This is a genomic window from Arthrobacter sp. 179, from assembly GCF_052379645.1.
Taxonomy (GTDB): Bacteria; Actinomycetota; Actinomycetes; order Actinomycetales; family Micrococcaceae; genus Arthrobacter_H.
This window is the reverse complement of record NZ_JBQSYU010000021.1, coordinates 1-56,150: the sequence shown is the minus strand read 5'-3', so window position 1 is coordinate 56,150 and position 56,150 is coordinate 1. Positions and strand designations below refer to the sequence as shown.

General features: G+C 68.2%; 52 protein-coding genes and 1 riboswitch. Of the genes, 18 read left to right on the top strand and 34 right to left on the bottom strand.

Annotated features, from left to right (window positions below; all coding sequences use genetic code 11):
- Positions 1-22: 22 nt before the first annotated feature.
- From ACT3UE_RS12480 to ACT3UE_RS12455, 6 genes are all read right to left on the bottom strand, one after another.
- Positions 23-1,711: an MDR family MFS transporter gene (locus ACT3UE_RS12480; RefSeq protein WP_444566825.1), complete on the bottom strand. Its 1,689-nt coding sequence runs from the start codon at positions 1,709-1,711 to the stop codon at positions 23-25.
- A 67-nt stretch (positions 1,712-1,778) separates the two neighbouring features.
- Positions 1,779-2,279 (bottom strand): MarR family winged helix-turn-helix transcriptional regulator, encoded by a 501-nt coding sequence (locus tag ACT3UE_RS12475; protein ID WP_444554851.1) that lies wholly within the window; start codon positions 2,277-2,279, stop codon positions 1,779-1,781.
- Between the two features lie 146 nt (positions 2,280-2,425).
- Positions 2,426-3,643, bottom strand: coding sequence for a cystathionine gamma-synthase (locus tag ACT3UE_RS12470; RefSeq protein ID WP_444566824.1), 1,218 nt, complete (start codon positions 3,641-3,643; stop codon positions 2,426-2,428).
- Position 3,644: 1 nt separating this feature from the next.
- Complete coding sequence (locus ACT3UE_RS12465) at positions 3,645-5,033, bottom strand: O-acetylhomoserine aminocarboxypropyltransferase/cysteine synthase family protein (protein ID WP_444554849.1); 1,389 nt, start codon at positions 5,031-5,033, stop codon at positions 3,645-3,647.
- An 86-nt stretch (positions 5,034-5,119) separates the two neighbouring features.
- Positions 5,120-7,510, bottom strand: coding sequence for a 5-methyltetrahydropteroyltriglutamate--homocysteine S-methyltransferase (gene metE / locus ACT3UE_RS12460; RefSeq protein ID WP_444566823.1), 2,391 nt, complete (start codon positions 7,508-7,510; stop codon positions 5,120-5,122).
- Positions 7,511-7,573: 63 nt separating this feature from the next.
- The gene (locus ACT3UE_RS12455; protein WP_444554847.1) at positions 7,574-8,509 is read right to left on the bottom strand and encodes a methylenetetrahydrofolate reductase; all 936 of its coding nucleotides are present in this window, start codon (positions 8,507-8,509) and stop codon (positions 7,574-7,576) included.
- Positions 8,510-9,000: 491 nt separating this feature from the next.
- Here ACT3UE_RS12455 and ACT3UE_RS12450 point away from each other — a divergent pair, with 491 nt between their 5' ends.
- Complete coding sequence (locus ACT3UE_RS12450; RefSeq protein ID WP_444554846.1) at positions 9,001-9,993, top strand: hypothetical protein; 993 nt, start codon at positions 9,001-9,003, stop codon at positions 9,991-9,993.
- Between the two features lie 6 nt (positions 9,994-9,999).
- Here ACT3UE_RS12450 and ACT3UE_RS12445 read toward each other — a convergent pair whose 3' ends face one another.
- From ACT3UE_RS12445 to ACT3UE_RS12400, 10 genes are all read right to left on the bottom strand, one after another.
- On the bottom strand, positions 10,000-11,286 hold the full coding sequence (locus ACT3UE_RS12445) for an MFS transporter (protein ID WP_444554894.1): 1,287 nt from the start codon (positions 11,284-11,286) through the stop codon (positions 10,000-10,002).
- A gap of 5 nt (positions 11,287-11,291) precedes the next feature.
- The gene (locus ACT3UE_RS12440) at positions 11,292-11,732 is read right to left on the bottom strand and encodes a MarR family winged helix-turn-helix transcriptional regulator (RefSeq protein WP_444554845.1); all 441 of its coding nucleotides are present in this window, start codon (positions 11,730-11,732) and stop codon (positions 11,292-11,294) included.
- Between the two features lie 155 nt (positions 11,733-11,887).
- Positions 11,888-13,837, bottom strand: a complete 1,950-nt coding sequence (locus ACT3UE_RS12435; RefSeq protein WP_444566822.1) for an NHL domain-containing thioredoxin family protein — start codon at positions 13,835-13,837, stop codon at positions 11,888-11,890.
- Positions 13,838-13,968: 131 nt separating this feature from the next.
- Positions 13,969-14,802, bottom strand: coding sequence for a hypothetical protein (locus tag ACT3UE_RS12430; protein ID WP_444554843.1), 834 nt, complete (start codon positions 14,800-14,802; stop codon positions 13,969-13,971).
- A complete protein-coding gene (locus ACT3UE_RS12425; protein WP_444554842.1) occupies positions 14,792-16,930 on the bottom strand; it encodes a cytochrome c oxidase assembly protein in 2,139 nt (712 codons plus the stop codon). Before ACT3UE_RS12425 ends, ACT3UE_RS12430 begins: the two co-directional genes overlap by 11 nt.
- A gap of 94 nt (positions 16,931-17,024) precedes the next feature.
- Positions 17,025-18,302, bottom strand: coding sequence for a Dyp-type peroxidase (locus ACT3UE_RS12420; RefSeq protein ID WP_444566821.1), 1,278 nt, complete (start codon positions 18,300-18,302; stop codon positions 17,025-17,027).
- On the bottom strand, positions 18,302-18,835 hold the full coding sequence (locus tag ACT3UE_RS12415; protein WP_444554840.1) for a copper chaperone PCu(A)C: 534 nt from the start codon (positions 18,833-18,835) through the stop codon (positions 18,302-18,304). The genes ACT3UE_RS12420 and ACT3UE_RS12415 overlap by 1 nt, the downstream gene beginning before the upstream one ends.
- 176 nt (positions 18,836-19,011) lie before the next feature.
- Positions 19,012-19,704, bottom strand: coding sequence for a copper resistance CopC family protein (locus tag ACT3UE_RS12410; RefSeq protein ID WP_444566820.1), 693 nt, complete (start codon positions 19,702-19,704; stop codon positions 19,012-19,014).
- Positions 19,705-19,751: 47 nt separating this feature from the next.
- Positions 19,752-20,390, bottom strand: a complete 639-nt coding sequence (locus ACT3UE_RS12405; protein ID WP_444554838.1) for a hypothetical protein — start codon at positions 20,388-20,390, stop codon at positions 19,752-19,754.
- A 155-nt stretch (positions 20,391-20,545) separates the two neighbouring features.
- Positions 20,546-20,830, bottom strand: coding sequence for an HU family DNA-binding protein (locus ACT3UE_RS12400; protein WP_087001218.1), 285 nt, complete (start codon positions 20,828-20,830; stop codon positions 20,546-20,548).
- A 306-nt stretch (positions 20,831-21,136) separates the two neighbouring features.
- Here ACT3UE_RS12400 and ACT3UE_RS12395 point away from each other — a divergent pair, with 306 nt between their 5' ends.
- Positions 21,137-21,811 (top strand): J-domain-containing protein, encoded by a 675-nt coding sequence (locus ACT3UE_RS12395; protein WP_444554837.1) that lies wholly within the window; start codon positions 21,137-21,139, stop codon positions 21,809-21,811.
- A gap of 102 nt (positions 21,812-21,913) precedes the next feature.
- Here the strand turns inward: ACT3UE_RS12395 and rpsN are convergent, their stop codons facing one another.
- The 4 genes from rpsN to ACT3UE_RS12375 form a co-directional block, all read right to left on the bottom strand.
- Positions 21,914-22,219 (bottom strand): 30S ribosomal protein S14, encoded by a 306-nt coding sequence (gene rpsN, locus ACT3UE_RS12390; RefSeq protein ID WP_087001213.1) that lies wholly within the window; start codon positions 22,217-22,219, stop codon positions 21,914-21,916.
- Between the two features lie 4 nt (positions 22,220-22,223).
- Entirely contained in the window at positions 22,224-22,391 is a 168-nt protein-coding gene (rpmG, locus tag ACT3UE_RS12385) for a 50S ribosomal protein L33 (protein WP_087001211.1), read from the bottom strand.
- Position 22,392: 1 nt separating this feature from the next.
- The gene (gene rpmB, locus ACT3UE_RS12380) at positions 22,393-22,629 is read right to left on the bottom strand and encodes a 50S ribosomal protein L28 (protein ID WP_087001209.1); all 237 of its coding nucleotides are present in this window, start codon (positions 22,627-22,629) and stop codon (positions 22,393-22,395) included.
- A gap of 435 nt (positions 22,630-23,064) precedes the next feature.
- Complete coding sequence (locus ACT3UE_RS12375; protein WP_444554893.1) at positions 23,065-23,538, bottom strand: MarR family winged helix-turn-helix transcriptional regulator; 474 nt, start codon at positions 23,536-23,538, stop codon at positions 23,065-23,067.
- Positions 23,539-23,715: 177 nt separating this feature from the next.
- On the opposite strand from ACT3UE_RS12375, the gene ACT3UE_RS12370 reads away from it, so the two are divergent.
- On the top strand, positions 23,716-25,668 hold the full coding sequence (locus ACT3UE_RS12370; RefSeq protein ID WP_444554836.1) for an acyl-CoA dehydrogenase family protein: 1,953 nt from the start codon (positions 23,716-23,718) through the stop codon (positions 25,666-25,668).
- A gap of 11 nt (positions 25,669-25,679) precedes the next feature.
- Here ACT3UE_RS12370 and ACT3UE_RS12365 read toward each other — a convergent pair whose 3' ends face one another.
- A complete protein-coding gene (locus ACT3UE_RS12365) occupies positions 25,680-26,414 on the bottom strand; it encodes a class I SAM-dependent methyltransferase (protein WP_444566819.1) in 735 nt (244 codons plus the stop codon).
- Positions 26,415-26,639: 225 nt separating this feature from the next.
- On the opposite strand from ACT3UE_RS12365, the gene ACT3UE_RS12360 reads away from it, so the two are divergent.
- From ACT3UE_RS12360 to ACT3UE_RS12350, 3 genes are all read left to right on the top strand, one after another.
- Positions 26,640-26,780 (top strand): hypothetical protein, encoded by a 141-nt coding sequence (locus ACT3UE_RS12360; RefSeq protein WP_444566818.1) that lies wholly within the window; start codon positions 26,640-26,642, stop codon positions 26,778-26,780.
- Between the two features lie 81 nt (positions 26,781-26,861).
- Positions 26,862-27,344 carry a hypothetical protein gene (locus ACT3UE_RS12355; RefSeq protein WP_444566817.1) on the top strand — a complete coding sequence of 161 codons (483 nt, stop codon included), beginning with the start codon at positions 26,862-26,864 and terminating at the stop codon, positions 27,342-27,344.
- A 133-nt stretch (positions 27,345-27,477) separates the two neighbouring features.
- On the top strand, positions 27,478-28,428 hold the full coding sequence (locus tag ACT3UE_RS12350) for a metal ABC transporter solute-binding protein, Zn/Mn family (protein WP_444566816.1): 951 nt from the start codon (positions 27,478-27,480) through the stop codon (positions 28,426-28,428).
- Between the two features lie 76 nt (positions 28,429-28,504).
- Here ACT3UE_RS12350 and ACT3UE_RS12345 read toward each other — a convergent pair whose 3' ends face one another.
- The 7 genes from ACT3UE_RS12345 to gcvP form a co-directional block, all read right to left on the bottom strand.
- Complete coding sequence (locus tag ACT3UE_RS12345; RefSeq protein ID WP_444566815.1) at positions 28,505-29,644, bottom strand: baeRF2 domain-containing protein; 1,140 nt, start codon at positions 29,642-29,644, stop codon at positions 28,505-28,507.
- A 124-nt stretch (positions 29,645-29,768) separates the two neighbouring features.
- Positions 29,769-31,127 carry a magnesium transporter gene (gene mgtE, locus ACT3UE_RS12340; RefSeq protein ID WP_444566814.1) on the bottom strand — a complete coding sequence of 453 codons (1,359 nt, stop codon included), beginning with the start codon at positions 31,125-31,127 and terminating at the stop codon, positions 29,769-29,771.
- Between the two features lie 324 nt (positions 31,128-31,451).
- Positions 31,452-32,861 (bottom strand): L-serine ammonia-lyase, encoded by a 1,410-nt coding sequence (locus ACT3UE_RS12335; protein ID WP_444566813.1) that lies wholly within the window; start codon positions 32,859-32,861, stop codon positions 31,452-31,454.
- A 96-nt stretch (positions 32,862-32,957) separates the two neighbouring features.
- On the bottom strand, positions 32,958-34,283 hold the full coding sequence (glyA, locus tag ACT3UE_RS12330; RefSeq protein ID WP_444566812.1) for a serine hydroxymethyltransferase: 1,326 nt from the start codon (positions 34,281-34,283) through the stop codon (positions 32,958-32,960).
- Positions 34,280-34,660: a glycine cleavage system protein GcvH gene (gcvH, locus tag ACT3UE_RS12325; RefSeq protein WP_444555572.1), complete on the bottom strand. Its 381-nt coding sequence runs from the start codon at positions 34,658-34,660 to the stop codon at positions 34,280-34,282. The genes glyA and gcvH overlap by 4 nt, the downstream gene beginning before the upstream one ends.
- A 39-nt stretch (positions 34,661-34,699) precedes the next feature.
- Positions 34,700-35,827: a glycine cleavage system aminomethyltransferase GcvT gene (gene gcvT, locus ACT3UE_RS12320; protein WP_444566811.1), complete on the bottom strand. Its 1,128-nt coding sequence runs from the start codon at positions 35,825-35,827 to the stop codon at positions 34,700-34,702.
- Between the two features lie 38 nt (positions 35,828-35,865).
- Entirely contained in the window at positions 35,866-38,751 is a 2,886-nt protein-coding gene (gene gcvP / locus ACT3UE_RS12315) for an aminomethyl-transferring glycine dehydrogenase (RefSeq protein ID WP_444566810.1), read from the bottom strand.
- A 190-nt stretch (positions 38,752-38,941) separates the two neighbouring features.
- Positions 38,942-39,040: riboswitch (glycine riboswitch) on the bottom strand.
- Positions 39,041-39,245: 205 nt separating this feature from the next.
- Here gcvP and ACT3UE_RS12310 point away from each other — a divergent pair.
- Both ACT3UE_RS12310 and ACT3UE_RS12305 read left to right on the top strand, forming a co-directional pair.
- The gene (locus ACT3UE_RS12310; RefSeq protein WP_444566827.1) at positions 39,246-40,742 is read left to right on the top strand and encodes an amino acid permease; all 1,497 of its coding nucleotides are present in this window, start codon (positions 39,246-39,248) and stop codon (positions 40,740-40,742) included.
- 117 nt (positions 40,743-40,859) lie between these two features.
- Positions 40,860-41,414 carry an RDD family protein gene (locus ACT3UE_RS12305; protein ID WP_444561803.1) on the top strand — a complete coding sequence of 185 codons (555 nt, stop codon included), beginning with the start codon at positions 40,860-40,862 and terminating at the stop codon, positions 41,412-41,414.
- Between the two features lie 33 nt (positions 41,415-41,447).
- On the opposite strand, the gene ACT3UE_RS12300 is transcribed toward ACT3UE_RS12305, so the two are convergent.
- Both ACT3UE_RS12300 and ACT3UE_RS12295 read right to left on the bottom strand, forming a co-directional pair.
- Positions 41,448-42,182, bottom strand: a complete 735-nt coding sequence (locus ACT3UE_RS12300; RefSeq protein WP_444566809.1) for a VIT1/CCC1 transporter family protein — start codon at positions 42,180-42,182, stop codon at positions 41,448-41,450.
- Between the two features lie 28 nt (positions 42,183-42,210).
- The gene (locus ACT3UE_RS12295) at positions 42,211-42,972 is read right to left on the bottom strand and encodes an SGNH/GDSL hydrolase family protein (protein ID WP_444555568.1); all 762 of its coding nucleotides are present in this window, start codon (positions 42,970-42,972) and stop codon (positions 42,211-42,213) included.
- A 180-nt stretch (positions 42,973-43,152) separates the two neighbouring features.
- Here ACT3UE_RS12295 and ACT3UE_RS12290 point away from each other — a divergent pair, with 180 nt between their 5' ends.
- Together ACT3UE_RS12290 and ACT3UE_RS12285 are read left to right on the top strand one after the other, a co-directional pair.
- Entirely contained in the window at positions 43,153-43,440 is a 288-nt protein-coding gene (locus tag ACT3UE_RS12290) for a hypothetical protein (RefSeq protein ID WP_443384133.1), read from the top strand.
- Positions 43,437-44,252, top strand: coding sequence for an FAD:protein FMN transferase (locus ACT3UE_RS12285; RefSeq protein ID WP_444566808.1), 816 nt, complete (start codon positions 43,437-43,439; stop codon positions 44,250-44,252). Before ACT3UE_RS12290 ends, ACT3UE_RS12285 begins: the two co-directional genes overlap by 4 nt.
- 16 nt (positions 44,253-44,268) lie before the next feature.
- Here ACT3UE_RS12285 and ACT3UE_RS12280 read toward each other — a convergent pair whose 3' ends face one another.
- Together ACT3UE_RS12280 and ACT3UE_RS12275 are read right to left on the bottom strand one after the other, a co-directional pair.
- The gene (locus ACT3UE_RS12280; protein WP_444555567.1) at positions 44,269-45,414 is read right to left on the bottom strand and encodes a serine hydrolase domain-containing protein; all 1,146 of its coding nucleotides are present in this window, start codon (positions 45,412-45,414) and stop codon (positions 44,269-44,271) included.
- A 55-nt stretch (positions 45,415-45,469) separates the two neighbouring features.
- Positions 45,470-46,498 (bottom strand): RNase H family protein, encoded by a 1,029-nt coding sequence (locus ACT3UE_RS12275; protein WP_444555566.1) that lies wholly within the window; start codon positions 46,496-46,498, stop codon positions 45,470-45,472.
- A gap of 85 nt (positions 46,499-46,583) precedes the next feature.
- Between ACT3UE_RS12275 and ACT3UE_RS12270 the strand changes: the two genes are divergently transcribed.
- Entirely contained in the window at positions 46,584-47,057 is a 474-nt protein-coding gene (locus tag ACT3UE_RS12270) for a hypothetical protein (RefSeq protein ID WP_444555565.1), read from the top strand.
- A gap of 32 nt (positions 47,058-47,089) precedes the next feature.
- Positions 47,090-47,539, top strand: a complete 450-nt coding sequence (locus tag ACT3UE_RS12265) for a hypothetical protein (RefSeq protein WP_444555564.1) — start codon at positions 47,090-47,092, stop codon at positions 47,537-47,539.
- Between the two features lie 7 nt (positions 47,540-47,546).
- Here the strand turns inward: ACT3UE_RS12265 and ACT3UE_RS12260 are convergent, their stop codons facing one another.
- Complete coding sequence (locus tag ACT3UE_RS12260) at positions 47,547-48,659, bottom strand: glutathione S-transferase family protein (protein WP_444555563.1); 1,113 nt, start codon at positions 48,657-48,659, stop codon at positions 47,547-47,549.
- Between the two features lie 92 nt (positions 48,660-48,751).
- Here ACT3UE_RS12260 and ACT3UE_RS12255 point away from each other — a divergent pair, with 92 nt between their 5' ends.
- From ACT3UE_RS12255 to ACT3UE_RS12235, 5 genes are all read left to right on the top strand, one after another.
- Positions 48,752-50,014, top strand: a complete 1,263-nt coding sequence (locus ACT3UE_RS12255) for an Nramp family divalent metal transporter (protein ID WP_444566807.1) — start codon at positions 48,752-48,754, stop codon at positions 50,012-50,014.
- Entirely contained in the window at positions 50,011-50,727 is a 717-nt protein-coding gene (locus ACT3UE_RS12250) for a metal-dependent transcriptional regulator (RefSeq protein WP_444555561.1), read from the top strand. The genes ACT3UE_RS12255 and ACT3UE_RS12250 overlap by 4 nt, the downstream gene beginning before the upstream one ends.
- 47 nt (positions 50,728-50,774) lie before the next feature.
- Positions 50,775-51,107, top strand: a complete 333-nt coding sequence (locus tag ACT3UE_RS12245) for an ArsR/SmtB family transcription factor (protein ID WP_444566806.1) — start codon at positions 50,775-50,777, stop codon at positions 51,105-51,107.
- Positions 51,095-51,778 carry a cation diffusion facilitator family transporter gene (locus ACT3UE_RS12240; protein ID WP_444555559.1) on the top strand — a complete coding sequence of 228 codons (684 nt, stop codon included), beginning with the start codon at positions 51,095-51,097 and terminating at the stop codon, positions 51,776-51,778. The genes ACT3UE_RS12245 and ACT3UE_RS12240 overlap by 13 nt, the downstream gene beginning before the upstream one ends.
- A gap of 181 nt (positions 51,779-51,959) precedes the next feature.
- On the top strand, positions 51,960-53,261 hold the full coding sequence (locus tag ACT3UE_RS12235) for an MFS transporter (protein WP_444566805.1): 1,302 nt from the start codon (positions 51,960-51,962) through the stop codon (positions 53,259-53,261).
- Positions 53,262-53,302: 41 nt separating this feature from the next.
- Here ACT3UE_RS12235 and ACT3UE_RS12230 read toward each other — a convergent pair whose 3' ends face one another.
- On the bottom strand, positions 53,303-54,688 hold the full coding sequence (locus ACT3UE_RS12230; RefSeq protein ID WP_444566804.1) for an MFS transporter: 1,386 nt from the start codon (positions 54,686-54,688) through the stop codon (positions 53,303-53,305).
- A gap of 215 nt (positions 54,689-54,903) precedes the next feature.
- Between ACT3UE_RS12230 and ACT3UE_RS12225 the strand changes: the two genes are divergently transcribed.
- Positions 54,904-56,150, top strand: a 1,247-nt coding sequence (locus ACT3UE_RS12225; protein ID WP_444566803.1) for a phospholipase D-like domain-containing protein, incomplete at its 3' end; no start/stop codon positions are given.

Sequence of the window (56,150 nt, the reverse complement as noted above, 5' to 3'; positions counted from 1 at the left end):
CACGGCGCCGCGAACCTGGCCCCTAGGGTGCCGGCGGCCGGTGCAGGTCCTGATCGTTAGCCCGGTGGCGCCCCTTGGCCGGTAGCTCGGCTGGGGCGGCAACGTCCTGCGCCTCGGACCGTCCGGGCTCCTCAACAGAGGGGGATTCCTGAGCCGGTTCCGCCCCTCCCACCTCGGTACGTAGTGCCTGTTTATGAATGAACACCACCAGGACAAGCCCGGCCAGCATGACCGGAACGCCGTAGAGGAACAGAGGCGGCAGTGCCTCGGCGAACCCCTGGGCGATGAGTTCCTGGACCGGGGCCGGGAGCTGGGCCAAGAGTTTCGGTGTTAGTGAGCTGACGGAGTCCGCGCTGAAGCCCCCCTTTCCGGCGCTTGCCGGAAGCGATGAGAAGGCATCGGTCAACCGGGAGACGAAGAGCGCCCCGAACACCGAGATGCCCAGCGAGGCCCCGATCTGACGGAAGTAGGACGCCGAACTGGTGGCTACTCCCACGATCCGGTGGGGGACGCTGTTCTGTACGACGACGACGAGGTTCTGCATCGAACACCCCACCCCGAGCCCGACGACGAACATGGCCAGGGCGGTGTACCAATACGGGACGCCCACCCCGATCTGCGCCAGCATGAACAACCCCGTGGCACCAATGGCGGGCCCGACCAGCAGCCACACCTTATAGCGCCCGGTGGAGGAGACCAGCCGCCCGGTGGTGATCGTGGCCAGGAGCATGCCGGTGGTCATCGGGATCAGCATGAGGCCGGATTCGGTGGCGTTGACCCCCTCGACCATCTGCAGGTAGGTCGGCAGATAGGCGATGGTGGCAAACATAGAGATGCCGATGGTCACCCCGGCCAGGGCCGGGAGGATGAAGTTGCGTTCGGTGAACAGGGTCAACGGGATGATCGGCTCGGCGGCCCGACGTTCGGCCAGCACGAACACCACCGCCGACACGACTGCCACGGCGCCCAGGACCAGCACCTGGACGCTGCCCCAGGCGTAGGTGGTTCCACCCCAGCTGGTGATGAAGACGGCCGCCGCGCTGAACACGGCCAGAGTCAGGGTGCCCAGGACGTCGATCCGTGGTGCTGCCCCGGAGGGCCGGGGCAGGTGCAGGGCGAAGATCACGGTCCCCAGCGCCGCCAGGCCCAGCGGGATGTTGATGTAGAAGATCCACCGCCAGCCCATGTTGTCGGTGAAGAAGCCGCCGATCAGCGGCCCCGCGACGGAGGCCAGACCGAATACGGCGCCCATGAAGCCCATGTATTTTCCGCGGTCACGGGGGGAGACGAGGTCGGCGATGATGGCCTGCGCTCCGATCATCAGGCCACCGCCGCCAATGCCTTGGATGGCGCGGAAGATGATCAGCTGGATCATGTTCGTCGCGGTCCCCGACAGGATCGAGCCGGCCAGGAAGACGACGATGGCGAACACGAAGACCGATTTGCGCCCGTAGAGGTCACCGGCTTTGCCGTAGATCGGTAGGCCTATTGTTGCCGCCAGCATGTAGGCGGTGATCACCCAGGAAATGTGCTCGAGCCCGTTGAGGTCGCCGACGATGCTGGGCAGGGCCGTCGCAACGATCGTCTGGTCCAGTGCTGCCAGGAGCATGGCCAGCAGCAAGCCGGTGAAGGCCCAGACGAACTCGCGTTTGGTGCGGACCGGTTGCCGGTCGTCACGAGCTGGGGATTCTTGTGCCGTGTCGTGTGCCATGTGGGTTCCTGCGGTTCTGGAGGGGAGGTACGGGTGGTGTTGCCGGCCTCCCGGACAGTGAAAGCGTCTAGCAGGAGGGAGACGGTGTCGAAGCAGCCGGGGCGCCCGGCCAGCCGTCGGCACTGAGCAGGACCTTGAGCAACAGTCGTCGAAGTTCGACGCGCTCGTCCTCGGCCAGTCCCGAGAGGAGGTTCAGCTCCGCCTCCGTGGAAGCCGCGGCAACGTCGCGAGCGATCTCAGTTCCGGCACTGGTAATGGCGACGATGATGCGTCGTCGATCCGTGGGGTCGGGGCGTCGTTCAATGAGACCGCTGCGTTGGAGGGATTCCACGTAGGTGCTCACATGAGATCGGTCGGTGTTCAGCCGGGTCGCCAACTCGTGGGGAGCCAACGGGCCGAGATCCACCAACGCCATCAATACCGCGTAGTGAGGGAAGCCCAAACCGCGGTCTTTGAGCGTGGCGACCATGCCTGCTTTACCCAGTCGGGCCAAGTTTCCGGCCAGATAGGTCGTCCGGGACATGAGCGATGGCGGTGGAAGACCGACCTGCTCTTCAACTTGAGGCATGGGACCATAATAGCGCGATGCCACTACCGACGAACAGGGTTCTGGACTGCTGGATTCAAGCCTCGCGGTTCGTCAGGCCCCGGGTCCCGACCTACCGGAACCAGCCGTGGCCGTCCCCGTTACCGAGCTCATCAGCCACGCCCGGGCTACCGGGCGCCCACCGGCACGCGTAACGAGGCGACGGTGGCCAGCGCCTGGTCCAGGTCCCCCCGCAGGTCACGAACGTCCTCCACCCCGACCGAGAGCCGCACCAGATCCGTGGGGGCGGCCAGCTCGGTGCCGCGCACCGAGGCGTGGGTCATTTCCGAGCTGTAGCAAACCAGGGATTCGACTCCGCCGAGGCTGACCGAGAGGCCGAAGAGACGCGTGGAAACGGCGAATTTCCGGGCGGCGGCCTCCCCTCCGGCCAATCGGATCGAGACGATGCCGCCGAAGCCGTCCATCTGCCGAGCGGCCAACTCGTGCCCGGGATCTTCGGGGAGTCCCGGATAGTGCACGGCGGCGATCTCCGGCTGAACCCGGAGCCATTCGGCGAGCGCGAGCGCATTGGCCCCGTGCCGGTCCATGCGCAATCCCAGGGTCTTCAGCCCGCGGGCGGCCAGATAGCAATCCTGCGGCCCGGCGACGGCCCCGGCGGCGAACTGCTGGAAGCCCACCAGTTCGGCCACCGGCTGCCCGCGGTGGAGGGCGTCGGAGACGACGACGGCTCCCCCGAGCACATCGGAGTGGCCGCCGATGTACTTCGTGGTCGAATGCACCACGACGTCGGCCCCCAGGTCCAGGGGGCGCTGCAAATAAGGCGAGGCAAAGGTGTTGTCCACGACCAGCAGCGCCCCGGCGTCGTGCGCTATCCGCGCCCATCCGGCGATATCGGCGACGGCCAGCAACGGGTTCGACGGCGTTTCCAGCCACAGCACCACGGTGCCGGAGGGGCGCACCGCTGCCCGGACCGCCGCCAGATCGGTGATGTCCACCGCGGTGTTCTCCACGCCCCAGCGGCCCAGGATCTGGGTGATGAGCCGGTGGGTTCCGCCGTACCCGTCGGCACCCAGGATCACGTGGTCTCCCGGGGACAGGACGGCACGCAGCAGGGCATCCTCGGCGGCGATGCCCGAGGCGAAGGCGTAGGCCGAGGCGCCGTGTTCCAGGGCGGCGAGCTGGGTTTCGAAGCCGTTGCGGGTGGGGTTGGAACCACGTGAATACTCGTGCCCCCCGCGCAGGACGTTGATGCCGTCCTGGATGAAGGTGCTGGTCTGGTAGATCGGTGGGATGACGGCCCCGGTCAGCGGGTCCGGTTCCTGCCCGGCATGGATGGCCGTGGTGTTGAAGCCCCGCGGCTGGTCGGTGGCACCATGGATGGTCATTTCAGGCCCTGCTTCCTGCGGTGGAGGGGGCGGAACGGCCCCGGTGGTCGGTGGGGACGGCTTCGCCGACGACGGCGTCCAGGCACCGACACAGATCGGCGATGAGGTCCTCGGGGTCCTCCAAACCAATGGACAGCCGGATGGTGGTCGCCCCGATGCCGGCCGCCGTGCGCTGGGCCGCACTGAGCCGGCAATGGGTCATGGCCGCCGGATGGGCCACCAACGACCGGGTGTCACCCAGGTTGGCGACCAGCTTGAACAGCGACAGGGCGTCGATGAAGGGCCCCACCGTCTCGGCGGTGGCCGCCAGGTCGAAGGAGAACACGGACACCTGCCGCCGCCGGTCGGGTCCCCCGGCGTCGTCCAGGCCGGGGTGGTGGACGCGGGCGACGGCGGGATGGGTGTCCAGGAACCGGGCCACCCGCAATGCGTTGGCCCCGTGCCGTTCCAGACGCAAGCCCAGGGTCTCCAGGCCGCGGCTGATCTCTGCGGCTGCCGGCGCGGACAGGCTGGGACCGAGGTCGTGCAGGTATTTGCTGCGGGCCAGGGCCAGATAGGCGGCCCGGCCGTGGCGTTCACTGAGAACCTGTCCCCCGTATCTGGCCTTCGGGGTGGCCAGTTGCGGCCATTTGCCCGGGTCGGCGGCGAAGTCAAAGCGTCCGGCCTCGACGATGACCCCGGCCAGCGCGGTGCCGTGGCCGCCCATGAACTTGGTGGCCGAATGCACCACGATGTCGGCCCCGTGGTCGATCGGCCGGTACAGGGCAGGGGTGGCCAGGGTGTTGTCCACGACCACCGGGACGCCTGCTGCGTGGGCGATCGTCGCGATCGTGGCGACGTCGGGCAGCGTGGACAACGGGTTGGTGATCGATTCGACCAGGACGGCCCGGGTGTCGGGCGTGATGGCCCGTTCCCAGGCGCCGGGATCGTCCTGGTCCACGAAGTCGACGCGGTAACCGAAGTCGGCGAAGGAGTCGGTCAGCAGGTCCACGGTTCCGCCGTAAAGCTGGGAGGAGGCCACGACATGGTGCCCTCCGGGCAGCCGGGCCCCGTCCTCATCGCGTCCCCCACCAAGCAGGGCGAGCAGAGCGATGGCGACCGCCGATTGTCCGGTGGCCGTCGCGATCGCCCCGATCCCGCCCTCCAGCGTGGCCACCCGTTCCTCGAAGTCGGCCACGGTGGGGTTTCCGGTCCGCGAGTAGGTGAAGCCGGGGGTCCGCAACGCGAACATCTCCACGGCGGTGGCATGGTCGGGGAATTCGAAGGCCGCCGAATGCACGATGGGTGGGGCCACGGCAAAGTGCGGGGCGGCGGGGGTGTAGCCGGAGTGGATGGCCGCGGTGGCCGGGCCGATGGGTGCTGCGGGACGTTCCGGGGTGCTGGTGCTCATGGCGGGGCTCCTGGTCCAGAGGCTGGGTGGTGGAAGGTGGTCTCCGGTGCCGTGCCGGCCGGAACCGGCACGGCACCGGAAGGGGATCAGGCTCCGGCGACGACGGCCGGTTCCCCGGCGGTGAGCCCGCTGCGGGCGGATCTCGCCGCGGCCACCAGATGGCGCAGCGACTCCTCGGTTTCGGCGTAGCCGCGGGTCTTCAGCCCGCAGTCGGGGTTGATCCACAGCCGGGAGGCGTCCAGCCCCTGCAAGGCGGTGTCGATGAGCCCGGCGATCTCCTCCTCGGTCGGCACCCGCGGGGAGTGGATGTCGTAGACCCCGGGCCCGATGCCGCGGCGGTAGCCGAAGCCGGCCAGGTCGGCGACGACCTCCAGGCGGGAGCGGGCCGCCTCGAGGCTGGTGACATCGGCGTCGAGACCGTCGATGGCGCTGATGACCTCACCGAATTCCGAATAGCACAGGTGGGTGTGGATCTGGGTGGCATCCCCGACCCCGGAGGTGGCCAGCCGGAAGGCGGAGACGGCCCAGTCGAGGTAGGCGTCCTGGTCGGTGGCCCGCAGCGGCAGCAGTTCACGCAGGGCCGGCTCATCGACCTGGATGATGGCCGTTCCTGCCTCCTCGAGTTCGGCGATCTCCCCGCGCAGGGCCAGGGCCACCTGGTTCGCCGTTTCGGCCAGCGGCTGGTCGTCGCGGACGAAGGACCAGGCCAGGATCGTCACCGGTCCGGTGAGCATCCCCTTGACCGGGCGGGCCGTCAGCGACTGGGCGTAGCGGGTCCATTCCACGGTGATGGCCTCGGGCCGGATCACGTCCCCCCACAGGATGGAGGGCCGGGTGCAGCGGGACCCGTAGGACTGGACCCACCCGTGCTCGGTGGCGGCGAAACCATCCAGGTTCTCGGCGAAGTACTGGACCATGTCGTTGCGTTCGGCCTCGCCGTGCACCAGCACGTCGAGGCCGATGTCCTCCTGCAGTTCGATCACCCGAGCGATTTCACGGCGCAGGAACTGCTGGTAGTCGGCCTCGGACAGGGTTCCCTTCCGCGCCGCGGCGCGGGCGGTGCGGACCTCGGTGGTCTGCGGGAAGGAACCGATGGTGGTGGTCGGCAGCAACGGCAGCGACAGGCGTTCGCGCTGGTCTCCGGCCCGGGCTGCGGCGTCGCCGCGTTCGAAGTCCGCCGGGGCCAGCGCGGCGGTACGCGCCCTCACAGCCTCGAGGTGGACGCCGGCGCCGTGTTCACGGGCGGCCCGCGCCGCGGTGGCGGCGTCGAGCTGCGTCCGGATGGCCCCGGAGCCTTCGGCCAGGCCGCGGGCCAGGGTCAACACCTCGGTGGCCTTCTCGTCGGCGAAGGCCAGCCAGTCGGCCAGGTCAGCGGACAGGGAGGTTTCCACGTCGAGGCGGTGCGGGACGTGGAACAGCGAGGTGGTGGTGGCCACCGAGGGGGCCGTGGTGGTCTCCGCCAGGTTCTCCAGCGTGCCCAGCGAGGCGTCGAGGTCGTTGCGCCAGATGTTCCGTCCGTCGACGATCCCGGCGACGAAGCGGGTCCCGAAGGCCCCGATGCGCAGCAGCGTCTCCGCCTGGGGCAGGGCCCCGCGCCGCAGATCCGCGTGGACGGCGTCGACCCCGAGTTCGGCCAGCACCGCCAGGGTCTCCCCCGGGGTGTCCCGCGACCCGGCGGTCCCGTAGCCGGTGGTGACCAGCACGGCAGGACGGTGTCCGCCGTGGTAGGAGGTTCCGCCGTCGTCGGCGGCCAGCAACGAACGGTAGGCGCGTTCGACGGTTCCCGTATGGGCGGCCCCGCGGTCGGTGACCAGACCGGGTTCGTCGAGCTGGATCCATTCGGCCCCGGCATCGGCCAGGGCGGCGAGGATCCCGCGGTAGGCGGCGACGACGTCGTCCAAGCGGTCGAGCGGGTCGAAGCCTTCCGGTGCCCCGTCCTCGGCCTTGGCCAGCAGCAGGTAGGTGAACGGTCCGACCAGGACCGGGCGCAGCGTCCTGCCGGCCCGCCGGTGCCCGGCGATCAGGCTGGTCAGTGCGTGGGCCAACGGGGCGAAGGGGGTCTCCGGGCCGATTTCGGGCACGAGGTAGTGGTAGTTGGTGTCGAACCATTTGGTCATTTCCAGCGGCTGGCGCTCGGCATCACCGCGGGCGAGGGTGAAGTAGCCCTCCGTGTCGATCGATCCGTCGGGACCTGCCAGGTCCGCGAAGCGGGCCGGCAGGGCGCCCAGGGCGACCGTGGCGTCCAGGACCTGGTCGTAGAGGGAGAAGTCGGCCGGGATGGAGGAGTCGGTGGCGGAGAGGCCCAGTTCGGTCAGCCGGGAGATGGTGCCCTCCTGCAGCGCCTGGCTGGCGGCCTGCAGTCCGGCCGCGTCGAGCCGTCCGGCCCAGTGGGCGTCCAGTGCCTTCTTCAGTTCGCGGTTCGGTCCGATGCGCGGGTAGCCGAGGATGGTTGCTGCGGGGAAGTTCGCGGTGCTCATGGTGGTGCTCCTGTCGGTGGTGGTCATTGGGTGGGTGGTTCGGTGGGGCGGTGGTGACGCGGCTCAGGCGGGTACTGCCGTGAGCCGGCCGTACTGCGGGGCGGGATCGCCGAACCGGCCGGTGAGGCCGAGGCGGTCGACCACGTCCAGCGGGCCGCGGTGGTCGTTGAAGGTGTACAGATGCAGACCGGGGGCCCCGTCGGCCAGGGCGCTGCGCCCGAGCTCCACCGCGGTTTCGACTCCGATCCGGCGGCGTTCCTGCCCGTCGCGGGCGGCTTCCAGCCGGTGGGCCAGCACCGGGTCCGGGGCGATGCCGGCCAGTTCGCTGAGTCGGGTCAACCGCCGGACGGAGTCGAAGGCGATCAGCCCGGGCACGATGGGGATGCCCACCCCCGCCTCGCGGGCGCACTGCAGGAGGTGGGCGTAGTCCCCGGGACGGAAATACACCTGGCTGATGGCGAAGTCGGCGCCGGACCGTTCCTTGGCCAACAGCACTTCGACGTCGTGTTCGAAGGACGGTGATTCGGGGTGGCGTTGCGGGTAGGCGGCGACGCCCACGGAGAGCCGTCCGCCGCAGAGGGCGGCGGAGTGGCTGCCCTCCACGTCGCGGATGAGTTCGATGAGGTCCCCGGCGAAGGGCAGGTCCCCCCGCGAGGTGCTTCGGTCCTCTGGCAGGTCCCCGCGCAGGGCCAGGACCCCGCGGACCCCCAGGCCGATGAGGCGTTCGACCAGGGACGTCAACGAGGCCCGGCTCTCCCCGACGCAGGTCAGGTGGGCCAGCGGGCGCAACCGGGTGTTGGCGGCCAGATGCCCGACCAGTTCCAGGGTGGCTTCGCGGCGCTGTGGTGCCCCGCTGTAGGTGACGGCGACGTAGTCGGGTCGGGCGGCCGCCAGTTCCCCGATGGTCTTCACGACCTTCGGGACCGCCGCGTTGTCCAGCGGCGGGTAGAGCTCGAAGGACAGGGCCGGTGGGGCCGTGCCGTTGCTGTCATGGGGCATGTGGTTCCTCGCAGTGTCGGTGCGAGGGAGCGCACCGGCCTGCGCCGGATCGAACGATCCCCCGGGGCCACGGGCGGCCGTGGTTCCGAGGGGTCCGCGGATGCGTCTCCATCGCTTCTGGCGGGAGCACCGGTCGCCTGGTCCCCGGTCCTTCCGGGGGGCGGTGGTTGCTGCGGCGTCGTCGATCCAGATCTCTCGGCCGCTCTTGATGGGTTGGTCCAACCATCTAACGCAGCCCCGCAGCGCCACGGCAAGCGGCGTCGACCCGGCCGCGTCATGATCGGGAACATGACCCGATGTTGCGCGGATCCGAGCCCGTACGGCGTCATCCGGGGCCCGGGGCCCGTCATATGACGGCTCCATGACGGGAGGCCTCGGCAGGCGGTGGCGGGCGGGCCCACAGCGCCCTATCCTCGCGCGCGTCGCCGGTTCCTGCCTCGCCGTCGTCGGGGGTCCACCGCGGCGCCGGCATTCCCGGTAACGTGGAGCAGGTGAAAAACGCTTCCCCGCCCATCCGTGTCCTGGCCGCCTGGCTGGCCGCACTGATGGTCCTTGCCGTGGCCGCGGTCATCACCATCACCCTGGTGAACCAGAAGGTCTTCAGCCCCGAACAACAGGTGGGCCAGTACTTCTCCCTGCTCCAGGAGGGCGAGGGCGAGCAGGCGATGGGGCTGCTCGATCCGGAAACCCCGCAGGGCAACTCCGTGCTGCTCGACGGCGAGGCGCTGCAGGCCTCCGTGGAACCGATCCAGGATTTCCAGGTCGAAGACGCCCGGGAGGTCACCGATGGCGCGGTGGAGGTCGCCACCAACTACACGGTGGACGGGCAGAAGCACCAGACCATGTTCCATCTGAAGCGCAGCGGCCGGGACTGGCTGTTCTTCGACCGCTGGCATTTCGCCGCGACCGACATGCCGCAGCTCTCGGTGTCGGCCGATACCACCAACCAGGTGCGCGTCAACGGCGAGGATGCCCCGCTGACCAAGGGCACCGCCAAGCTTCCGGTCTTCCTGCCGGCCGTGGTCGACGCCAGCTACCGCGAGAAGTACTTCCAGGGGGCCAAGCGCCGGGTCGTCGTCGATTCCCCCTCCGCGGCGGGGACCGATGGGTTGGAACTGACGACGAAGCCGACCAAGGAACTGGTCCAGGAAATCGACGACCAGTTGCATGAATATCTCGATGATTGTGCCGCCCAGCAGGTCCTCAAGCCCGCAGGATGCCCGCTGAGCTACAACACCGAATCCCGGGTGGCCGGCGATTCGATCCATTGGAAGATCACCGATTACCCCGAGGTCAAGGTCGGCCCGTACGACGGCGGATGGGTCCTGCGCTCGCTGAAGGTCGGCACCTCGTTGAATCTGGTGGAGCAGAACCTGATGACCGGTGCCAAGAGCGGGAACACCGTCAGGCACGACTTCGGGTTCACCGCCAAGCTGGAGGTCTCCGGGGACTCGGTGACCGTCACCCCCGTCGTCGGGGACTGAACCGGACTACGCCGTCGGTTTCCCGCTGCTGGTGGGGACCCCTCCCCCGCGGGTGTCCTGGGGGTCCTGGGGGTCCTCGACGGTGGCGAAGACCGGTTTGTTCAGCTTGCCCTTGCGCACATGCTGCAGCGCCCAGAGCCCTGCGGCCAGGGCGATGAGCCCTCCGGCCGCGATCGACCAGCGGGCTCCGAATTCGGTGCCGAGCCAGCCCACCAGCGGGGCACCGATCGGGGTTCCGCCCTGGATGACCATCACGTAGATGGCCAGCACCCGGCCGCGGAACCGCGGTTCGACGGAAAGCTGGATCGAGGTGTTGCAGCTGTTCAGGAACGTCAGGGAGGCCAGCCCGACCGGGACCAGGGCGATGGCATACAGCCAGAACGTCGGCATGACCGAAGCGGCCGTGGTGAAGACGCCGAAAAGGATCGCCCCACCGATCAGGTAGCGCAGCCGGAACCGTCCCCGGCGGGCCGCCAGGAGGGCCCCACCCAGGGTGCCGACGGCCATGACCGAACCCAGCAAACCGTATTCGCCCGGGCCCACCCCGTAGACCCCGGTGGCCATCATCGCGTTGGTGATCTGGAAGTTCAGTCCGAAGGTGCCGATCAGGCCGGCCAGGACCAGGATCATCACCAGATCGGGGCGGCTGCGCACATAGTGCAGCCCCTCGCGGATCTGTCGCTTCCCGCGGACCGCCGGTTTGGGGGTGTGGAGCAGTTCGGGCTTCATCTTCCAGATCGAGAACAGCACGGCGGCGAAGCTGGCGGCATTGATCAAAAAGGCCGGGGCGGTGCCCACCGCGGCGATCACCAGGCCGGCGACCCCGGGGCCCGCCAGCCGGGCCAGGTTGAAGGAGGCGCTGTTCAACGCCACCGCGTTGGGGACGTCGTCGGGGCCGACGATCTCCGAGACGAAGGCCTGCCGGGCAGGAGAGTCGAAGGCGCTGGCGAGGCCGAGCACGAAGGCCAGGGTGTAGACATGCCATAGTTCGGCGGTTTCGGTGAGTACGAGCAGCCCCATGACCAGGGCGCAGAGGCCCATGACGCTCTGCGTGACCAGCAGCAGCTTGCGTTTGTTGTACCGGTCGGCGACCAGTCCCGCATAGGGGCCCAGGAAGAGGATCGGGACGAACTGCAGACCGGTGGTGATGCCGGCGGCCGTCCCCGAGTTGTCGGTGAGGATGGTGAGCACCAGCCAGTCCTGGGCCACGCGCTGCATCCAGGTGCCGATGTTGGACACCAGGGCACCGGAGACCCACAGCCGGTAGTTCGGCGATCCCAGGGCCTTGAACATCTTGCTCACCAGGCGTTCATCTCCTTGAGGAGTTCGGCGGCGCGCCCCAGGACGGCCCGGTCGGCGGGGCCCAGCTCGGCGACGTGCCGTGAGAGCCAGGCGGTGCGCTGGCCCCGGACGTCCTCCACGATGGCCCGGCCTGCGTCGGTGATGGCGATGAGGACCTGCCGGCCGTCCTCGGGGCTGGTCCTGCGTTCGACGTAGCCTTGTTCCTCGAGCGCCTTGGCGATCCGGGTCATCGAGGGCGCCTGGACGCGCTCTCGCTCGGCCAGCTGGCCCAGGGTGCGCGGTTCCTTCCCGAGGCAGATCAGGACCGAATACTGTCCTGCGGTGACCGCCCCCGCCCCGACGTCGACCCGGAGCCGACGCGATACACGCATGATCGCCACCCGCAGGTGGACGGCGAGGTCGTCATCGACGACCGGTTCGGGGGCATTCGGGGACACTGGACTCCTGGTCTCGATTCCGGGGCGGACGGGCGGCATCCACCACGGGGAATTAGTTGCTTAGCACTGCTAACCATACTCCGCTGGTTTCCCGTGCGCCATGGTTCCCGTCACGAACCCGGGAGCGCTCCGTCATGGAGCGCCCCCGCAATGACTCAGTCCAGTCCGCGCAGATCCAACGTCAACCCGTCATCGCCGTCCCGACGCAACACGACCGGGATGCCCCAGTCCTGCTGGTACAGGTGGCAGGCGGCATGATCGGGGATCGCTCCCCCGGCTTCGCCGTCGCAGGCCGCGGCGCGGGCCGTGATGTGCAGGACGCCCTCGGGGACCTCGGGGTTCAGCTCCAACTGCCGGTGCAGCCCGGTGGAGGTCCCCCCGCCGGAGAGGAGCAGTTCCTCGGGTGAAGAGGAGATCTTCAGCTGGGTGGGATCCCCCCACCGGTCGTCGAGCTTCTGCCCCGTCGGAGCGGAGAAGCGCACGCTGATCCGGTGCCCGCCCGGGGCGACCGGAGTCTGCGGGCGCTGGGTCTGCGAGGCTCCTTCGTCGACGCTGAGCGCCTCATGGGGCAGCGGCAGCCGGACCAGCCGGTGCTGGTTCGTCTCGACCACCAGCAGGACGGGGTCCCCGTCGAGCGAGGTGTCCAGCAGGACGTCCGAGGGCTCGGCGAGGTCACGGGCCAGGGTGGTAACCGACGACGTGCCCGGATCGTAGCGGCGGACCGCCCCGTTGTAGGTATCGGCCACCGCCACCGAACCATCCGGCAGCACGGCCACCCCCAAGGGGTGCTGCAGGCGTGCCTCGGCGGCCTGGCCGTCACGGAACCCGAAGTCGAAGAGCCCGGTCCCGATGGCCGTCTCGACCGTGTCGACGGATCCTGACTGGCCCACGCGCAGCACGCGCAGGGCCGAGGTCTCGGAGTCCGCCACCCAGATCTCCCCTGCGGGCCCTTCGGCCAGTCCGGAGCTCTGGGCGAACCAGGACCTGCCGGGGGCCCCGTCCTCCAGGCCTTCGAGCCCGGTGCCGGCGAAGACGTCCAGGGCCCCGGTCACCGGGTCGAAGGCGAATATCTGGTGGGTTCCGGCCATCGCGACGATGACGCGGGAGGCCTTCGCGGACCAGAGCACGTCCCAGGGCGAGGACAGCGAGGTGTTCAGCGGGTCGTCCCCGAGATCGCTGATCCAGGCATCCGGGTCGTTCGCCGCCTCACCGGCGGCGAGCGCCTGTTCGGCGTCGAGCAGGCGTTGGATGCCGTTGCCGGCGACCGTGGTGACGTTGCCCGTGGCCAGGTCCACCCCGCGCAGCCGGTGGTTGACCGTGTCGGCGACGACCAGGTCGTAGCCGGTCCGACCGGCGACCTCGGCGGGCAGCAGGGCCAGACCCTGCGGTTCGTTGAAGGAAGCCGCCTGCGCCGTACCGTCGGCGTGACCGCGTTCCCCGGAACCGATGGTGCGCAGCACCGTCTTCAGATCCGAGTCCAGTTGCACGATCCGGTGGTGTCCGGTGTCCCCGACCAGGAACGTGCCATCGGGCAGGGTCAGGACCTTGCCCGGGAAGCGCAGGTCCCCTTCCCGCGGGGCGGGGGCGACGTACGGGCCGTCTCCGCGGTTCAGTGTTCCCTGGGCCTCGTGTTCGGCCACGAGCTCCTCGATGAGCGATTCCAGGCCCGGGGCATGGCCCTCCCCGGAGAGGTGGGCGGCCACGTAGCCCTCGGGGTCCAACACCACCAGGGTCGGCCAGGCCCGGGCCGAGTAGGCCTGCCAGGTCTCCAGTTCCGGGTCGTCCAGCACCGGGTGGGCGATTTCGTAGCGTTCCACGGCGGAGGCGAGTGCGACGGGGTCGGCTTCGTGTTCGAACTTCGGGGAGTGGACGCCGACGATGACCAGCAGGTCCCGGTACTTCTCCTCCAACGGGCGCAGTTCGTCGATCACATGCAGGCAATTGATGCAGCAGAAGGTCCAGAAATCGAGGATGACGATCTTGCCGCGGAGTTCCTTCAGCCCCAGTTCCTTGCCGCCGGTATTCAACCAGTTGCGGCCCACGAGCTCGGAGCCGCGCACCCGGTAGGCGGCACGGACTGAATCGGTGGTGGAATCTGCACTCATGTAACGGCTCCCGTTGGTAGTTGGCTGGCATGGGGTCCCAACCCCAGTATGGCTTCAGTTGTTCCCGGCAGCGGGATCGATGACGCCCCACGGCACCGAAACCCGCCGGCGCGCAGGCCGCGTGGGCCGGCTCAGCCCAGGTCGTTCAGCGTGGCGGTCAGGATCCCGTCGGCCATGGTGGCGAACTTCGGGTCGTCGATCCCGCGGGGCCCGATGAACGAAACCATCGCGACCTGACCCGCCCGTTCGCCGATGAGGACCAGTGCCTGCTGTTCCAGCTCGCTGCCCGTCGAGGCCCTGCTCCAGAGCAACGCCGATTCCGCTCCGGCCTCCGGGCTGGTTTCGGGGGCGCTGCTACGCAGGGGGACCTCGGATCCGGAGATCGACAGGGTCACTTCGGAGCAGTCCCCGAGCATCTGCTTCACGGTGGCATAATGCTTGCGCAGCTGGGCCCGGTCGGTGACCCGGGCGACTTCGATGGATCCGGTGGCTTCCACCCCCTCGGCGGCGAAGTCGGTGCGGGCCGGGTCCTGGCCTCCTTGGGCCGGGGACCAGTTCAGCTGCCGGACCGCGTCCAGGCAGGAGGCCGGCTTTACGGTCGCCCCTTCCAGGGTGTCCTGCGGATCCGCGGACAGGGACTCCAGTTCGGCATCGGAGGCCACCGCGGAGAGCGTGAAGTTATAGGAGGCCGCCCGTTCCACGCCGGCGGCCACGGCCTCGGCGGCAGCACCCGAGGGGGCGGGCCGCGAGGAGGCTGCTGCCGGCGGGGCCGTGGCACTGCCCGACCCCTCGGCGGCCTCCCCCGAGGCGGTGGACTCGCCCCCGGCGTCGGAGGAACAGCTGGTCACCGCGATCACGATGGCGACGATGAGGACCGCCAAGGCCAACCAGCGGGCCACGACCAGTGCCGTCTTCTGGGCCCGGACCCCCGGCGGGGGTGTCCTGCCGGCTGGTTTACCTGCCACTGGCGTCGTACCTCCGGTCCTGCTCCTTCAGTTGCGCGAACATCTGGTTGTAGGCAGCCAGATCGGCTTCGTTGTTACGATCGGCTTGTCGGTCCCGGCGCACGGCTTCGCGGGTGTCGGACCGGTTCCAGGTCACCACCACCCCCAGAGCCAGCATCAGCGTGGGTACCTCGCCGATCCCCCACATGGCCCCGGCCCCGAGCTTCTGGTCGGCCAGGGGGGTCGGGCCCCAATCCCGGCCCATGTTGCCGAACCAGCTGGCCTGCATCAGCGATTCGCTGCCCATGATGGAGACGCCGTAGAAGGCGTGGAAGCTCATCGTGGCCAGCAGGATGACCAGCCGCATCGGGTAGGGCGCCCGGCGGGGCAACGGATCGCCGTCGATCATGTTCAGGGCGAAGATGTAGCCGGTGAGCAGGAAGTGCAGGTTCATCAATTCGTGCCCGGTGTGTTCGGCCAGGGCGAAATGGAAGGCGTCGGTCGCGTAGAACAGCACGATCGATCCGGCGAAGTTCGCTGCCGCGAACAGCGGGTGGGTGACGAGTTTGGAGAACCGCGAGTGGATCCCTGCGAGCATCCATTCACGGGGCCCACGAGTCCCGTCGGCGCGTGCGGGGATGGCCTTCAACGCCAGGGTCATGGGCGTGCCCAGGACCAGGAAGAACGGGGCCACCATGGTCATCGCCATATGCCCGACCATGTGCATGGAGAACAGGACGACGCCGTAGACGGCCATCGCCCCGGAGGTGATGTAGAACAGGGCGATCAACCCCAGGAACCAGGACACCGTGCGCATCACCGGCCAGGAATCGCCGCGACGGCGCAGCGTACGGATCCCCTGGAGGTAGGCGATGGCCAGGAAGATGACCACGGCCAACCAGAGCCAGTCCATGCGCCAGACGGTCAGCCAACTGGATCCGGTCAGTTCCGGGGGCAGATCGTAGCCGGTGAGGATGCGCGCCGGAGTTGCTTCGGGGGGCAGTTCCTCGGGGACCGGAGGCGCGGTGCGCGACAGGGCCGTCGCCACCGCCATGGTCGCCGCCATGACGATCACTTCGCCGGCGACGATCCGCCAGGCGGTCGTGGTCGCCCGCAGTTTGCCGGCCATCAGCTTCGGGATGACCCAGCGCCGGTGTCCCAGCCCCATCAATCCCAGCACCAGGGTCAGTACCGCCTTGATCAGCACCAGACCGCCATAGCCGCTGAGCAGCTGCGACCAATGGTCCATGCGGACGGTGGCACTGACCACCCCGGAGGCGAAGACCACGAAGAAGGACATGGTCGCCAGGGCCGAAAAGCGGTGCAGGACGACGCCGGCGAGCACCGGCCGGGTGGAGGAGAACTTCCCGGGGGCCGGGGTCTGGAGCTGTGGGGCGACGCAGGCCAACACGACGATCCCGCCCACCCAGATGCACAGGCCCAGCAGATGCAGCAGGATCCCGTTGACCGCGCCCCAGTGGTCGTCGCCTCCGGCGGCGTGGCCGATCAAGGACAGCGGGATGATCCCGAAGAGCGAGAAGACGGCGCTCAGGCCCACCCCCACCGGGGAACGGACCACGAAGGCCAAGGAGCTGGCCACCGCGGCGATCACGATCATCCAGGCCCACGCCTGGCCCAGCGAGATGTTGAGGATGTAGTCCTTCATTGAGTCCGTGTAGGCGGCATCCGCTGAAAGCGGCAGGCCGGAGACGTCGGAGAAGGTCAGGATCAGCACGGCCACCGCGGCCAGGGTCCACACCATGGCCGCTCCGGCCGCGATGTTCATCGTCCGGGCGAAGGCCGGGTGCACCTCCCCACCGTCGGTCCCGTGCGAGCCCTTGCGGGCCCGATGCGGTTTGGTCGACCTCGGCAGGACGGTGGCCGCGAAGACCAGGGCCCCGATGGTGACGGCCATGGCGCTGTGGTGGATCAGGGTGGCAAAGGGCAACGCCCACCGGGTGAAGGCCCCCGGGTCCGAGAGTTCGGTGCCTTTCGCCGCCCCAGAGAACTGCAGGGCCAGCACGAGCACGAGGGCGCCGATCGGGATCGCCGGCAGCACCAGGTCGGGGCGCCACGTCGACGCGGGCCGACGTTCCGGGCCACGGGGGCCCGCGCCGGACACCTTCTCCGGTAGTACGCCCTGGCTCATCGTTGCATCCCTGTCCGCATGCCTTCCATTCTCTCACCTTCGACCCGGACCGCACTGCCGTCGTGGCCCGGCTCACCCCCGGGCCCGACGCCGCTCATCCGAACAACTCCTCCCCGATGAACCCGCCCTCGGGACACCCCGGAGGGATGGCGTAAACGGCCGATCCGATCGGGGTGGTCCATTCGTTGAGCATGTCCGATTCGTCCAGTCGACGCTGGATCGGCAGGAACTGGCGGTCCACATCGGCCTGGTAGGAGGCGAAGAGCAGCCCCGAACCTGGCAGCCCGTGGGAGTCCGCGGCCCCGTCGTCGTAATTATAGGCCCGGCGGACGATCTTCTCCCCGGGCTTCTGCGCCGTGGCCCGGGCGACATGGCTCTGCGGGGAAATGACCTTCAGACCCCCGTCGTCGGTGGCGCCCAGGTTCGGCACATCGTGTTCCTTGCTCCCGGTCAGCGGGGCGCCGGTGCTCTGGTGCCTGCCCAGTGCGAAGTCCCGGCCGGGCCGGTCGACCCGATCCCATTCGTCCAGGTCCATGGCGATCCGGCGCAGCACCAGCGAGGTGCCTCCCGGGGTCCAGGCCGGGATCCGGTCCCCGCCCCAGAGGGCCTGCTCGCGGGCCTCGCGCAACGGATTTCCGGTGCCGTCGAGCTGGCCGAAGAGGTTGCGCATGGTCGCCCCCTCCTCGGCCGAACCATAGGCGGTGCGGAATCCCGTCTGGATCCACCGCAACCGGGTGAAGGAGCGGGCGTCCTTGAGCAGCATCCGTTGGGCATGGGCCAGGGCCAGCGGGTCGTCCGAGCAGATCTGCAACAACAGGTCCGTCTGCCCGTACTCCTCGGTGAGTTCGTCGATCCCGAAGGCCGGCAACGGGCGCAGCCATTCGGGCTTCTGCGCCGGGGCGACGGCATCCAGCAACCCGGGGCCGAACCCGAACGTGATGCTCAAATTCGACGGGGAGACCGCCAGCTCCGGTTCGCTGTCCGCCAGCGGCGGGCGCCCGGCACACAGCCGGGACGCGTCGTCGCTGAGCAGACGCAGGAGTCGGCGGACATCGTCGGCCGGTGGATGCTTCCGGCCCTTCGGGGCCAGCAGGTCCAGCCCCACGAACCCCGCATGCGCCTGGGCGGTGGTGTCGACCCCTGCCTGCCGGTTCCCGTGGAACCCGACGGTCGAGCCCGCGTTGGCCCCGTCCTCGTCGCGGCCCGCCGCCGGTTCCGGGGCTTCCTCCGAGGCCAGGGCCGCCGCCGTTCCACCGGCCCCCGCGGCGGCACCCACGGCGGCGCCGGCCGCCCCGAACAGGAAGCTGCGCCGTCGCGGATGGCGCGGGGAGACGGGGCATCCTTCCCCGGGTGTTCCGTTGTCGGGCACCATTACTCCTGCTCGCCGTATGATTCGTCGGCGCCGCTGTAGTCCTTCGTGGTGAACGGGACCGTTGCCGTGGAGCCGTCCGCGTACGTCAACGTGATGTCCACCGGGTCCCCGGCCTTCAGTTCGTCCTTGAGCTTCATCAACATGATGTGGTCTCCGCCCGGTGCCAGCTCGGCGCTCTGGCCGGGGGCGATGCTGAAGCCGCCGTCCTTCTCCTGCATCGACATCGACCCGGAGGTACCGGTCATTTCGTGCAGTTCGACCATGCCGGCCTCGGGGCTCTCGGCCTTGACCAGCACCGCCTCGGAGTCGGAGGTGTTGGTCAGGGTTCCGAAGGAGCCGCTCATATCGGTGTCGGTGGCCTTGGTCCAGGTGTCCTGGACCTCCACGGCGTGGGCCTGATCGGTCGCGGTGGACGCGGAGGGGGTGGAACCGGCCTCTGCGGCGTTCCCGGCACAACCGGCCAGGGCCACGGCGGCGGCGGCGACCAGGGCGGCGGTTGCGGTGGTGCGGGGGGTGGGAAGGGTGATGTTCATGGTCTGGATCCTTGGGGTCGTGGCGCAGGGGCGCCGGAAGCTGTGATGGGTCGGCCCGGCACGCCCCGCAGGGGGCGGCGGAGGGCAGGGCGTATCAGCGGATCCGCGACCCCGGGACGTGCCGGGGCGTGCCGGGGCGTGCAGAGCCTACTGAGGTCCCTCGGGTGGGGGCTGGGCTACTTGCCCGAGCCCGACTGACGGCGCACCTTGGCGAATACGACGCCGGCGGCGGCGATGACGGCGACGGCGAGGATCACCCAGATCAGGGCGGTCGGCAGACCCCCGTCGCTGGAGGCCTGCTCATCCGGGGCCTGGGTCGCCGAGGTGTCTTGCGCGGCGGGGGCCGACAAGGCCGTGTTCTGGGTCCCCTCGGCGGCGGAGGAGGAGCCGGTCGCCGGTGAGGAGGAGGGGGTCGAGGCTTCGGCCTCGCCACCCTCCACGGTGAAGGTCAGCGCCTCGTTGTTGTCGCTGGTCCCCTCGATCGGGTGTCCGTCGCTGGAGACCGCACGCCAGGTGAGCGTGTAGTCACCGGCCGGCAAGGCCTGCCCGAAATCCACGGTGAGCACATTGCGGCTGACCGAGGTGTCGGCGTCGTACTTCTTGCCCTCGGCGTCGGCGAGGCTGACCTCCGTGCCGATCGACTTGAGTTCACCGCTGAAGTTCAGGTCCACGGAGTCCAGCGGCTCGGTAACGGTCGCCCCGTTCTTGGGAGTGGAACCGATCAGCGAATCATGGGCCAGCGCGGCCGGTGCGGTGCTCAGCGCCAGCCCCATCAGCAGGGCGGCGGCGGCAGCAGCGAGGATCGCACGAAGCGTGCCGGGCCGCTGGCGGACCGCTGTTCGGGGGGCATGGGGGTGTTCGGTGTTCATCTTTGTCCTTTGGTATCCCCGTCTGGCGGGGCCTGCGTTCGACGTCTCTAGGATGCGAAGGCGGGAAGGACGGGCGGACCCCGGTCACGCAAGGCGCGCAGTGGCACACCCAGGTCGGGGAGACCGGGGACCTGGACCCAGACCAGGCGCGGCGGCCCGATGGAGGCGATCGGTGGACGGGGGCGCAGGATCCGGCGCGGTACGGCCAGGCCCAGGACCTGCATCAGGGCCAGGACCGCCAGCCCGCCCTTGCGCAGCACCAGGATGGTCAGGATGGCCGCGACCACGTGGGCGATCCACATGCCCAATGCCATGGCGTTCGCGTCCTGCGTGGCCGCCCCGGTCAGCAGGGCGTCCGGGTCGACGGAGATCAGGTGGCCGGCATGGGCGCCGGTGCCACCGGCAGACAGCAGATGGTGGTCGTGGCCACCGTGATGGCCCCCGAGCATGCCGAAGGCCGAGTGGTAGATCCCCTGGCTGATCAGCACGGCAGCAGCGGTGCGCCAGAAGGAAAGGGCCCGTCCGGCCAGGGCGGTGCAGGCGGCCCCGGAGAGGGCCAGGATCAACGCCAGCAGCGCCGGTTCGGGAAGCGCGCCTCCGGCCACCGTATGCGAGGCGGCCGCCAGGGCGGTTGCGGCCAGGGCACCGAGCCATCCACGCACCAGGCGCAGGCTTCGATACTCCACGACGGCTCCCCTTCATCGGGCCCGGCGGCCCTTCATGATCCATCAGGGATTCTACGCCATGTAGAAGCTTCTGCCGAAGCCGGTCCGCCCGGAGCCAGAACAGGGCCCGTTCCACCACCTGGTGGAACGGGCCCTGTCGACCGCTGGTGCGGGAACTACTTCTTGGAGACGGCAGCCTTCAGCTTCGAGCCGGCGGTCAGCTTCACGGAGTGGCCTGCCGGGATCTGGATGGTCTCGCCGGTCTGCGGGTTGCGGCCGGTGCGGGCGGCACGGTCGGTGCGCTCGACGGCGAGCCAGCCCGGGATGGACACCTTCTCGCCCTGGGAAACCTGCTCGACGAAGGTGTCGAACACCGAATCCAGCACGGCGTTCACGGCGACCTGCGAGTTGCCGGTCTTCTCGGCGACGACTGCAACGAGTTCACTACGGTTCAAAGCCAATGTATTTCCTCCTGGACTAATTCGTGCCCGCCCGTTTCCGGCCGGGTTGCCCTGCGGTTGCGGGGACTACTGTGAAGGAAACTATCAGGCCTCACTGACGGACACGCCCAGTTTTGGGGCGTTTGGCCGGAATTTTTTCGATATTCCCTGCAAATTGGCGGTTTTTGGGTCCCGACCGGGTATTTGGGGTCTTCATCCCACCCCGGCACCGACGGCACCGATCCACTGGCGGAAACCCTTGAGGGCCGGTGTCACGGGTCGCTACGCTGGAGCTCAGGAACCATCGGATCCAAGGCGGTGCCCACGATGAGCCCAGAACCTACCGCGTCCCATGACGCCGCCCGGTTGCAGGCCGCCCGTTACCGCGACGCGCAGGACGCAGTGTTGGAACCGGCTCCCGTGGACGAGTATGAACGCCGTTCCGGGGAACTCTTCAGGGCCAAGGCCGAACAGGCGGGGATCGAGGTCCAGGGTGCCCCGGAGGCACCGCCGGTGTTCCACTCCACGGACTCCGCCGGGCAGGTCGCCACCCCCAGCATCGACCGGGCCATTGCCCGGGGGGATTTCGACCACCTCGCCTATGCGGGCCTGCCGCTGCCCTCGCTGGATTCCACCGACCCCGACTGGTGGATGAAGTCGCTCATGCGGCGGGAGCGGATCAGTGGGGTCGGCCCGCCGGCCCTGCTGCTGCGAACCGAGGACGCCGCCCTGGACGACACGCTCGATGCCTTGCCCGGCGAGTTGGCCGTCCGCGAGACCGTCACCGATTTCAACGCCCGCATCCGGGAGGCCCGGCGCCAGCTGCTGGGTGGCCCACCGGTGATCACCGACCCCCGGGACCCCGACGAGGAGATCCGGCGCTGGCGGGAACGCCGGGCCGTTGACGGGCCGCCCCGCTCCCCCGCCGGCCCGACCGGGACACCCCGGCCCGCGGGGCGGTGGCGCCGCCTCTGGGTCTGGCTCTGGTCGCCGTCGACCTAGGGCAATCCGCAGGCCGCGGTGGGCCATGACCTGCTCCTGGGATTAAAAAAACCCGGGGCCCCTTCTGTTGCCAGAAGGGGCCCCGGGGAAAATCGCTGGTGTCTACCAGGACGACTTGGTGATGCCCGGAAGTTCGCCACGGTGGGCCATGTCGCGGAAGCGGACACGGGAGATTCCGAACTTCTGGAACGTACCGCGCGGGCGGCCGTCGATGGAGTCGCGGTTACGCACGCGAACCGGCGACGCGTTGCGGGGCAGCTTCTGCAGGCCCAGGCGGGCCTCTTCGCGTGCCTCGTCGGTGGCGTTTTCGTTGATCAGGGTCTTCTTGAGCTCGGCACGCTTCGCGGCGTAACGCTCCACGATGACCTTGCGCTGCTCGTTGCGAGCAATCTTGGACTTCTTAGCCATGTGTTTAGCGCTCCTCTCGGAAATCGACGTGCTTGCGGACGACCGGGTCGTACTTCTTCATGACCAGACGGTCAGGGTTGTTACGACGGTTCTTGCGGGTCACGTAGGTGAACCCGGTACCGGCAGTCGACTTGAGCTTGATGATGGGGCGTACATCCTGGACTCTTGCCATGTTAGAGCTTCACACCTTTCGCCAGCAGGTCAGCGACAACGCGGTCGATGCCACGGGCATCGATGGTCCGAATGCCCTTGACCGACAAGGTCAGCGTGACATTACGGCGCAGGGACGGAACCCAGTAGCGCTTCTTCTGGATGTTCGGGTCGAACCGACGCTTGGTGCGGCGGTGCGAGTGGGAGATGCTGTGTCCGAAGCCCGGAACTGCACCTGTCACCTGGCATACAGCTGCCATGATCACTCCTCAGTAGTAGTAAATATTGGCGGTACTCGATAAAACAGATCACAGCGCGGTGTTGCTGCCTCTGAACCTGCGTTGAAGAGTCCCGCCACCAGTTGTGACACCGTGTATTACTGCGACGTGCGAAGGTAACCAGGCTGGGTGAGAACCAACCGAAGCGCCTTACTTGCGCGAAAGACGGTGAATACAGCGTCCAGGTTGAGCATTTTTCCCTACTCGGTCGGGACGCGTTATTCGGTTTACGGGCAACCACGCGATCCCCTTGACCCACTCCTCACGGAGCACGCCACGACGAACACGTGACTTAACGCCTTACCATCCTAGAACGGCGGGCCGCAGATGACAAACTGCAGGGTACGACGCCGGTACCCCTCTCCCGCGTCGACTCGCCGGTCCCTTCCGGGTCGCCGGCCGCCCCCACGGGAGTGCTCAGCGGAGGATCCAGTGCTGCGGGTCCATCCCGCCGACCAGTTTGCGTCCGATCCGGGTCAGATCCACGATGTCCTGCTCGTCCAACCCGTCGAAGACCAGCCGCCGCACCGACTCCACGTGTTCGGGCGCCAGGCCGCGCAGCATGTCCAGGCCCGGATCGCGCAGGTGGGCGACGCTGACCCGGGCGTCGTCGGTGCTCTGGGAGCGTTCGACCCAGCCGCGGCCCTCGAGCTTCTTCACCACATGGCTCAATCGCGACAGCGAGGCATTGGTTCGTCCAGCCAATTCACTCATCGGCAGCAACCGCCCCTCGGACTCCGAGAGCATCGCCAACACGTGGTAATCAAAGAGCGTGATGCGTCCTTGCCGGTGCAGTTCGGTATCGAGCAGGCTCGGCAATTGCATCGAAAGGGCCATCAGTGCCATCCAGCACTCACGTTCCTGGGCTGAAAGCCAGCGGGTCGCGGTCATGGAAACCATGATGACACATGAACATTCAGCTAAATCCACGCGGCCGCCACCGGGGAGGAACCCCTCTTGATCCGGCGGCGTAGCCTTGAGGGACAGCGTGTGGGCCACCGTCCCGCGGCAGGCCCCGGTGCTTTCCACCGCGCGGCCTGCGGCACGCCGAGGTCCGAGGGAGTGGTCATGGACGCCACCGTTTCCAGCAGCACGATCGATGAAAAAACCGCCCGCGCAGTGGCCGAAGCAGCCCGCGATGCCGGTGACGCCCGCCCGAGTTTCGCCCAGGGCCTGTATCTGGGCAAAACCGATTTCGGGCTCATCCACCCGCATCCACGCCCCACCGCCGAGCAGACCGAACGCGGCGAAGCCTTCCTGGCGAAGTTGCGGGAGGCCGTCGCCTCCTTCGACGGGCGCCTGATCGACCGTGAATCCCGCATCCCCGACGAATACATCACCGTCCTGAAGGACCTGGGGGTCTTCGGGATGAAGATCCCCACCAGGTATGGCGGGCTGGGCCTGACGCTGGCCTACTATGGCCGGGCCCTGATGCTGTTGGGTTCCATCAGTCCCAGCATCGGCGCCCTGGTCTCGGCGCACCAGTCCATCGGCGTCCCCGAACCGGTGAAGATGTTCGGAACCGCCGAGCAGAAGGACCGTTTCCTGCCCCGCTGTGCCGCCGGTGCCATCACGGCCTTCCTGCTGACCGAGAACGACGTCGGTTCGGATCCGGCGCGTCTGGGCACGACGGCGACCCTGGCCCAGGACGGGCAGTCCTACGTGCTCGAGGGGGCCAAGTTGTGGACGACGAACGGCTCGGTGGCCGATCTGGTCGTGGTCATGGCGCGGGTACTCCCCCACCCCGGCCCCGACGGCACCCGGGAACGCGGGGGCATCAGCGCCTTCGTCGTCGAAGCCGATAGCGAGGGCCTGGTGGTGGAGAACCGCAATGTGTTCATGGGCCTGCATGGCATCGAGAACGGGGTGACCCGCTTCCACGGCGTCCGTGTTCCGGCGGCCAACCTGCTCGGGCGTGAAGGCCAGGGATTGAAGATCGCGTTGAGCACGTTGAACACCGGCCGCCTGTCCATCCCGGCGCTATGCGCCGGGGCCGGGAAATGGAGTCTGAAGATCGCCCGCCAATGGTCCTCCGTCCGGGTCCAGTGGGGCCTGCCCGTGGGTGAGCACGAAGCGGTGTCGAAGAAGATCGCCTACATCGCGGCGACCTCGTTCGCCGTGGAATCCGTCTTCGAGCTCTCCGCCGCACTGGCGGACGCAGGCATGAAGGATGTGCGGATAGAGGCGGCCCTGGCGAAGCTGTTCTGCAGCGAGAAGACCTCGCAGATGGCCGACGAGCTGCTGCAGATCCGCGGCGGCCGGGGGTATGAGACGGCTGATTCCCTGGCGGCCCGCGGCGAACGCGCCGTGGCGGTGGAGCAGTTGGTGCGTGACCTGCGGATCAACAGGATCTTCGAGGGCTCCACCGAGATCATGCATCTGCTGATCGCCCGTGAGGCGGTGGACGCCCACCTGAAGGCGGCCGGGGATCTGGCCAGCCGGGATGCCACCACCCAGGAGAAGATCCGTGCCGCTGCCGGGGCCACCGGGTTCTACGCCAAATGGCTGCCGACCCTCGCCGCGGGTCCGGGCCTGTTGCCGACGTCCTATTCCGGGGCCGGAAAGCTGGCCCCGCATCTGCGGTACGTGGAACGGGCTTCGCGCCGGCTCGCCCGGCACACCTTCGCCGGAATGGCCCGTTGGCAGGCGGGACTGGAGACCAAGCAGGCCTTCCTGGGCCGGGTGGTGGACATCGGCACCGAACTCTTCGCCATGTCGGCGTGCGTCTCACGCGTGGAGTTGCTGCGCGAGACGGAGCCGGGGCGGGCCCACGGCGCCGCCCGGCTCGCAGACGCCTTCTGCCACCAATCCCGCCACAGGGTGGAGGCGCTGTTCGATGACCTATGGGAGAACTCCGATGCCACCGATGCCCAACTGGCCAAGGAAGTGTTGGCGGGGGACTACGAGTGGGCGGAGGAAGGGGTGATCGACCAGTCCGAAGGCACCGGTCCGTGGATCGCCGGCTGGTCCGATCCCGAAGAACACCGCCCGGATCTGCGCCACCCCTACGGAAGTGACTAGGGGCCGCCCGATCAGGCCTTGGACAGCGAGTGCAGCAGGTACCCGTAGTCCAGGGCGGTCCGGCCGGGGCGCGCGGCGATATGGGCGTCGGCGACCTCGGCCGGGAACTCCAGCCGCAGGACGGCGTCCCGGTCGGTCGCGGTCTCGAACCTCCAGCTGCTCATCACCTCGCGGGTGGTCGCCCCGCGGGTGGCCCACCAATCACGAATGAACTCCCCGGCGCCTTGGTAGGTCTGGGCACTATCGGAGGCACGCAGCAGTTCGGCGAACTCGCCGTTAGCCTGGTCGTTGTCGATGACCACCAGCGTCCCGCCCGGTTTGAGCACGCGCATCGACTCGCGCAGACCCGGAAGGCAGTCATTGGCCGGGGTCGGGAAGAAGTAGGCGAATCTGGCGTGGACCACGTCCACGCTGGCATCCTCCAATGGAAGGTGTTCCGCCGAACCGTGAAGAACCTCGACGTTGGTCAGCCCATCACGCTGGACCCGTTGCCGGGCCAATTCAAGCAGACCGGAATCGGGTTCGACGCCGAGGACCGAGCCCGCGGTCGACGCATAACCCGTCAGCCAGAATCCACTGCCGCAGCCCAGATCCACCACGGTGCGCCCCGAAAGATCGGCGGTCTCCTCGAGGGCCTGCCACAGGGTGCCTTCGTGGTCGATGGCCCGGTTTTCGATCTCATATAAGCCGGGGGCACCCGCCTGGTTCGGGGCCGGGGTGAAGTCCGTCAGCTGCGTGGTGTCCATCGTGACAGCATAGTTGCCTTCAACCATTTTCTTGTTGACACTGCTCGTCAGATGCGGCTCCGGCCTGCTGCGGGGCCACCTTCCAGCGGTTGAAGTACCGTGGTTTGCGGGGGCGGGGGCACGCTCGATCACCGACCGCCCCTTCCCCGACCGCTGGAACAACGTTCAGTTGGAGGAAATCGTCATCGGAGGACAGTGGAAAAACTAGTACGCGTTGTCGGCACAGTGAGCATTTTCGTGGTCTTCTTCGCCGTATTGGGGGCATGGGACCTCAACGGTGCGGTTCGGGTGATCTTCTCCGCCATGTTCGCGGCCGCCTTCGGCGTACTGGTTTTCGGGCCGAGCCGGAAGAAGGCCACCCGGTAGATCCCTGCCGGCCCCCGCGCAGACCCGGGATCGTGCCACCGCTGGTTGACAGTAGTTATCCGGAGTCTCTAGGTTCAAAAGATGGAACACATCTGGGCTTTTGAGTCATCGGCCATCACCGCGGTCCTCGTGGATTTCCTCGATCCGGCCCTCGTCGATCAGCCTGATATCCGAGAACGCGGGGTACGCCTGGAGATCCGCCCGATGGAGGTGGCCAGCCCGAACACGATCTACTCCTCCCCCCTGGCCTCGTTGCGTCCCGCCGTCGTTCGGATCGACATGCTTGAATCGGCGCCCCATGAAGCCGACCGGATGCATTTCCATCCCGGCATGGTGGACGGGGAACCCGGGGACCGGACGTTCGACGAGCACATGGTGGAAAGTCCCATCGACTGGCTGCGCTCCTACCTGAGGCAGCTGCACGAGGTGGTGGGGCCTGTCGACGGCGCGGCCATTGCCGAGGCAGCGGAAGTCATCGCCCGGGAAGCTGCCCGTCTGCTCGAGGAGGCCCGCCAGCCGTGGCCCGACGTGACCCACGATGAGCGCGGTCTGGTCGTCGGTTAGACGGGACGATTCACGGCGCCGGCAGTGAGGCGTCCTGCCCTCCCCGCATCGATGACACACACCTCGAAGATGCAAACGATTCTCATTTAGTATAAGATGTGAGGGCTTCCTTCCCCTGCCCGAAAGGCCGCCCGTGCATTCGCGTTTCGTCGTCGTCCCCGCCCTCCTGCTGGGTCTGGGACTGTCCGCCTGCTCGGGGCCTGCTTCCGGAGAGGGGGACGACACCCTGACGGTGGTCACCTCCACGAGCGCCTACGGGGATATCGTCCGCCAGGTCGCCGGGGACTCCGTCACGGTGGATTCGATCATCGACAGGCCTTCACAGGACCCGCATTCCTACGAGGCCACCCCACAGGACAAACTCACGCTGTCCCATGCCGACCTCGTGGTGGAAAACGGAGGCGGCTACGATTCCTTCGTCGATCTGCTGATCCGGGGGCTGGGGATCGACGACTCGGCCATCATCACGGCCATCGACTACTCGGAGGCCGCCCACGCCGAGGACCACGAGCCGGAACCGGAGGCCGGGCCCGATGACCACGACGGGCATGACCACACCAGCTTCAACGAACACGTCTGGTACGACCTGCCCACCGCTTCGGCCGTGGCCGCGGAAGTCGCCGACCGCCTGGGCGAGCTGAAACCGGAGGAAGCGGAGACATTCACCGCCAACGCCCGGGAGTTCGCCACGAAGATCGACACCTTGGAGGAACGCCTCGGGAAGCTTTCCACCACGACGGAGGGCCACCAGTACGCCATGACCGAGCCGGTGCCCTACTACCTGCTGGAGCGGGCCGGCCTCTCGGATGGAACTCCCGAGGGATTCAGCGGCGCCATCGAAGCCGGCAACGATGTCTCCCCGCTACTGCTGAACGCCTTGGACGAAAAGCTTTCCGCGGGAGGGATCTCCCTGCTGGCCTTCAACCCCCAGACCAGCAGCCCGCAAACCCAGATAGTCCGCGCCCAGGCCGAGGATGCCGGGGTCCCGGTCGTGGAATTCACCGAGACGCTCCCGCAGGACACCGACTACCTGGGCTGGATGGGGGCGAACATCGACGCCATCCAGGCGGCCGTGAAGGACTGACCGCCGGCCGTCCGGGGGATGTATCCGCAGCCGGCGGGATGGACCACCGGCTGCGGAACGGCCCCGAGGATTCCGATCAGGCCGCTTCGGCCTTGGGCCACCGCAGCAGTGCCGCGATCCCGGCCCCTCCGGGAAGCACCCCGGCGGGGACGTACCTGATCGAGGCATCGGTCATGGCGACGGCGCGGAGCAGGACCTCCGGTGCGGGCCATGAGCCCAAGGCCCCCGATCCTTGGAGATCGGCCCCCTCGGAAGCCAGCCAGGGCTCCCCTTCAAGGGCCAGCAGCGAATGGTCGTCCTGGAATTCGGCCACGACGACCGTGGCGGCCTGACCCTGTTGCAGAGCCCAGACGACGTCCTCGAAGCCGAGCACCGCCCCCGGCTGGACGGCGTTGACCTGGTTGGAGATACGTTCCGAGAGTTCACGGATGTCCTCGGCCAGCAGGGCCGCGACATGCGCTTCGACTTCCTTTTCCACGGCCGTGGCATCGGCGCCTCCGGTCCGTGTGTGCTGGTCAAGTGTCACCGCCAGGGCCCGGGTCGGTTCGGCCAGTTGGGACAGGACGAGCTCGCGGGCCTTCGTGTCCCCGGACAGGACCACCAGCCGGGCCCGGGTGTCACGAGCCACCTCGTCGACCAGCCGGGCGATCTCGTCGGCGTTCCGGCGCCAGACCTCTGCCGTCTGGTGCTGGTTCTTCGATTCCTCGTATCGGCCGGGCACCCGCCGGGCATGGTGGGCGTCGTCGCGATCATTGGCCACCCGGTACTCCTCGGCGACCCCGGCCACGGCCGAATGGCGCAACCGCACCTCTCCCCCGTCACGGCCGACTTCGGCGACCAGGTAGGGGAACTGTCCACCGTGGGCCCGCGCCAGCGGCACCAGGTTGGGGAACTCGCTGCAGTCAACCTGCGGCGCTTCGGTCTTCACGCCTTGGACCAGCTCATCCAGGACGACCTGTCCGTCGCAGACGGCGACGAAGCGGGAGACCGGCGAGGGACGCCCCTCGGCGGGATGCATGGCGGCGCGCATCGCATCTATGTCGGGGGCGCTGGCCTGTTGGCTTTTCAGAAGTCGGGCAACTGTATCGGGCAGGGCATCGGCGGCTTCCTGGGCTGCCGTAGTACCGAGCGAGGCATCTACGAAGGCCGTGCACCACGGACCTTCTTGTCGAAACAACGTGGCATCAATTCCGCTGGAACCTGCCCTATTTGCCATGGGGAAACTCCTTCCCACGCGACGCCTTCGCCGCGTGACTACTGGGTCCGTGAGCCCACCGTAGCATCGCCGGGACCCGGCGAACAGAGCCTGTTTCCCCGCCCCGGCAGCCCCGCTGCCGACCCTAGATACCCAGCACTGCCTTCGCGATCACGAAGTACAGGATCAGGCCGGCGGCGTCCACGAAAGTGGTGATGAACGGGTTGGAGAACACCGCCGGGTCGGCCTTGATCGCCTTGCCCAACAGGGGCATGATCCCGCCGACCGTGGCCGCCATCGTGCAGACCCCGCCCAGGGTCAACCCGATCACCCAGCCGATGTCGGGACTGTAGATCAGCGCCGCGATGGCGAAGCCCAACGCACCCAACAGCAGGCCCAGCATGGCGCCCACCCGTACTTCCCGGGCGAACACGCGCAGGATGTCGCGGGCCCGGACATCACCCAACGCCAGGGCGCGGGTGACCGTGGTGGCAGCCTGGTTGCCGGTGTTGCCACCGGTGCCGATCAGCAGCGGAATGAACGAGGTCAGCACCGCCACCTCCATCAGGGTCGCCTCGAATTCGTGCAGGACCCGCACCGTCAACGTGGCGCCGATGGCCAGGACCAGCAGCCACACCACCCGGGACTTGACGATCTCCCAGATCGGGGTCGCCAGATAGGGCCGGCGCAGCGGTTCGGTACCACCACTGCGGGCCGCATCCTCGGATTCGGCGGCTTCGATGATCCGCAACGCATCGTCGACGGTCAGGATGCCCAACAGCCGGTTCTCCGTATCGACCACCGGCAGCGCCAGCACCTGCAGGTCGGCGCAGCGCCGGGCCGCGGTCTCCTCGTCCACGGTGGCCCGGACGGATTCCGCATCCACCATGATCTCGCCCACCGTCTTGCCCGGATCCGCGCGCAGCAGGTCACGCAGGCTGATGATCCCCACCAGGGCCCGCCCGGCATCGGTGACCGGCAGGGTGTAGATGGTCTCGGCGTCGTCCAGGCCCGTGCGGACCTTCTCCAACGCCTGGTCCACGGTGGTCCAGGGGTGGGCGCTGATGAATTCGGGGCTCATGCTGCGCCCGATCGAGCCCTGTCCGTAACCCAGCACGGCGTCGGTCAGGGCGCGTTCCCGGCCGGAGAGGCCCAGCAGGAGTCGACGGGCCACCACCGAGGGAAGCTCGTCGAGCAGGCCCACCCGGTCATCCGGGCTCAGGTTGTCGAAGACCTCGGCGACGTCGGTGTCCTTCAGCCCCTGGATGAGTTCGGATTGCAGGGTCGGGTCCAGCCGTTCGAAGACGGCCAGGGCCCGGTCCTTGTCGAGCAGGCGGTAGAGCACCGCCCGGTCGCGGTCGTTCAGCCGTTCCAGTTCGTCCAGGGTCTTGGAGATGGGCAGGTGGGCAACCAGCCCACCCGCGGCGGCCAGGTCATCACGGTTGAGGGCCTGCTTCAGGGCCTCGATGGTGTCATCGATTTCCACGGTGTCTTCGGGGTTCATGATCCGGGTTCCCTCCGGTACGCGTCCCCTCGAGGGACGCTAGCTGATGACTGCGCGAGGCGCAGGGGAATACCGACGGCCCACAAGGAACGACGGCGAGGTGTGTGGACCCGCGGCGGGCGCGGGTTCTCGAGACGGTCCGTCGTCCATATGCGGGTCACCTCCCGATTCGGCAAGCCATACGCGGGCACGGGCCATCAGCCCGGCAGGCGTCGATCAGCGAAGCACGCCGATCCCGACGGCTCCAAGCCCCACCCTAATCCGAATCGGTGTTCCGCGCCAAAGCAGCACCGGTACCCCGGCAGCATCCCCCACGACCGGGAACTAGCACTCCACCACGTTCACGGCGAGCCCACCCATCGCGGTTTCCTTATATTTATCGCTCATGTCCTTGCCGGTTTCGCGCATGGTCACGATGACTTCGTCCAAGGAGACCCGGTGTTCGCCATCGCCCATCAGCGCCATCTTCGCCGCGTTGACGGCCTTGGAGGCGCCGATCGCATTGCGTTCGATGCACGGGATCTGCACCAGACCGCCGATCGGATCGCAGGTCAGCCCGAGATTGTGTTCCATGGCGATCTCCGCGGCGTTCTCCACCTGGGCCGGGCTGCCTCCGAGGACCTCGGCCAGTCCCGCGGCGGCCATGGAGGAGGCCGAGCCGACCTCGCCCTGGCAGCCGACCTCGGCACCGGAGATGGAGGCCTGCTCCTTGTAGAGCACCCCCACGGCGGCGGCAGCGAGCAGGAAGCGGACGATGATGTCTTCCTTGTCCTCGCCGGTGGCGTATTCGGTTCCGGGCAGGTAGTGCGTGGCGTAGAACATGACCGCGGGGATGATCCCTGCCGCCCCGTTGGTCGGCGCGGTCACCACGCGCCCGCCGGTGGCGTTCTCCTCGTTCACGGCCAGGGCGACGAGGTTGACCCATTCCTGCCAGTAGCGCGGGTCGCGGTCCTTGTCCTCCTTGCTCAGGCGCTCATGCCAGTCGGGGGCCCGGCGACGGACCTTCAGGCCCCCCGGCAGCAGCCCTTCGCGGGCGATGGCCGAATCCTTGCACTGTTCCATGACGTCCCAGATATGCAGCAGGCCGGCACGGATCTCCTCGCGGGACCTGTAGGTCAGCTCGTTCGCGAGCATCACGTCGGCGATGCCCATTTCGCTGGCGTGGCAGTGCTCGAGCAGTCGAGCAGCGGTGGTGAAGGGGTAGGGGATCTCTTCATTGACTTCGTCGAGTTCGGCCGCGGCGGCTTCCTCATCGCCATCACGGACAATGAATCCACCGCCCACCGAATAATAGGTCTCATCCAACAGGACACCGCCGGAGGCATCCAGGGCCTGGAAGCGGATGCCGTTGGTGTGCCGGGGCAGGATGGTCAGCGGACGCTGGACCATGTCCTCGACCGAATAGGACAAGTCCTTCCGGGCCCCGAGCTCGGCGGCCAGGCGCAGGGTTCCGGTGGCGGCGATGTCCTCCAGCCGCTCCTCGACCTGGTCGGGCAGGATGCTCTCGGGCTCGAACCCCTCCATCCCCAGCAGGACTGCGGTGAACGTCCCATGGCCCTTGCCGGTGGCGGCGAGCGACCCGTAGACGTCGACCTGTAGGTCAGCGGTGGCTTCAGCCAGTTGGCCTTCCACGAGGTGCGCGGCGAAACGCTGGGCGGCACGCATGGGACCGACGGTATGGGAGCTCGAGGGGCCGATGCCGATCGAGAAGAGGTCGAAAACGCTGATGGCCATGGTGTTCATTCCTTTGCACGAGGTGGGTGCTGTCATGCGTCGGGCCCGGGGTTTTTCGCCCCGGGCCCGACGACGCCCCGAGGGGCTGGAGGCGACTCAGCAGAGCGGGGCCAACTCCGGGTAGAGCGGGTGGGCGGTAGCCAGGGCGGTCACCCGGGCCTTCAACCCTTCAAGGACACCGGCGTCGGCACCGCCGTCGGCGGTCCCGGCAATCAACGCGGCCGCGATGATGTCAGCGACCTCGGTAAAGGCCTCCTCGGAGAAACCACGCGTCGCCAACGCGGGAGTCCCGATCCGTAGCCCCGAGGTCACCATCGGAGGCCGCGGATCGAACGGGACCGCATTGCGGTTGACCGTGATCTCGATCTTCGCCAACAGGTCCTCGCCTTCCTGGCCATTGAGGACCGAATCCCGCAGATCCACCAACACCAGGTGCACATCCGTGCCCCCGGTCAACACGCTGATCCCGCACTCGGCGACATCTGCGGCCGTGAGGCGTTCGGCCAGGATCCTCGCCCCGGCCAACGTGCGCGCCTGGCGCTCGGCGAACTCTTCGGAGGCGGCGATCTTGAACGCCACCGCCTTGCCGGCAATGACATGCTCCAACGGCCCGCCCTGCTGACCGGGGAACACCGCGGAGTTGATCTTCTTGGCGATATCGGCCTCGTTGGTCAGGATGATCCCGCCGCGCGGGCCGGCCAACGTCTTATGCGTGGTGGAGGTGACCACATGGGCATGCGGCACCGGGGAGGGGTGCAACCCGGCAGCGACCAGGCCAGCGAAATGGGCCATGTCCACGAACAGGTACGCCCCGACCTTGTCGGCGATCGCCCGGAACCGTTCGAAGTCCAACTGGCGGGGGTAGGCCGACCAGCCGGCCACGATCATCTTGGGCTGGTGCTCGATCGCCAGGGCCTCGACCTCGTCCATGTCGATCCGCAGATCCGTTTCGGACACCGAGTACGGGACGATGTTGTACAGCCGCCCGGAGAAGTTGATCTTCATCCCGTGGGTCAAGTGACCGCCATGGGCCAGGTTCAGGCCCATGACCGTGTCCCCGGGACGGATCAGTGCGTGCATCACCGAGGCATTGGCCTGGGCACCGGAGTGTGGCTGGACGTTCGCGTAGCCGGCCCCGAAGAGGGCCTTGACCCGCTCGATCGCCAGCGACTCGATCACGTCGACATGCTCGCAGCCGCCGTAGTACCGGCGCCCGGGGTATCCCTCGGCGTATTTATTGGTCAGCACCGAGCCCTGGGCTTCCATGACCGCCTGGGCGGTGTGGTTCTCCGAGGCGATCATTTCCAGACCGTCCTGCTGGCGGGCCAGCTCGGCATCGATCCGCGAAGCAACCTCGGGATCAAGCTCCGCCAGCGGGGCCGTGAGGCTGGAGGAGAGGACCTGTGCGGATTCGATGGTCACTCGACATCGCCACCGTTGGCCGAGGCGTAGTCCGCTGCCGAGAGCAGCGGTCCCTCTTCGGAAACCTCGACGGTGAACAGCCATCCGCCGCCGTAGGGGTCGTCGTTCAGCAGGGCCGGGTTGTCCTCCACGGCCGGGTTGGTCTCCACGATGGTGCCGGTCACCGGCGCGTAGAGGTCGGAAACCGACTTGGTGGATTCGACTTCCCCGCAGGTCTCCCCGGCGGTGACGGTCGAGCCGACCTCGGGCAGGTCGACGTAGACGACGTCGCCGAGTGCGTCGGCGGCGACCTGGGTGATGCCGACCTTGGTCGGGGTGGAGTCGTCAACCCACTCGTGCTCGGCGGAGTAACGGAGGGTCGAAAGAACCTTGCTCATGTGTTGTCCTTAGTCTCTGGATCCACGGATGTGGGGGATTTACTTCTGGCGGGAGTAGAACGGCAGGGCGACGACCTCGAAGGGCTGGGCCTTGCCACGGAGGTCGACATCCAGTGCGGTGCCGGCCTCGGTGAGTTCGACATCGACGTAGGCCAACGCGATGGGGTGGCCCAGCGTGGGGCTGGGCTGGCCCGAGGTGACCTCGCCGACGACGTTCCCGTCCTTCATCACAGCGTAGTGGGAACGTCCGGCTCGACGCCCCAGGCCCTTCAGACCCACGAGCTTGCGCGCCACGCCTTCGGCCTTCTTGGCTTCCAACGCGGTCCGCCCGAGGAAGTCCTCCTCCTTCTTGAAGGAGACGATCGGTCCCAGACCGGCATCGAACGGGGTGATGTCCGTGGACAGCTCGTTGCCGTAGAGCGGCATCCCGGCCTCCAGGCGCAGCGAGTCACGGCTGGCCAGTCCGGCGGGGGTGAGCCCTGCCTCGGTGCCGGCCTCGAGCAGTGCCTTCCACAGGGTGGTGGCCTCGGCGTTGGGCAGGTACAGCTCGAAGCCGTCCTCGCCCGTATAGCCGGTGCGGGCCAGCATCACGTTGATCCCGGCGACGGTGACGTCATCGGCCGCGTAGTACTTCATCTCCTGGACGGTCTCGACGTCGGCGCCGGTGACCAGCCCGGTGAGGATCCCCGCGGCGGCGGGTCCCTGGATGGCGATCAGGGCCGTCTCGGCCGACTCGTCGGTGACGGTGACCTCGAAGCCGGCGGCGCGTTCGGCCAGTGCTGCCGCCACGACGTCGGCGTTGCCGGCGTTGGGGACCACGAGGAAGTCCTCCTCGGCGCGGCGGTAGGTGATCAGGTCATCGAGGATCCCGCCCTCGGCGTTGCAGATCACCGAATATTTGGCCTTGCCGATCTTCATGATGGCCATGTTCCCGGCCAGCGCACTGTTCAGGAACTTCGCGGCCTCGGGGCCTTCGACCCGGACCTCGCCCATATGGGAGAGGTCGAAGAGCCCCGCGGCTTCGCGGACGGCCTGGTGTTCGGCCAGTTCGGAACCGTATTTCAGCGGCATGTCCCAGCCACCGAAGTCGGTGAAATGCGCGCCCAGTGATTCGTGTTCGCCGTGCAGGGGCGTCTGCTTCGGCGTGGTGGTGGTTTCGGTGCTCACAGCTCAGGCTGCCTTTCGTCGGGTTCCGCGGATCCGGTCTAGTTCTCGAATGCCTCGGGTGGCGGGCAGGAGCAGATCAGGTTCCGGTCGCCGCCGGCCCCGTCGATGCGTCCCACCGGGGCGAAGTACTTGTCCTGGCGCAGCCCGGGCAGCGGGAAGGCCCCCTGCTCGCGGGTGTAGGCCCGGTCCCAGTCGCTGGAGACCACGGCGGCCGCGCTGTGCGGGGACAGCCGCAGCGGGGATTCCGCCGCGGTGAACTCCCCGGAAAGGACCTGCTCCATTTCGGCCCGGATCGCGATCATGGCGTCGATGAACCTGTCGATTTCCGCCAGGTCCTCGGATTCGGTCGGCTCCACCATCAGCGTGCCGGCGACCGGGAAGGCCAGTGTCGGGGCGTGGAAGCCGTAATCGATCAGGCGCTTGGCCACGTCCTCGGCGGTGATGCCGGTCTTGGCGGTGGCATCGCGCAGATCCAGTATGCATTCGTGGGCGACCAGGCCCTGGTTGCCGGTGTAGAGCACCGGGAAGTACTCGTTGAGCCGCGAAGCGACGTAGTTGGCGGTCAGCAACGCGTTCTTGGTGGCGTTGGTCAGGCCCTCGGCGCCCATCATGGCCACGTAGGCCCAGGAGATGGGCAGCACGCCGGCCGACCCGTAGGTGGTCGCGGCGACCGCGGTGCCGGTGCGTGCGGTGGCTTCGCCGGCCGGGGCTCCGGGCAGGAACGGGACCAGGTGCTCGGCCACGGCGACCGGGCCGACGCCGGGTCCGCCGCCGCCGTGCGGGATGCAGAAGGTCTTATGCAGGTTCAGGTGCGAGACGTCGCCGCCGAACTGGCCCGGCTGGCCGAGGCCGACCAGGGCGTTGAGGTTGGCTCCGTCGATGTAGACCTGTCCGCCGGCGGTGTGGACCTTATCGCAGACCTCGCGCACATCGTCGTCGTACACCCCGTGCGTGGACGGGTAGGTGATCATGATGCCCGCCAGTGCCTCGCGGTGGGTTTCGATCTTCGCGTCCAGGTCGGCGGAGTCGATGGTGCCGTCGGCTGCGGTCTTGACGACCACGACCTTCAACCCGGCCAGCACCGCCGAGGCGGCGTTGGTCCCGTGGGCCGAGGCCGGGATGAGGCAGACGGTGCGTTCGGCGTCGCCATTGGCCAGGTGGTACTGGCGGATGGCCATCAGACCCGCGTATTCGCCCTGCGAACCGGCATTGGGCTGGATGGAGACCCCTGCGTACCCGGTGATGGCCGAGAGCCTGGATTCCAGGTCGTCGATCAGTTCACGCCAGCCCACGGTCTGGTGGGACGGGGCGTAGGGGTGGATGGAGGCGAACTCCGGCCAGGAGATGGATTCCATCTCGGCGGTGGCGTTGAGCTTCATGGTGCATGAGCCCAGCGGGATCATGGTGCGGTCCAGTGCCAGGTCGCGGTCCGAGAGGCGACGCAGGTAGCGCAGCATCTGGGTTTCGGAACGGACCGTGTGGAAGATCGGGTGGGTCATGTACTCGCTGGAGCGCACGACGGCGGCCGGAAGCTGTTCGGTGGCGGCGGCTTCGGCCTGTTCGATGGCGGCGGCCGCGTCGGCGACGCCGAAGGCCTCGGCGATCGCGACCAGGTGGGCGGTGGTGGTGGTCTCGTCGGTGGAGATGCCCACCGTGTCGGCGTCCAGGCGACGGAGGTTGATGCCGTTGTCCTCGGCGGCGGCCACCAGCTCATCGGCCCGGCCGGGGACCTGCAGGGTCAGCGTGTCGAAGAAGGATTCGTTGGCCACGGTGAAGCCCGCGTCACGGAGCACCGAGGCCAGGGCACCGGCCCGCAGGTGGGCCCGCTGGGCGATCGCCTTGAGGCCCTCGGGGCCGTGGTAGACGCCGTACATCGAGGAGGTGATGGCCAACAGCGCCTGGGCGGTGCAGATGTTGGAGGTGGCCTTCTCGCGGCGGATGTGCTGCTCACGGGTCTGCAGGGCCAGACGGTAGGCGGGTAGTCCGGTGTCGTCCTTGGACACTCCGACCAGGCGGCCCGGCAGCGAGCGCACCAGGCCGTCGCGTACCGACATGTAGGCGGCGTGCGGGCCACCGAAGAACAGCGGGACACCCAGGCGCTGGGTGTTGCCCACCGCGATGTCGGCTCCCTGCTCGCCCGGCGGGACGATGAGGGTCAGGGCCAGGATGTCGGCGGCGACGGTGACCATCGCCCCGCGCTCCTTGGCGGCGGCGATCACGCCTGCGTGGTCGGAGACCCGGCCCGAGTTCCCCGGCTGCTGGAGCACGATGCCGGAGATCTCGCCGTCGGGCAGCCCCTGGGACAGGTCGGCGATCTCGAGTTCGAAGCCCAGTGCCTCGGCGCGTCCCTTCACCACGGCGATGGTCTGCGGGAACATGTCGGCATCCAGGACGGTCTTGGCCTCGGCCTTGGCCTTGTTGGCGCGGCGCATCAGCAGGACGGCTTCGGCGACGGCCGAGGCTTCATCGAGCAGCGAGGCGTTGGCGATCGGCAGCCCGGTCAGATCCGAGACCATGGTCTGGAAGTTCAGCAGGGCCTCGAGCCGGCCCTGGGAGATCTCCGGCTGGTATGGGGTGTAGGCGGTGTACCAGGCGGGGTCCTCCAGGACGTTGCGCAGGATGACCGGCGGGGTGATCGTGTTGTAGAACCCCTGGCCGATCATCTGGGTCTTGACGATGTTCTTCGCCGCGATGGCACGCAGGTCATCCAGGACCTCGGCCTCGGAGCGGGCCGCCGGCAGGTCCAGGGGCTTGGCCTGGCGGATGTCGGCGGGGACCGCGGTGTCGACGAGATCGTCGAGGCTCGCGTAGCCGAGCTGCCGGAGCATGGTCTCGGTGGCGTCGCCGCGGGGGCCGATATGACGGTCGGCGAAGGCAAGTTCGCCGGCGGTGCTGGTGGTGGGACGGGCCGTGGTCTCGGTCATCAGGGGAACTCCAAGTGTGGTCGATGTGTGGTGCACACCGAATGAGCTTCGGTTCCTCCCCGACTCTGTATTGGACCTGAGAGATTCCGCTACGTCCGGAGTTGACCGGCCGCGGCTTGCACCGTCGGTGAGCGCTTCGCCTGCTGGTCGGGTGCCCCCGGCCGGCGATGCGTCTTCTTTCCAGAGTTGCCTCTGCGCGGCGGTACGGGGGCCTGAGAGATTCCCGGGGAGGGTATTGCTCCTACGGCGCCCGCCAGTGGATCTGACGGGACTCTCCCGCCGCAAGTCATAGGCGTGTGCCCTGGTGGACACGTCTTCATGATACGTGGAGACCCATGCCACGGACAACCTCCGCGTCGCGCCATCGATTTTCATATTCATGCATGATGGTGCGAAAATATGTAAGTTCATTTGCCGACACCGGCACCTGCCGCGATCCGACGGGCGCCGCCCGACCGCAGGCCCACCCGGCCCCGCCAAGGACCCAGTTGCAGATTCCATCGAAGCATCCAGCCCCGGACCTCCCTGCCCCGGCCGCCGGCCGCCGGCCCTTGACGCTGGGCCGGCAGCTCCTGCTCCGCAAGGACGTCGAAACACTACAGGCCGACGCCGGCCACGGTTCCGGCGGCGGGACCATGCGCCGCACCCTGGGGGTGCTGCAACTGACCATGATCAGCGTCGGTGCCACGCTGGGCACCGGCATCTTCGTCGTGCTGGGCTCCTCGGTGCCGATGGCCGGGCCCGCGGTCTGGATCTCCTTCACCATCGCCGGGGTGGCCGCCCTCCTTTCGGCGCTGTCCTACGCCGAAATGGCCGGGGCCGTCCCGGTTTCGGGGTCCAGCTACTCCTACACGTACGCGACCATGGGTGAGGGTCTGGCCTGGATCTGTGGCTGGTGCCTGCTGCTTGAATACGGGGTCTCGGTGGCCGCCATCGCCGTGGGCGCCGGGGAATACGTCAACGAACTCGCCGGGGTCTTCCAGCTGGACCTGCCCGCAGCGCTGACCAATCCCCCCGGAGCCGACGGCGGCCTGTTCAACGTCCCGGCCGTCCTGGTCGTCGCCCTGGCCATGGTCCTGCTGATGCGCGGGGCCAAGGAGTCCGCGACGGTGAACACGGTGCTGGTGTTCGTGAAGATCGTCGTGCTGCTCTTCTTCGTCGTCATCGCCTTCAGCGCCTTCCATACCGGGAACTTCACCCCGCTGCTGCCCATGGGCACCGCGGGCGTCTCGGCCGCGGCGGCCCGGCTGTTCTTCTCCTACATCGGTTTCGACGCCGCATCCACCGCCGGCGAGGAGGCGGTGAACCCGCAGCGCGATCTGCCACGGGCCATCATCGCCTCGATGATCATCGTGACCGTGCTCTACATCCTGGTCGCCATCGCCGCCGTCGGGGCCAAGGACTGGCAGTGGTTCATCGGCAAGGAGGCAGCCCTGGTCCAGGTCCTCGAAGCGATCACCGGCCAGGCCTGGGTGGCCCTGGTCTTCTCCGTCGGCGCGGTCGTGGCGATCATCAGCATCGTCATCACGGTGCTCTACGGCCAGACCCGCGTCCTGGTGGCCATGTCCCGCGATGGGATGGTCCCCCGCGTCTTCGGCCAGCTCAACCCACGGACCGGGACCCCGGTCCTGAACACCTTGATCACCGGCGGCGTCATCATGATCACCGCCGGATTGGTCCCCCTGGGGGAGTTGGCCGACGCCACCAGCATCGGCACGCTCTTCGCCTTCAGCCTGGTCAGCCTCTCGGTGATCCACCTGCGCCGCAACCGCCCGGAGCTGCCCCGCACCTTCCACGTACCTTTCTACCCGGTGACCCCGATCCTCGCGGTCGCCGGCTGCGTGTTCCTCATGGCCAACCTCGGGGTCACCACCTGGACCGTCTTCGGACTGTGGATGATGCTCGGCGCCGCCGCCTATCTGGCCTACGGGCGGCGCCGCTCCACGGCGGCCGCCTCCTACGTGGAAGCCCCACGGCACCCCGTCCGCTAGATCCCCCTCCACCGCCATCGGCTAGCGTGCCGGAAAACGCATATGTACTACTCAGCCCGAAAATGTAGATCCTGCCCACCCATGGTCTTGGGACAGTTCCTTGCGTATGGTGGGGCCATGAGCGATCCCACACCTCCTCCGCCCCAGCCCACCGGCCCCGCCATGCCCCCGACCGGCACACGCCCCGGGGAGCTCCTCGACCGATTCCTGGCCCGGCTGATCGACGGCGTCATCCTGCTGATCGTCAACTTCCTGGTCGTAGGCCTGATCATCACCGGCGCGATCATGGGGGCCGGAGGAGCCGGCCTCGGGCTCGGCGGCAGAAGCTTCGGCGCGACGGCGGTGTCAGCGGTGGTCAGCGCCGTCATCTACGTCGGCTACTTCGCCTTCATGGAGTCCAGCCGGGGACAGACCGTGGGCAAGATGCTCATGAAACTGCATGTCGTGGGCGCCCAGGGCGGCCACCCGGATATGACCGAGGCGATCAAGCGGAACCTCTGGATGGGCTTCGGGATCATCGGAATCCTGCCGATCATCGGTACCGTACTTGGTTCGCTCGCCTCGCTGGCCGCGGCGATCGTCATCGCGGTGACCATCAACAACGACACCGTGAAACGCCAGAGCTGGTTCGATAAGTTCGCCGGCGGCACCCAGGTCATCAAGCAGGGCTGATCCGCTCCACCGGGGCCCCGGGCCGGGGCCCCGCTAGCCGGTGACCCCGCTGCTACCCAACCAGGTGCCGATGAGGAACGTGGCCCCCAGGGCCAGGATCCCGCCGACCACGACCCTCACCACCGGCTTGAACACCGGCGCTCCCCCGAGGCGCGCCCCCAGCCCCCCGGTCACGGCCAAGGCCACCAGGACGGCGAGGAAGGTCACCGGGATCCTCCACTGCGCCGGCAGCAGGACGGCCGTCAGGAACGGCAGCAACGCCCCGGCCGTGAAGGACACCGCGGACGCGGCGGCAGCACTCCACGGGCTGACCACGTCCTCGCGGTCGATATTCAGTTCGGCGTCGAGGTGGGCCCCCAACGCGTCATGGGCGGTGAGTTCGGTGGCCACCGTCCGGGCGGTGGCGGCGCTGAGCCCCTTCCGCTCATACAGGTCGGCCAGTTCGTCGAGTTCCTCCTGGGGCAGGTGCGCCAGTTCGCTGCGTTCCTGGGCGATGAGGGCCCGCTGCGAATCCGCGGAGCTGGACACCGAGACGTATTCACCCAGCGCCATGGACACCGCACCACCGATTAGTGCCGCCGCCCCGGCGGCCAGGATCGGGCCGGTGGCAGTGGTCGCGCCGGCCACCCCGACCACGACGGCGGCGGTGGAGACGATCCCGTCGTTGGCGCCCAGGACCCCGGCCCGCAGCCAGTTCAACCGTTCGGCCAGTCCCCCGCCCTCATGCGGTTCGCCGTCGTGCTGGTTTGCTCCGGTGGATTGCTTCATGGCCACCAGTCAATCACTGCGCCGTCCTTCAGAGCCGGATGTAGGCCGGGTAGCGGGGGCCCATCGAGTCCCCCGAGGAGGTCCCCCGCACACGGCGCCCGATCCACGGCACCACGAATTCGCGGGTCCAGCGGGCGTTGGAGGCGAGTTGTTCCCTACGGGTCGGCTCCGGGGCGCTCTCCAGCTCCGGGGTCGCGATCGCGTCGGCGCCCTCGAGCAGGGTCAACACCTTCTTGGCCATCAGCGTATGCCCGGGGGGACCCATATGCAGCCGGTCCACCGCCCAGTACCGGAAATCGCTGAATTCACGCCAACGCCAGTAGTCGGCGACGAGGGCGCCATGGCGGTCAGCTGCTTCACGCACCCATTCGTTGTAGATGGCGGTCCGGCCCCGGGTCTTGCCGAAGACGGCCGAGGCCGAGGAGTCGAACCCGGTGAACACCACGACGGTTGCACCGGTGGCCCGCAGGCGGGCCACCATGTCGTCGTAACCGGCCATCAGCGCGTCGATATCCACCCGGGGGCGCAGGATGTCGTTGCCCCCGGCATAGAGCGTGACCAGGGTCGGTTCCATGGCCAGGGCCGTTTCGAGCTGTTCGTCGATGACCTGGTGGATCTTCTTGCCACGAATGGCCAGATTCGCATACCCCCAGGCCGGGTCGGCGGCACAGAGTTGCTCGGCCACCCGATCGGCCCACCCGCGGACGCCGTGGGGACGGGTCGGGTCCTCATCACCCACGCCTTCGGTGAAGGAGTCCCCCAGAGCCAGATACCGTTTCTCGAATTCCACCCGTCCAGCCTACGTCCACCGCTCTCCGGACGCCCGCCACCGGTCGATATGTATCCGCCCTCGGCGAAACCCGCCCGCCTGGGGCCGCCATGCGGGCCGGTCACAGGGTGTTCACAGTTCGGTTCGACAGGCTGGTTTCATGCAACACCGACAGGAACCCGTCCTCGAAAGGACCACCTCGTGAACATCCGCCAAGCCATCTTTGCTTCCGTGGCCTCCGCCGGGGTGTTGGCCGCCGGTTGGGTCGGCAGCACGCCACCGGTCGCCCAGGCGACACCGGCTCCCGCACCCTATCGACTCGGGTCCACCACGAGCGGTTCCGCGGTTGCGATCACCACGAGGCCGGCGGCCAGTCCCTCGACCCTGTCCAGTGTCAGGCGCCAGCAGCTGCGCGGTTCGGAGCCCGTCCAGCTCATCAGCACGCCGGACCACATGGCCCCGGCAGGTCTCGCGGGACCCCGGGCATGAGCGTGGTGGACGAAGCGACGGGCGGGCCGGCCGATCCGCGGATCCCGGAGCTGGCCCACCGGTCGTTCCAGGCCCTGGGCACGACGGTCGGCATCAGCGCGCCGCTGGAACCCGACGAGCTCGACGCCGCCGTGGAAACGGTCCAGCGCATCTTCCTCGACGCCCAGACCTCCTTCGGCGTCGACGGCCAGGGCCCGGTGGAGAGCCTGCGTCGCGGGGACATCGAACTCCGGTACGCCCACCGCCGGTTGCGGGCGCTCTATGAGCAGGCGACCGTCTGGCGCCAGGCGACCGACGGTGCCTACACCCCGCACACCTCCACCGGACCGGTGGATCTGAGCGGGCTGGTCAAGGGGTGGGCCATCGCCCACGCCGGCCAGGCCATGATGGACCTCCAACTGCCGCATTGGTCGGTCACCGCCGGCGGCGACGTGCTGTGCAGCGGTTCGCCCTTCCCGGCAGAACCCACCGGAACCGACCCGTTCTATGGCAGGCATTGGCGGGCCGGGATCACCGATCCCTTCGATCCGGCGACCTTGGTCGCCGATGTGCCGTTGGCCGGGACCCCCGGCTTCACCGCGGCGTTGGCCACCACCTCGACGGGGGCGGGAGCCGGGCCGAACGCCTATCTGCAGGTCAGCGTGTTGGCCGAGGAGATCGTCACCGCGGATGTGCTGTCCCAGGCCATCATGGCCGGCGGGGAATCCACCCTGGAGGCCGCCGTCCGCGATTTCGGGGTCGCGGTCCTGGTCTGCGGGCACGACGGCGAACTACTCGCCTCCTCGACCTGGCCCCTGCAGCAGAGCGCGTGAACCCCGGTGCCGCCGCTCAGCCGCCGGCGAGGGAGAGCAGGACCTGGCGTACGGCCACGCTGAGTTGCCCACCCCGGGTGCCGGTGCCGCTCTCCTCGGCCCGGGCCGGCACATAACCGAATCCGATGCCGTAGGCGGGGTCGGCGTAGGCCAGCGTGGCGTTGGCCCCGTCGTGGCCGAAGGACTGCCAGGACCCGAAGTCGTTGCGCGGGATCGATTTCATGAACATCACGGCGAACGCCCCGGTCAGCCCGTTGGCCCGGTCGAGGCCGAACACCTGCTCGGCGGCCACCGTCCCTCGCGTGTCCTCGGTCAGGAAGGGCCCATCGGCGGCCCCGTCGTCCCGGACGACGCCGGTGCTGGCCGCCGCATAGAGCCGCGCCAGGCCGCGGGCACTGGCCACTCCCCCGGCGGCCGCGAGGCCCGAGGCCCTGATCCGCCGGTAGTTGGGCAGGTCCAGCAGGTCGTAGCTGATGCCCTCTCCGATATCGAAGCCCGCCGTGGAGTTCAGCGCCAGACCCAGCGGACCATACGGGTCGATGAAGGGAAGCTCCGGGCTTTGCGCGGGTTTGAGCACCTCGCGGAACCGGGGCTCCTCGCCCTCGGGCAGACCGAGGTGGAAGTCGATGCCGAAGGGCTCCCGGATGCGGGTCTCGTAGACCTGCTGCAGGGTCTGCCCGGTGATGCGCCGGACGAGTTCCTCGGCGAAGATCCCGATGGTCAACGCGTGGTATTGGTGCGTGGAGCCGGGTTTCCAGACGGGAGGGGCGGCGGCCAGGCGTGCGGCGCCCTGGGATGATTCGGTGTAGTGCTCCACCGCCATGCCGCCGTCGACCCCCGGCAGCCCGGCCTGGTGGCTCAGCAGTTGCCCGACCGTGATGGCCTTCTTGCCCCGGGCCGCGAATTCCGGCCAATACCTGGTCACCGGTTCCTCCAAGTCCAGCAGGCCATCCTGCACCAGCAGGGCGATGACCATGCCGGCGGCCCCCTTGGAGGCGGAAAAGACCCCGGTCAGCGAATCCAGCTGTGAGTTCGGTCCCACCGCATGGTCGATGACGGGGTGCCCACCGGCGTAGACGCAGAGCTGGGCCGAGTAGTCGGGGTCCGCCGTGGCGAAGGATTCCAACAGCTCGGTGACGGGGGCGAAGCGCGGGTCGTTCACGGTGGGGCTCCTGGGCTCTGCCGATTCCGGGGAGGGGTCCCCGGCATTCGGGGATCTAGACTTCGGGGGTTTCCTGGCGGAAGCGCAACCGCCAGCGCTGCTCTTCACGCTGCCACAGGGAACCGACGGTGACCGCCGATTCCGTTCCGACCAGACGGTAGGTCAGGTGGATCGCCTCCACCCCCACGCGGATCGCCTCGAGCAGTTCGAAGGCACGGTCGATCCCGGGGCCGGCCGGCGGGGTCGACCATCCGCCGTGCGGGACGACGTCGTCCTCCTCGCCCACCTGATCGGCGGCTTCCAGCAGGTCCACGGCCCCCGAGGACAAGACGGTCACCGCGGTCTCGCGTTCGGTCAGCGTCCCCCGGGACGTGACTTCGCGGTAGTCCGGATGCAGCAGGAAGTTCAGCTGTCCCACTTCGCTGCGGACCCGAGGATCCAGCAACTCCCGTTCCAGGGCGACCACGGCATCGATCTCGGCGCTTCCGCGGCCCGTTTCGGCGGGGTCCTCGAGGGAGGAGAACAAGTCGTCCTGTTCCAGGGGGTCCGCACCGGTGGGGGCCGGCTCGGCCTGCGGGGAAGGGCCGGGGTCCGCCGGGCCGGCCTCAGGTGACCCGGATCCCGGGTAGCCCGGGCCCGCGTCGCTGCCCCGCCCGGACTGGTAGGCGGTGGCCGCAGCCCGGGCGCGGTCATCGGCCGCCTCGTTGAGGTGGTGCCCGGCATGGCCCTTGACCCATTCGAACCGGTAGTCGCGGCCGGTGATGGCCTCATCGATCTGCTTGAGCAGGTCCACGTTCAACACCGGCTTGCCGTCGGCCTTCTTCCATCCCTTGCGTTTCCACCCCGGCATCCACTTGGTGATGCAGTTGATGACGTATTGGGAATCGCACAGGATGTGCAGGTGCTCGTCGGCGACATGTTCGGTGGAACGGAACAGATCCAGCACGGCCATCAGTTCGCCCATGTTGTTCGTCCCGTGGGGCCAGCCGCCGGCCCGCCAGGCGGAGTCGTCGACGTACCAGGCCCAGCCGGCGGGTCCTGGGTTTCCAAGCGCGGAGCCGTCTGCGGCGGCGGTGATCGTCATGGGTTCCATCCTGCCATGCCACCCCGACGCTTCGCGTTGGCCCCCGACGGTAGCCAGGAGCCTGCCCATCGGGCACGCTGTCCCCATGCGCCCTCGCCTCATGGTTCCGCTGCTGGCCTTATGCCTGGCTCCAGTGGCAGGGTGCGGCTCCACCGGCGCGGGCCTGGAACTCCTCGATCGGCCGGCCACCGCGGAGGATGCCCTGCCAGCCGACACCGCCGTGGCGGGCTTCCAGCCGGGAACCACCCGGTTGCTCACCCGGACCGATGGCTTCTCCTTCTATCTGGCCCGGCCACCCCTGACGGGCGGTCCGGCGAACCTCCCGCCGGGGTGGGGGGCCTGCCTCATCGTCGCCGAGCCGGAGGTCATCACCTGCGGACCGCTGCCCTTGGAAACCCGGTTCCTCGGCGTCTCGGCCCGATTCGTGCCCGACGCTGAGCACACCCCGCACCCGGCACCCGAGGGGTGGGAACAGCTGCAGCGCCAGCTGTTCGTCAAGGGTCTGGACCACAGCAGCAGGACACCCCCACGCCATCCGGTTCCCGAGGACGAGGGGTAGCCAGAATCCAACGCGTCGGGGAGGCTGGCCCCATGCGACGTCACCTTCTGGTTCCGCTACTGGCCCTACCGCTCCTGGCCGGGTGCAGCAGCCCGGCGGATCAGGGCATCGAACTACTCGATGAGCCGGCCACCGCGCAGGACGAGTTGCCCTCCGATCTCCATGTCGGCGGATTCGAACCGGATACAGTGCGCTTTGCCGCCCAGGTCGACGGCCTCTCGTTCTATATGGCCCGCGCAGCCACCGGGGATGCCAGGCAGAGCGCCGAATCGGATGAGGGCCTCTGCCTGATCGTCGCGGAGGAAGATCACATCGCCTGTGCCGGCATGCCGTTCGACGTTTCGTTCTACGGCATCTCGGCCAGGATAGAGGCCGACGACTTCGAGGCCTCCAAACTGACCTCCGAGGGCTGGGACCAGGTCCAGAAAAACCTGTTCCTGAAGGGTCTTGACGATCGGGGGCAGCCCGGACGCAACGGGTAGCCGGACCTCAACCGGGATGGAGCGGGTTGTGCCCGGCGGTGACTTCCTCCCCGGCACGCACCGGTCCGGGCGCCGTTCCGGAGCCGAACGGGGAACCGCCCAGTTCCTCGCGTCCGTGGGCCTGGAGCCAGTTGTCCAGCGCGGGGCCCTGCGGCACGAATCCGGTGGGATTGATGTCCTCGTGCACGATGTAATAGTGCCGTTTGATCTGCGTGAAATCGACGGTGTCCCCGAACCCCGGGGTCTGGAACAGGTCCCGGGCATAAGCCCAGAGCACCGGCATCTCGGCGAGCTTGTTCCGGTTGCATTTGAAGTGCCCGTGGTAGACGGCGTCGAAGCGCACCAGGGTGGTGAACAGGCGGACATCCGCCTCGGTGATGGTCTCCCCCATCAGGTACCGCTGCCCGGCGAGGCGTTCCTCCAACCAGTCCATGGCAGTCCAGAGGCGCTGGTAGGCCTCGTCGTAGGCCTGCTGCGAACCGGCGAAACCACAGCGGTAGACCCCGTTGTTGACCTCGGTGAAGATCCTTTTGATGACCGGGGCCATCTCCTCCCAGCGCCCTGCAGGCAGCAGGTCGGGGGCCCCCGCCCGGTGGAACTGCTTCCATTGGGTCGAGAAGTCCAGCGTCATCTGCGGGTAGTCGTTGGTCACGACGCCGCCGGTGGGGATGTCCACCATTGCCGGAACGGTGATGCCCCGCGGGTAGTCGGGGAAGCGCCGGAAGAAGTTCTCCTGCAGCCGTTCGGTCCCCAGGACGGGGTCCCGGCCTCCGGGATCCAGATCGAAGGTCCAGGACCTGACATCGTGGGTCGGACCGGGCAGTCCGACACTGAACGCCTCCTCGAGCCCCAGCAGCCGGCGCACGATCAGGGCCCGGTTCGCCCACGGGCAGGCGCGGGCCGCCACGAGCCGATAGCGTCCGGCCTCCACGGGCCAGGCCCGGGCCCCCTCCGAGAGTCCGGCCCCGGGGTCCCCGATGGAGCCACCACCCTGGGCGGCTGAGGCCCGGACGGCCTCCGGATCGGCGACGATCCGATCATTGATGTAGTTCGTGTCACGGGTGAATTCCTCACCAACGTTCACATAGGCGCCGCGGGTGGAATACCGGTTCTCATCCATGGGCCCATCCTAGGCCGGTTCACGTCATCCCGCTGGCGTCATCGGGTCCCGGAACGATAAGTTAAGTGGACTTAACTCAAAGGATCCGTGCGATGAAACGAACTGGTTCGACGGCACCGTCCGTCGTGGAACGGCAAGGACACCCCCAGCGACGCCTGGTGTGGCTGCTGGGTCCGGCCTTCGTTGCGGCCATCGCCTATGTCGACCCCGGCAATGTCGCGGCGAACCTGACCGCCGGAGCCCAACACGGCTACCTGCTCGTCTGGGTGCTGGTGGCGGCGAACGTCATGGCCGTGATGATCCAGTACCTCTCGGCGAAGCTGGGGCTGGTCACCGGCAGGTCGTTGCCCGAGATCCTGGGCGCCCGGCTCTCGCGCGGCGGCCGCCTGGCCTTCTGGGGCCAGGCCGAGCTCATCGCCATGGCCACCGATCTGGCCGAGGTCATCGGCGGGGCCATTGCACTGCACATCCTCTTCGGCCTGCCGTTGCCGTTGGGCGGGCTGATCGTCGGGATCGTCTCGATGGCCCTGCTGACCATCCAGTCCCGGCATGGTCAACGCCCCTTCGAACTGGTGATCATGGCGCTGCTGGTGCTGATCACCATCGGATTCGTTGCGGGCCTGCTGGTCAGCCCGATGGACTGGGGTGCCGCCGCCGGCGGGCTCGTTCCCAGGTTCGAGGGCACGGGCACGGTCCTGCTCGCGGCCGGCATGCTCGGGGCCACGGTCATGCCCCACGCCATCTACCTGCATTCCTCCCTGGCCCGGGACCGGCATGGTGAAGGGCACACCGAATCGGGGATCCGGCGACTCCTGCATGCCAACCGTTGGGACGTCGTCCTGGCGTTGATCGTGGCCGGTTCGGTCAACATCGCGATGTTGTTGCTGGCGGCCTCGAGCCTACGCGGAGTGGAGGGCACCGACACGATCCAGGGCGCCCATGGGACCATCGTCGAGGCGCTGGGACCGGTCATCGGCGTCATCTTCGGCGTCGGACTCCTGGCCTCGGGCCTGGCATCGACCTCGGTGGGTTGCTATGCCGGTTCGGCCATCATGTCGGGCCTGCTGCAGCGCCGGATCCCCCTGCTGGCGCGCAGGGTCGTCACGCTGATCCCGGCACTGGCCATCCTCACCGTGGGGGTCGACCCGACCTGGGCCCTGGTGCTCAGCCAGGTCTTCCTCTCCATCGGCATCCCCTTCGCACTGGTCCCTCTGGTCCGCTATACGGGGATGCGTTCGGTGATGGGCCGGTTCATCAACGGCCTGGGCACCCAGGTCTTCGCGTGGGCGATCACCGTGGCCATCATCGCCTTGAATCTGCTGCTCATCTACCTGACCGTCACGGGGGCCCAATGAGACAAGAACACACTCCGGCAACCCCGCCCCCGGGCTCCGGGGAAATCAGCCGCGTCGCCGAGGATTTCCTGAAGGCCATCTGGTCCGCCACCGAATGGGGCGGCTCCCCGGTCACCGGAAAGGCGCTGGCGGAACGCTTCGGGACCACCGCCGCCAATGTCTCCGACACCATGCGCCGGCTTCACGCCCAGGGGCTGGTCATCCACGAGCCCTACCAGCCGGTCCGCCTCACCGCCGCTGGACAACGCCATGCCGTGGCCATGGTCCGCAAGCACCGTCTCCTCGAATCCTTCCTGGTCCGTACGTTGGGGTATTCCTGGGAGGAGGTCCACGACGAGGCGGAGAACCTCGAACATGCCGTCTCGGACACGCTGATCGAACGCATCGATTCCCTGCTGGGGCACCCCGTCCACGACCCCCACGGAGACCCGATCCCCACCGTGGCCGGAGCCACGCGGCGTCCGGCACATGCGGTCAACCTCGCAGAGGCCCTCCCGGGAACCTATGAGGTCACTCGCATCTCCGACGAGGACCCCGGTCTGTTGCGCCTGCTCGCCCGGCACGGGTTGCGCCCGGGCGCGCTGGTCGACATCGCGGCAGCCGAAGCCAACGGCTCCCTGGCCCTGGCCCCGCACGACGACGAGGCCCGGGTGGTGTTGCGCCCCGAAGCCATCCGGGCCCTGTGGGTCACCGCCACGGCCGCCGATCACTAGGTCATCCACGCTTTTGTGAATTCAGGATTAGCTGTACCGTGGTACTCATGCATCCCACCGCCACCGCCTCGCATACCGCCGCACTGTCCCGCTTCGGCCATGCCGTATCCGACCCCACCCGCGTCGGTGTGCTGCTGGCCTTGCGGGAACGACCGGCTTATCCGTCCGATCTGGCCGAGGCCCTCGGCGTCTCCCGGCAGGTCATGTCCAACCAGCTCGCCTGCCTGCGCGGCTGCGGGCTCGTCGAGGCGATCCCCGAGGGCAGGCGTTCCTGGTATCGCCTGACCGACCCCCATCTGGCAGCCGCCATGGACGAACTACTCAAGGCCGCCCTGCGGATGGAACCCGACTGCTGTGCAGGGCCCGGATGCACGTGCTGAGGGCTCCCGGGGACCGCGACCAACGACGCGAGGTCCTGAAGCGCCGCATTCGGCTGATCGTGGCGTTGACGATCAGCTACAACGTCATCGAAGCAGTGATCGCCTTGGCCGCCGGCACCGCAGCGTCATCGGTGGCGCTGCTCGGCTTCGGCCTGGATTCCATCGTGGAAGTCCTCTCCGCCGCGGCAGTGGCCTGGCAATTCTCGGCCCCGGATCCGCAAAAACGGGAACGGACGGCACTGCGGTTGATCGCCTTTTCCTTCTTCGGGTTGGCGGTCTTCATCAGCATCGACGCGGTACTGACCCTGGCGGGGCTGCGGGAGGCCGAACACAGCACCGTGGGCATCGTCCTGGCCGCCGTCAGCCTCGTTGTCATGCCGTTCCTGAGTTTGTGGGAGCGCCGGACGGGCCAGGCCCTCGGGTCGGCCTCGGCCATCGCCGACTCGAAGCAGACGCTGATCTGTTCCTACCTCTCGGCGGCCGTGTTGTTCGGCCTGCTGCTCAACAGCCTCTTCGGCTGGACCTGGGCCGACCCGGTGGCCGGGCTGGTCATTGCCGTCGTCGCCCTGCGCGAAGGTCTCGAGGCCTGGCGGGGCGATGCCTGCACGCAACCGCTCTCGGCGATCACCGGCGAGGCCGAATCCGCCGGCTCGGACCCGCACTGCTGCTGATCCGCCCGGGCCGCCCCTGGGGGCAGTAGGCTGGTTCCACTCTGTCGGAAAGAGGGGCGCGGATGGAACTCGCAACAGGGGTCGTGCCGTCCCGGCCCTACGGCGCAACCACCGGCGGGAGCCGGGCCCCCGCACTCCCGGACCGCCTCACGGTTGCACGCCGCGACCCCGGGGTCCCGCAGTGAATACCCGGGGCGTCTACCAACGCCTCGTCCGGGCGGATCGACGCGACCAGTCGCAGGCCCATCAACGGATCATCGCCCGCAACGGCCTGCGCCAGGTGGTCGCCAACTCGCTCCAGGCCGTCGGGGACCAGGTGGTCAACGCGAAGACCGTGTTGCCGTGGCTGCTCGCCTCGTTGGGAGCTCCGATGGTCCTGGTCGGGCTGCTGGTGCCCATCCGCGAGTCCGGATCCATGCTGCCGCAGGCGGCTCTGGCCCCGATGGTGCAACGCCGGGGCCGGCGGACGACGGTCTGGATCATCGGCGCCGCGGGCCAGGCGCTGGCGACGGCGGCCCTGGCCCTGATCGCCGCGACGCTGGATGGACAAGCGGCAGGCGTGCTGCTCCTTGCAGCGCTGGCGCTCTTCTCGGTGTCCCGGTCGCTGTGTTCGTTGGCGGGCAAGGATGTGCTCGGGCGTACCGTGCCCGAAGGCGAGCGCGGTCAGATCAACGGGTGGTCCACGGTGTTCTCGGGCGCCGTCGCAATCACCCTGGGGCTGTTGATCCGTCTGCTCGGTGGTGATGACGTCTCGACAATGGTGCTGGCGGCCTTGCTTGGGGCTGCCGCTCTGGCTTGGGTCCTGGCCGCAGTGGTGTACCGGGGAGTCCGCGAGCCCGAGCAGGAGAATCCGCCGGCTTCGGCTGTCGAGGACGAGGGGTGGGCCCGTTCGGCATGGAACCTGCTGCGCAGCGATGCCGGGTTCCGCCGATTCGTCGTCGCCCGCGCCCTGTTGCTGGTCTCCGCGCTCAGCCCGCCCTTCGTCGTTGCCCTCAGTGCCGCAACCGGCGATGCCGGGCTCGGGTCGCTCGGTCCGTTCGTCATGGCCCAGGGCGTGGCGGCTTTGGTGGGTGGACGGCCCTTCGGCCGCTGGGCCGATCGCTCCTCACGCCGGCTGATGCTCTGGGGTGCCGCCTTCGCCACGCTCGTCGTGGTCCTGTTCCTCGCCGTCGTGCTGTTCATCCCGGGTAGCCGGGAACTGTGGTGGATCTATCCGGCGGTCTATCTGGTCCTGGTCCTGAGCCATACCGCGGTGCGGGTGGCACGGAAGACGTATGTGGTCGACCTCGCCGAGGGAGATCTCCGCACCCGGTACATTGCCGTGGCCAACACGGCGATGGGGGTCCTGCTTTTGGTCGCCGGTGCGATCTCCGGCGCCCTCGCCGCGCTGGGCCCCGAAGCCGCGCTGGGTTTCCTGGCCGTGCTCGGGGTCGCAGGGGTCGTCGTGAGCCATTCGCTCCCCGAGACCGGGAAAACCGGCTAGCTGCCGCACGGCACGCGGCAGTGGCCGGCCGTGACCGGGGCCTACCCCCTCGCCTTTTCGAACGCGGGGGCGCGTCGCTGATCGAAGATGGTAGCCCCCACCTCCTGCTCGGCCTGGTTGTTGATGGACAGGTTGATCCCGGGCCGATCCCGCAGGATCAGCACTGCGGCAATGGCCACGACGGTCATGAGCAGCAGATAGACCGAGATGGATGCCCCGGTGCCGGTGGCGTTGATCAGGGCCTGGGCGATGGTCGGGGCGAAGGCCCCACCCAGGATCGCCCCGAGGGCATAGGAGATCGACACCCCGGAGAACCGCACGGAGGCCGGGAATATCTCTGAGTACCAGGCGGCCTGCGGACCGTAGGTCAACCCGAGCCCGATCGTGAACAGTCCCAGCGCGAGGTAGAGCAGGGGGAGCGAGCCGGTATCGATCATCCAGAAGAGCGGGAAGACCATCAGTATCTGGATGCCGAAGCCGATCAGGTAGGTTCGTTTGCGCCCGATCTTGTCCGCCAGCACCCCGGCGGCGAAGGTGAAGATGAACCACATGGCAGCGGCGAAGGTCATGGCCACCAGGACATCCGTGCGGTCCAGGCCCACGGCATCACTGGTCGCGTAGCTGGGGATGAATCCGCCGGTGGCCATGTAGCCCGCGGCGTTGTTGCCCGCGAAGACCAGCGCGGCCAGGAGCACCAGCAGCCAATGCTTGCGGAACAGCTCGGCGATCGGCACCTTGGTCTGCTGCTTCTTCTCCGCGATCTCCTGGAACACCGGGGATTCGTCCACCGCACGGCGGACCATGTAGCCGACGGCGATCAGCACGACGCTGAGCAGGAACGGGATCCGCCACCCCCACTGGACGAAGGCCTCCCCCGGGGAGATCCACCCGGTCATCAGTGCGGTCACGCCAGTGGCCAGCAGCAGGCCCAACGGCACACCCAGCTGGGGGAATGCGCCGGCCCGACCCCGGCGGTCCGCCGGGGCATGCTCGACGGCCATCAGTACCGCTCCACCCCATTCGCCGCCGGCGGAGACCCCCTGCAGGATCCGCAGCAACAGCAACAGGATGGGGGCCAGGATCCCGGCGGTCCCATAGGTCGGCAACACGCCGATGAGGGTCGTCGCGGAGCCCATCATGATCAGCGTGATGACCAGCATCGGTCTCCGGCCGATCCTGTCCCCGTAATGCCCGGCAAGGAACGCCCCCAGCGGCCGGAAGAGGAAGCTGATGCCCACGGAGGCGAAGGCGAGCAGCAGTCCGATGGACTCCCCCGCCGGGGCGAAGAACACATGGGCGAAGACCAGGCCGGCGGCCGTGGCGTAGATGAAGAAGTCGTACCACTCGATGGTGGTCCCAACGATCGTGGCAAAGGCGACGCGTCGCTGGGTCTTGCGTGCGTGGGCATCGAGCCGTGCTGTGCTCATGGTTCACTCCTGGACTGGTGTGGCGGTTCCGGCGCCCCCACCTGGCTTCTGCTGCGCGACGACATCTCTGGCGCCACCTACAGATCCTGACTTAATATACTAAATCGTATATTATCCAGTGTGAGGGACGACACCCCCGCCGTCAACCCCGTCTCCGCCCCGGGGGCACCGAGTCGCACGAGCCCCGACGCCGGCATCGGAACTAAACTCACACCATGTCTTCCGTGATCCCGCCCGCCGTCATGGCGGGCTTGAAAAAAACGGCCGCCCGATTGGCGCTGGCCTTCGTGGCCTTGCAGGCCACGGTGGTGGCCGGCCTGGTGATCTTCGATTCGCTCAAACGCCGCCAACGGACCCGCCGGGCGGGGTTCCCGCGCCCGGGGGCATTCGACGCCCCCGTCAAGGACTCCGAGACGAAGATCTACACCTACGGCGAAGACCTCTACGCCGATATGCTCGCCGCCATCCGCGGCGCCGAAGAACACGTCTTCCTGGAGACGTACATCTGGAAGTCCGACGCGACCGGACAACGCTTCAAGGAAGCCTTGAACGATGCCGCGGCCCGCGGGGTCGACGTCTTCGTCATCTACGACGGCTTCGCCAACCTCGTCGTCCCCCGCTCCTTCTTCCGGTTCCACCCCGGGGTCCACGTGTACCGGTTCCCCGTCCTGCGCCCCTCACGGTTGTTCACCCCGCTGCGAAGCACCGGCCTGGACCACCGCAAATTGCTAATCGTGGACGGCGAAACCGGATTCGTCGGCGGCTACAACATCGGGGATCTCTACGCCACCGAATGGCGCGATACGCATCTGCGCCTCAAGGGTCCGGCGGTCTGGGAACTGCGCCAGGCATTCCTGGACGTCTGGAACACCGCCTGCGGCCGGCCGGAAATCCCCCACCAGCCGGCGCTGACGTGGGATCCGCACATCCGCACGGCCAACAACATGCCCTCCCATCTGGTGTACCCGATCCGGGGGGTCTACCTCGACGCCATCAACCGGGCCAGCGATCACATCTACATGACCACCGCCTACTTCATCCCCGATCGGCAGATCCTTGATTCACTGCGGGCCGCCAGCAGGCGGGGCGTCGATGTCAGGCTCATCCTCCCGGAGGATTCCAACCACGTCCTGGCCGACTGGCTGGCCCGGGGGTTCTTCACCACCATGCTGCGGGAGGGGATCTCCATCCTGCTCTACCGCGACGCCATGATCCACGCCAAAACCGCCACCATCGACGGCCAATGGTCCACGATCGGCACCGCCAACATCGACCGGCTGAGCCTGACCGGGAACTACGAGACGAACCTTGAGATCCACGACCCGGAGTTCGCGGCGAAAATGGAGAGGATCTTCAAAGTCGACAGCACCAACTGCCGGGAACTGACGCTGTCCGACTGGAGCCGGCAGAACCCGGCTGCCAAGATCAGCGAAGTCATCCTCATTCCGTTGCGCCCGTTCCT

What these genes read in the sequence shown, in the direction of transcription:
- ACT3UE_RS12480 (WP_444566825.1), bottom strand. Translation starts at nt 1,711, where the DNA reads ATGGCACACGACACGGCACAAGAATCCCCAGCTCGTGACGACCGGCAA.
- ACT3UE_RS12475 (WP_444554851.1), bottom strand. Translation starts at nt 2,279, where the DNA reads ATGCCTCAAGTTGAAGAGCAGGTCGGTCTTCCACCGCCATCGCTCATG.
- ACT3UE_RS12470 (WP_444566824.1), bottom strand. Translation starts at nt 3,643, where the DNA reads ATGACCATCCATGGTGCCACCGACCAGCCGCGGGGCTTCAACACCACG.
- ACT3UE_RS12465 (WP_444554849.1), bottom strand. Translation starts at nt 5,033, where the DNA reads ATGAGCACCAGCACCCCGGAACGTCCCGCAGCACCCATCGGCCCGGCC.
- metE (WP_444566823.1), bottom strand. Translation starts at nt 7,510, where the DNA reads ATGAGCACCGCGAACTTCCCCGCAGCAACCATCCTCGGCTACCCGCGC.
- ACT3UE_RS12455 (WP_444554847.1), bottom strand. Translation starts at nt 8,509, where the DNA reads ATGCCCCATGACAGCAACGGCACGGCCCCACCGGCCCTGTCCTTCGAG.
- ACT3UE_RS12445 (WP_444554894.1), bottom strand. Translation starts at nt 11,286, where the DNA reads ATGTTCAAGGCCCTGGGATCGCCGAACTACCGGCTGTGGGTCTCCGGT.
- ACT3UE_RS12435 (WP_444566822.1), bottom strand. Translation starts at nt 13,837, where the DNA reads ATGAGTGCAGATTCCACCACCGATTCAGTCCGTGCCGCCTACCGGGTG.
- ACT3UE_RS12425 (WP_444554842.1), bottom strand. Translation starts at nt 16,930, where the DNA reads ATGAGCCAGGGCGTACTACCGGAGAAGGTGTCCGGCGCGGGCCCCCGT.
- ACT3UE_RS12420 (WP_444566821.1), bottom strand. Translation starts at nt 18,302, where the DNA reads ATGGTGCCCGACAACGGAACACCCGGGGAAGGATGCCCCGTCTCCCCG.
- ACT3UE_RS12415 (WP_444554840.1), bottom strand. Translation starts at nt 18,835, where the DNA reads ATGAACATCACCCTTCCCACCCCCCGCACCACCGCAACCGCCGCCCTG.
- ACT3UE_RS12410 (WP_444566820.1), bottom strand. Translation starts at nt 19,704, where the DNA reads ATGAACACCGAACACCCCCATGCCCCCCGAACAGCGGTCCGCCAGCGG.
- ACT3UE_RS12395 (WP_444554837.1), top strand. Translation starts at nt 21,137, where the DNA reads ATGAGCCCAGAACCTACCGCGTCCCATGACGCCGCCCGGTTGCAGGCC.
- rpsN (WP_087001213.1), bottom strand. Translation starts at nt 22,219, where the DNA reads ATGGCTAAGAAGTCCAAGATTGCTCGCAACGAGCAGCGCAAGGTCATC.
- rpmG (WP_087001211.1), bottom strand. Translation starts at nt 22,391, where the DNA reads ATGGCAAGAGTCCAGGATGTACGCCCCATCATCAAGCTCAAGTCGACT.
- rpmB (WP_087001209.1), bottom strand. Translation starts at nt 22,629, where the DNA reads ATGGCAGCTGTATGCCAGGTGACAGGTGCAGTTCCGGGCTTCGGACAC.
- ACT3UE_RS12375 (WP_444554893.1), bottom strand. Translation starts at nt 23,538, where the DNA reads ATGACCGCGACCCGCTGGCTTTCAGCCCAGGAACGTGAGTGCTGGATG.
- ACT3UE_RS12370 (WP_444554836.1), top strand. Translation starts at nt 23,716, where the DNA reads ATGGACGCCACCGTTTCCAGCAGCACGATCGATGAAAAAACCGCCCGC.
- ACT3UE_RS12365 (WP_444566819.1), bottom strand. Translation starts at nt 26,414, where the DNA reads ATGGACACCACGCAGCTGACGGACTTCACCCCGGCCCCGAACCAGGCG.
- ACT3UE_RS12355 (WP_444566817.1), top strand. Translation starts at nt 26,862, where the DNA reads ATGGAACACATCTGGGCTTTTGAGTCATCGGCCATCACCGCGGTCCTC.
- ACT3UE_RS12345 (WP_444566815.1), bottom strand. Translation starts at nt 29,644, where the DNA reads ATGGCAAATAGGGCAGGTTCCAGCGGAATTGATGCCACGTTGTTTCGA.
- mgtE (WP_444566814.1), bottom strand. Translation starts at nt 31,127, where the DNA reads ATGAACCCCGAAGACACCGTGGAAATCGATGACACCATCGAGGCCCTG.
- ACT3UE_RS12335 (WP_444566813.1), bottom strand. Translation starts at nt 32,861, where the DNA reads ATGGCCATCAGCGTTTTCGACCTCTTCTCGATCGGCATCGGCCCCTCG.
- gcvH (WP_444555572.1), bottom strand. Translation starts at nt 34,660, where the DNA reads ATGAGCAAGGTTCTTTCGACCCTCCGTTACTCCGCCGAGCACGAGTGG.
- gcvP (WP_444566810.1), bottom strand. Translation starts at nt 38,751, where the DNA reads ATGACCGAGACCACGGCCCGTCCCACCACCAGCACCGCCGGCGAACTT.
- ACT3UE_RS12305 (WP_444561803.1), top strand. Translation starts at nt 40,860, where the DNA reads ATGAGCGATCCCACACCTCCTCCGCCCCAGCCCACCGGCCCCGCCATG.
- ACT3UE_RS12300 (WP_444566809.1), bottom strand. Translation starts at nt 42,182, where the DNA reads ATGAAGCAATCCACCGGAGCAAACCAGCACGACGGCGAACCGCATGAG.
- ACT3UE_RS12285 (WP_444566808.1), top strand. Translation starts at nt 43,437, where the DNA reads ATGAGCGTGGTGGACGAAGCGACGGGCGGGCCGGCCGATCCGCGGATC.
- ACT3UE_RS12275 (WP_444555566.1), bottom strand. Translation starts at nt 46,498, where the DNA reads ATGACGATCACCGCCGCCGCAGACGGCTCCGCGCTTGGAAACCCAGGA.
- ACT3UE_RS12270 (WP_444555565.1), top strand. Translation starts at nt 46,584, where the DNA reads ATGCGCCCTCGCCTCATGGTTCCGCTGCTGGCCTTATGCCTGGCTCCA.
- ACT3UE_RS12265 (WP_444555564.1), top strand. Translation starts at nt 47,090, where the DNA reads ATGCGACGTCACCTTCTGGTTCCGCTACTGGCCCTACCGCTCCTGGCC.
- ACT3UE_RS12260 (WP_444555563.1), bottom strand. Translation starts at nt 48,659, where the DNA reads ATGGATGAGAACCGGTATTCCACCCGCGGCGCCTATGTGAACGTTGGT.
- ACT3UE_RS12255 (WP_444566807.1), top strand. Translation starts at nt 48,752, where the DNA reads ATGAAACGAACTGGTTCGACGGCACCGTCCGTCGTGGAACGGCAAGGA.
- ACT3UE_RS12250 (WP_444555561.1), top strand. Translation starts at nt 50,011, where the DNA reads ATGAGACAAGAACACACTCCGGCAACCCCGCCCCCGGGCTCCGGGGAA.
- ACT3UE_RS12245 (WP_444566806.1), top strand. Translation starts at nt 50,775, where the DNA reads ATGCATCCCACCGCCACCGCCTCGCATACCGCCGCACTGTCCCGCTTC.
- ACT3UE_RS12240 (WP_444555559.1), top strand. Translation starts at nt 51,095, where the DNA reads ATGCACGTGCTGAGGGCTCCCGGGGACCGCGACCAACGACGCGAGGTC.
- ACT3UE_RS12230 (WP_444566804.1), bottom strand. Translation starts at nt 54,688, where the DNA reads ATGAGCACAGCACGGCTCGATGCCCACGCACGCAAGACCCAGCGACGC.